Annotated in this window: 51 protein-coding genes, 1 tRNA gene and 2 pseudogenes (2 of these 54 cut by a window edge); 29 read left to right on the top strand and 25 right to left on the bottom strand. The window is 71.2% G+C overall.

The annotated features are described in order from the left end of the window. The 4 genes from ABZ208_RS14615 to ABZ208_RS14630 all read right to left on the bottom strand — a co-directional run. Positions 1-729, bottom strand: the 5' portion of a protein-coding gene (locus ABZ208_RS14615) for an ABC transporter permease subunit (RefSeq protein WP_356909842.1). 609 nt of this gene lie to the left of the window's left edge; only the first 729 of its 1338 coding nucleotides appear in the window; it begins with the start codon at positions 727-729; its stop codon lies beyond the left edge, outside the window. A gap of 11 nt (positions 730-740) precedes the next feature. Continuing rightward, positions 741-2072, bottom strand: coding sequence for an ABC transporter substrate-binding protein (locus ABZ208_RS14620; protein WP_356909843.1), 1332 nt, complete (start codon positions 2070-2072; stop codon positions 741-743). Between the two features lie 56 nt (positions 2073-2128). Further along, positions 2129-3802, bottom strand: coding sequence for a glycoside hydrolase family 13 protein (locus ABZ208_RS14625; RefSeq protein ID WP_356909844.1), 1674 nt, complete (start codon positions 3800-3802; stop codon positions 2129-2131). Between the two features lie 227 nt (positions 3803-4029). Then, positions 4030-5301: an ABC transporter substrate-binding protein gene (locus ABZ208_RS14630; protein ID WP_356909845.1), complete on the bottom strand. Its 1272-nt coding sequence runs from the start codon at positions 5299-5301 to the stop codon at positions 4030-4032. Positions 5302-5465: 164 nt separating this feature from the next. Between ABZ208_RS14630 and ABZ208_RS14635 the strand changes: the two genes are divergently transcribed. The 8 genes from ABZ208_RS14635 (at position 5466) to ABZ208_RS14670 (ending at position 16135) form a co-directional block, all read left to right on the top strand. Continuing rightward, entirely contained in the window at positions 5466-5972 is a 507-nt protein-coding gene (locus ABZ208_RS14635) for a PadR family transcriptional regulator (protein ID WP_356909846.1), read from the top strand. Beyond that, complete coding sequence (locus ABZ208_RS14640) at positions 5969-6778, top strand: ABC transporter ATP-binding protein (RefSeq protein WP_356909847.1); 810 nt, start codon at positions 5969-5971, stop codon at positions 6776-6778. Before ABZ208_RS14635 ends, ABZ208_RS14640 begins: the two co-directional genes overlap by 4 nt. A gap of 10 nt (positions 6779-6788) precedes the next feature. Then, entirely contained in the window at positions 6789-9125 is a 2337-nt protein-coding gene (locus ABZ208_RS14645) for an FtsX-like permease family protein (protein ID WP_356909848.1), read from the top strand. 1039 nt (positions 9126-10164) lie between these two features. Continuing rightward, the gene (locus ABZ208_RS14650; protein ID WP_356909849.1) at positions 10165-10596 is read left to right on the top strand and encodes a Rid family hydrolase; all 432 of its coding nucleotides are present in this window, start codon (positions 10165-10167) and stop codon (positions 10594-10596) included. Further along, positions 10593-11552, top strand: a complete 960-nt coding sequence (locus tag ABZ208_RS14655; RefSeq protein ID WP_356909850.1) for an aminoglycoside phosphotransferase family protein — start codon at positions 10593-10595, stop codon at positions 11550-11552. Before ABZ208_RS14650 ends, ABZ208_RS14655 begins: the two co-directional genes overlap by 4 nt. A gap of 212 nt (positions 11553-11764) precedes the next feature. Next, positions 11765-13393, top strand: a complete 1629-nt coding sequence (locus tag ABZ208_RS14660; protein ID WP_356909916.1) for a serine/threonine-protein kinase — start codon at positions 11765-11767, stop codon at positions 13391-13393. A gap of 8 nt (positions 13394-13401) precedes the next feature. Beyond that, positions 13402-14160: a hypothetical protein gene (locus ABZ208_RS14665; RefSeq protein ID WP_356909851.1), complete on the top strand. Its 759-nt coding sequence runs from the start codon at positions 13402-13404 to the stop codon at positions 14158-14160. Positions 14161-14626: 466 nt separating this feature from the next. After that, positions 14627-16135, top strand: a complete 1509-nt coding sequence (locus ABZ208_RS14670) for a DUF6056 family protein (protein WP_356909852.1) — start codon at positions 14627-14629, stop codon at positions 16133-16135. Here the strand turns inward: ABZ208_RS14670 and ABZ208_RS14675 are convergent. From ABZ208_RS14675 to ABZ208_RS14685, 3 genes are all read right to left on the bottom strand, one after another. Next, positions 16110-17096, bottom strand: a complete 987-nt coding sequence (locus ABZ208_RS14675) for a glycosyltransferase family 2 protein (protein ID WP_356909853.1) — start codon at positions 17094-17096, stop codon at positions 16110-16112. The two genes, ABZ208_RS14670 and ABZ208_RS14675, sit on opposite strands and share 26 nt — an antisense overlap. Before the next feature lie 169 nt (positions 17097-17265). Beyond that, positions 17266-18204 carry a lytic polysaccharide monooxygenase gene (locus ABZ208_RS14680; protein WP_356909854.1) on the bottom strand — a complete coding sequence of 313 codons (939 nt, stop codon included), beginning with the start codon at positions 18202-18204 and terminating at the stop codon, positions 17266-17268. 143 nt (positions 18205-18347) lie between these two features. Next, positions 18348-19397 carry an endonuclease/exonuclease/phosphatase family protein gene (locus ABZ208_RS14685; RefSeq protein ID WP_356909855.1) on the bottom strand — a complete coding sequence of 350 codons (1050 nt, stop codon included), beginning with the start codon at positions 19395-19397 and terminating at the stop codon, positions 18348-18350. A gap of 106 nt (positions 19398-19503) precedes the next feature. On the opposite strand from ABZ208_RS14685, the pseudogene ABZ208_RS14690 reads away from it, so the two are divergent. The 6 genes and pseudogenes from ABZ208_RS14690 to ABZ208_RS14715 form a co-directional block, all read left to right on the top strand. Further along, positions 19504-19954: pseudogene (locus tag ABZ208_RS14690) on the top strand (DNA polymerase III subunit beta); the annotation flags it as partial. 88 nt (positions 19955-20042) lie between these two features. Then, positions 20043-20774 (top strand): hypothetical protein, encoded by a 732-nt coding sequence (locus ABZ208_RS14695; protein WP_356909856.1) that lies wholly within the window; start codon positions 20043-20045, stop codon positions 20772-20774. Further along, positions 20771-21490, top strand: coding sequence for a two-component system response regulator CseB (gene cseB, locus ABZ208_RS14700; protein ID WP_356909857.1), 720 nt, complete (start codon positions 20771-20773; stop codon positions 21488-21490). The genes ABZ208_RS14695 and cseB overlap by 4 nt, the downstream gene beginning before the upstream one ends. A gap of 2 nt (positions 21491-21492) precedes the next feature. After that, positions 21493-22764 (top strand): HAMP domain-containing sensor histidine kinase, encoded by a 1272-nt coding sequence (locus ABZ208_RS14705; RefSeq protein ID WP_356909858.1) that lies wholly within the window; start codon positions 21493-21495, stop codon positions 22762-22764. 84 nt (positions 22765-22848) lie between these two features. Then, on the top strand, positions 22849-24753 hold the full coding sequence (locus ABZ208_RS14710) for a transglycosylase domain-containing protein (protein ID WP_356909859.1): 1905 nt from the start codon (positions 22849-22851) through the stop codon (positions 24751-24753). A 77-nt stretch (positions 24754-24830) separates the two neighbouring features. After that, positions 24831-24907: transfer RNA gene (locus ABZ208_RS14715), tRNA-Trp, on the top strand. Positions 24908-24954: 47 nt separating this feature from the next. Here ABZ208_RS14715 and ABZ208_RS14720 read toward each other — a convergent pair. Next, the gene (locus ABZ208_RS14720; RefSeq protein WP_356909860.1) at positions 24955-25833 is read right to left on the bottom strand and encodes an ATP-grasp domain-containing protein; all 879 of its coding nucleotides are present in this window, start codon (positions 25831-25833) and stop codon (positions 24955-24957) included. A 221-nt stretch (positions 25834-26054) separates the two neighbouring features. Between ABZ208_RS14720 and ABZ208_RS14725 the strand changes: the two genes are divergently transcribed. Then, positions 26055-26510 (top strand): VOC family protein, encoded by a 456-nt coding sequence (locus ABZ208_RS14725; protein WP_328392672.1) that lies wholly within the window; start codon positions 26055-26057, stop codon positions 26508-26510. Positions 26511-26529: 19 nt separating this feature from the next. Here ABZ208_RS14725 and ABZ208_RS14730 read toward each other — a convergent pair whose 3' ends face one another. Beyond that, the gene (locus tag ABZ208_RS14730; RefSeq protein ID WP_356909861.1) at positions 26530-27291 is read right to left on the bottom strand and encodes a class I SAM-dependent methyltransferase; all 762 of its coding nucleotides are present in this window, start codon (positions 27289-27291) and stop codon (positions 26530-26532) included. Positions 27292-27428: 137 nt separating this feature from the next. On the opposite strand from ABZ208_RS14730, the gene ABZ208_RS14735 reads away from it, so the two are divergent. From ABZ208_RS14735 to ABZ208_RS14745, 3 genes are all read left to right on the top strand, one after another. Further along, a complete protein-coding gene (locus tag ABZ208_RS14735; RefSeq protein WP_328392676.1) occupies positions 27429-28457 on the top strand; it encodes an SPFH domain-containing protein in 1029 nt (342 codons plus the stop codon). Continuing rightward, positions 28454-29353: a hypothetical protein gene (locus ABZ208_RS14740; RefSeq protein ID WP_356909862.1), complete on the top strand. Its 900-nt coding sequence runs from the start codon at positions 28454-28456 to the stop codon at positions 29351-29353. Before ABZ208_RS14735 ends, ABZ208_RS14740 begins: the two co-directional genes overlap by 4 nt. A gap of 270 nt (positions 29354-29623) precedes the next feature. Then, entirely contained in the window at positions 29624-30274 is a 651-nt protein-coding gene (locus tag ABZ208_RS14745) for a DUF4360 domain-containing protein (protein WP_356909863.1), read from the top strand. A gap of 63 nt (positions 30275-30337) precedes the next feature. Here ABZ208_RS14745 and ABZ208_RS14750 read toward each other — a convergent pair whose 3' ends face one another. From ABZ208_RS14750 to ABZ208_RS14760, 3 genes are read right to left on the bottom strand one after another with little or no spacing between them, the layout of a single operon-like run. Then, positions 30338-31183, bottom strand: coding sequence for an amino acid ABC transporter ATP-binding protein (locus tag ABZ208_RS14750; protein WP_356909864.1), 846 nt, complete (start codon positions 31181-31183; stop codon positions 30338-30340). Positions 31184-31190: 7 nt separating this feature from the next. Next, positions 31191-31991 (bottom strand): amino acid ABC transporter permease, encoded by an 801-nt coding sequence (locus ABZ208_RS14755; protein ID WP_356909865.1) that lies wholly within the window; start codon positions 31989-31991, stop codon positions 31191-31193. Beyond that, the gene (locus tag ABZ208_RS14760; RefSeq protein WP_356909917.1) at positions 31988-32755 is read right to left on the bottom strand and encodes an ABC transporter substrate-binding protein; all 768 of its coding nucleotides are present in this window, start codon (positions 32753-32755) and stop codon (positions 31988-31990) included. The genes ABZ208_RS14755 and ABZ208_RS14760 overlap by 4 nt, the downstream gene beginning before the upstream one ends. A gap of 304 nt (positions 32756-33059) precedes the next feature. On the opposite strand from ABZ208_RS14760, the gene ABZ208_RS14765 reads away from it, so the two are divergent. Then, positions 33060-33485 carry a hypothetical protein gene (locus ABZ208_RS14765; protein ID WP_356909866.1) on the top strand — a complete coding sequence of 142 codons (426 nt, stop codon included), beginning with the start codon at positions 33060-33062 and terminating at the stop codon, positions 33483-33485. Positions 33486-33616: 131 nt separating this feature from the next. Beyond that, complete coding sequence (gene secD, locus ABZ208_RS14770; RefSeq protein ID WP_356909867.1) at positions 33617-35920, top strand: protein translocase subunit SecD; 2304 nt, start codon at positions 33617-33619, stop codon at positions 35918-35920. Positions 35921-35986: 66 nt separating this feature from the next. Here secD and ABZ208_RS14775 read toward each other — a convergent pair whose 3' ends face one another. Beyond that, the gene (locus tag ABZ208_RS14775) at positions 35987-37234 is read right to left on the bottom strand and encodes an MFS transporter (protein ID WP_356909868.1); all 1248 of its coding nucleotides are present in this window, start codon (positions 37232-37234) and stop codon (positions 35987-35989) included. Positions 37235-37523: 289 nt separating this feature from the next. Here ABZ208_RS14775 and ABZ208_RS14780 point away from each other — a divergent pair, with 289 nt between their 5' ends. Further along, entirely contained in the window at positions 37524-38795 is a 1272-nt protein-coding gene (locus ABZ208_RS14780) for a family 16 glycosylhydrolase (protein ID WP_356909869.1), read from the top strand. A 165-nt stretch (positions 38796-38960) separates the two neighbouring features. Beyond that, the gene (locus tag ABZ208_RS14785; RefSeq protein ID WP_356909870.1) at positions 38961-39470 is read left to right on the top strand and encodes an SRPBCC family protein; all 510 of its coding nucleotides are present in this window, start codon (positions 38961-38963) and stop codon (positions 39468-39470) included. 10 nt (positions 39471-39480) lie between these two features. Here the strand turns inward: ABZ208_RS14785 and ABZ208_RS14790 are convergent, their stop codons facing one another. From ABZ208_RS14790 to ABZ208_RS14815, 6 genes are all read right to left on the bottom strand, one after another. Continuing rightward, entirely contained in the window at positions 39481-40395 is a 915-nt protein-coding gene (locus ABZ208_RS14790) for a LysR family transcriptional regulator (protein ID WP_356909871.1), read from the bottom strand. Next, positions 40392-41585: a glycine C-acetyltransferase gene (locus tag ABZ208_RS14795; protein ID WP_328392700.1), complete on the bottom strand. Its 1194-nt coding sequence runs from the start codon at positions 41583-41585 to the stop codon at positions 40392-40394. Before ABZ208_RS14795 ends, ABZ208_RS14790 begins: the two co-directional genes overlap by 4 nt. 39 nt (positions 41586-41624) lie before the next feature. Then, complete coding sequence (gene tdh, locus ABZ208_RS14800; RefSeq protein ID WP_356909872.1) at positions 41625-42653, bottom strand: L-threonine 3-dehydrogenase; 1029 nt, start codon at positions 42651-42653, stop codon at positions 41625-41627. 183 nt (positions 42654-42836) lie between these two features. Then, the gene (locus tag ABZ208_RS14805; RefSeq protein WP_356909873.1) at positions 42837-43835 is read right to left on the bottom strand and encodes a DUF6397 family protein; all 999 of its coding nucleotides are present in this window, start codon (positions 43833-43835) and stop codon (positions 42837-42839) included. A 138-nt stretch (positions 43836-43973) separates the two neighbouring features. Continuing rightward, positions 43974-44378, bottom strand: coding sequence for a roadblock/LC7 domain-containing protein (locus tag ABZ208_RS14810; RefSeq protein WP_328392706.1), 405 nt, complete (start codon positions 44376-44378; stop codon positions 43974-43976). Positions 44379-44500: 122 nt separating this feature from the next. Further along, positions 44501-45106: an ATP/GTP-binding protein gene (locus tag ABZ208_RS14815; protein WP_356909874.1), complete on the bottom strand. Its 606-nt coding sequence runs from the start codon at positions 45104-45106 to the stop codon at positions 44501-44503. 380 nt (positions 45107-45486) lie between these two features. On the opposite strand from ABZ208_RS14815, the pseudogene ABZ208_RS14820 reads away from it, so the two are divergent. The 3 genes and pseudogenes from ABZ208_RS14820 to ABZ208_RS14830 form a co-directional block, all read left to right on the top strand. Then, a pseudogene (locus ABZ208_RS14820) lies at positions 45487-45768 on the top strand (IS701 family transposase); the annotation flags it as partial. Positions 45769-45791: 23 nt separating this feature from the next. Continuing rightward, positions 45792-45980 carry a hypothetical protein gene (locus tag ABZ208_RS14825; RefSeq protein WP_356909875.1) on the top strand — a complete coding sequence of 63 codons (189 nt, stop codon included), beginning with the start codon at positions 45792-45794 and terminating at the stop codon, positions 45978-45980. Positions 45981-46225: 245 nt separating this feature from the next. Further along, entirely contained in the window at positions 46226-46798 is a 573-nt protein-coding gene (locus ABZ208_RS14830) for a GNAT family N-acetyltransferase (RefSeq protein ID WP_356909876.1), read from the top strand. 130 nt (positions 46799-46928) lie between these two features. Here the strand turns inward: ABZ208_RS14830 and ABZ208_RS14835 are convergent, their stop codons facing one another. From ABZ208_RS14835 to ABZ208_RS14850, 4 genes are read right to left on the bottom strand one after another with little or no spacing between them, the layout of a single operon-like run. Then, positions 46929-47330 carry a DUF742 domain-containing protein gene (locus ABZ208_RS14835; protein WP_356909877.1) on the bottom strand — a complete coding sequence of 134 codons (402 nt, stop codon included), beginning with the start codon at positions 47328-47330 and terminating at the stop codon, positions 46929-46931. Then, positions 47327-47746 carry a roadblock/LC7 domain-containing protein gene (locus ABZ208_RS14840; protein WP_356909878.1) on the bottom strand — a complete coding sequence of 140 codons (420 nt, stop codon included), beginning with the start codon at positions 47744-47746 and terminating at the stop codon, positions 47327-47329. Before ABZ208_RS14840 ends, ABZ208_RS14835 begins: the two co-directional genes overlap by 4 nt. Further along, positions 47743-50352 (bottom strand): ATP-binding protein, encoded by a 2610-nt coding sequence (locus ABZ208_RS14845; RefSeq protein ID WP_356909879.1) that lies wholly within the window; start codon positions 50350-50352, stop codon positions 47743-47745. The genes ABZ208_RS14840 and ABZ208_RS14845 overlap by 4 nt, the downstream gene beginning before the upstream one ends. A gap of 56 nt (positions 50353-50408) precedes the next feature. Beyond that, positions 50409-51233 carry an MHYT domain-containing protein gene (locus ABZ208_RS14850; protein WP_356909880.1) on the bottom strand — a complete coding sequence of 275 codons (825 nt, stop codon included), beginning with the start codon at positions 51231-51233 and terminating at the stop codon, positions 50409-50411. A 161-nt stretch (positions 51234-51394) separates the two neighbouring features. On the opposite strand from ABZ208_RS14850, the gene ABZ208_RS14855 reads away from it, so the two are divergent. The 3 genes from ABZ208_RS14855 to ABZ208_RS14865 all read left to right on the top strand — a co-directional run bounded on the left by ABZ208_RS14855 (position 51395) and on the right by ABZ208_RS14865 (position 53371). Further along, positions 51395-52036, top strand: a complete 642-nt coding sequence (locus ABZ208_RS14855; RefSeq protein ID WP_356909918.1) for a methyltransferase domain-containing protein — start codon at positions 51395-51397, stop codon at positions 52034-52036. Between the two features lie 188 nt (positions 52037-52224). Continuing rightward, entirely contained in the window at positions 52225-52494 is a 270-nt protein-coding gene (locus ABZ208_RS14860) for a hypothetical protein (RefSeq protein ID WP_356909919.1), read from the top strand. A 73-nt stretch (positions 52495-52567) separates the two neighbouring features. Then, the gene (locus tag ABZ208_RS14865) at positions 52568-53371 is read left to right on the top strand and encodes a hypothetical protein (RefSeq protein ID WP_356909881.1); all 804 of its coding nucleotides are present in this window, start codon (positions 52568-52570) and stop codon (positions 53369-53371) included. A gap of 297 nt (positions 53372-53668) precedes the next feature. Here ABZ208_RS14865 and ABZ208_RS14870 read toward each other — a convergent pair whose 3' ends face one another. Together ABZ208_RS14870 and ABZ208_RS14875 are read right to left on the bottom strand one after the other, a co-directional pair. Then, positions 53669-54211, bottom strand: coding sequence for an MOSC domain-containing protein (locus tag ABZ208_RS14870; protein ID WP_356909882.1), 543 nt, complete (start codon positions 54209-54211; stop codon positions 53669-53671). Positions 54212-54288: 77 nt separating this feature from the next. Further along, a complete protein-coding gene (locus ABZ208_RS14875) occupies positions 54289-54471 on the bottom strand; it encodes a hypothetical protein (protein WP_328392724.1) in 183 nt (60 codons plus the stop codon). A gap of 302 nt (positions 54472-54773) precedes the next feature. On the opposite strand from ABZ208_RS14875, the gene ABZ208_RS14880 reads away from it, so the two are divergent. After that, positions 54774-56576, top strand: the 5' portion of a protein-coding gene (locus ABZ208_RS14880) for a DEAD/DEAH box helicase (protein WP_356909883.1). It continues 1101 nt past the right edge of the window; the window shows 1803 of its 2904 coding nt (coding positions 1-1803); the start codon lies at positions 54774-54776; its stop codon lies off the right edge, out of view.

Genomic DNA, 56576 nt, shown 5'->3' on the forward strand with positions numbered 1-56576 from the left:
GACCGTGCCGGGCTTGCCGCCCCCGCCCGGGGTGAAGTCCAGGTACACCACTCCCCTGACCTCGTCGGCGGCGGCCTGGGTCCCGGTGGCGCCCTGCGCCGGCCTGGCCTCGGGGGGCACCGCGTCCGGGGCCACGCCGACGAATCCGAGCGAGACGCTCTCCCCCGGCGTGACCGTGCCGGTGGTGCCGTACGAGCCGCCGGGCTCCTTGGCCAGTCCCTGGTCCTCGCGGGCGCGGGCGGTGGGATAGGCGGAGTTGCCGGTGAAGCTGTCGTGGACGGAGACGACCATGGCGTTCAATACGCCGCGGTCCGGGTCCTGTTCGTACGCCAGCCGGAAGATGATGCCGGCGGCGAGGAACGAGACTGCCATGGGCAGGAACAGCAGCAGCTTGAACGCGGTGGCCCAGCGCACCTTTTCGGTGAGCACCGCGAGAACCAGGCCGAGTCCGGTCAGCAGGACGGGTGCGACGACCACCCAGATGGTGCTGTTGCGGATGGCCTTGAGGGTGGCCGGGTCGCGGAATATCTCCGCGTAGTTCTCGCCGCCGACGAACCGGTCACCGGTGGCGTCGAAGAGGCTGCGGCCGATGGAGAACAGCACCGGATAGACGACGAGGGCACCGAGCAGCAGCAGAGCGGGCAGCACGAAGGCGATCGCGATGGCGCGCCTGCTGCGCTGGGCCCGCCGCCGCGGATTCGCGGCGGCGGCGGGGGCGTTGACAGCCATGACGGGTGGCCTCAGTTCCCGTACGCCTTGGCTGCCGCGGCTTCCAGCTTCGCCGCGGTGGCCTTGGGGTTCGACGGGTTGCGCAGGAAGTCCTGCAGGAGCTTCCACTCGCCCGCACCCTTCGTGCCGCCGAACGCGGCCGGGGCCTGGTCGGACATGTCGAAGCGGACCGAGTCACCGGCCTTCACCAGCGATTCGGCGGTCGCGCGGGTGGTGTCGTCGCTGTACGCGGAGAGCTTCACGTTCTTGTTCGGCGAAAGGAAGCCACCGGCGCCGGCCCAGATCTCGGCGGCCTCGGGCGTGGCAAGGAACTCGAGCAGGGCCATGCCGGCCTTCCGGTTCTTGCCGTCCTTGAGGACGACGGCCGCGTCGCCGCCGCTGACGACCGGGGCAGTGCCGCTGCCGACCGGCGGGAACGGGTAGAACTTGGCGTCCTCGCCGAGCTTCTTGCCGAACTCGTCCTTGGCTATGCCGCCGACGAAGTCGCCCTCGTAGACCATGCCGGCCTTGGGCTCGGGGCCGAAGACCTGCTCGACGGAGGTCGGGAAGGCGGTGCGCAGCGCGCCGTTCGCGCCGCCCGCCACCAGCTGCTTGTCCTTGAACAGGTCACCGAGCGTGGTGAGCGCCTTGACGACGGTGGGATCGGTCCAGGGCAGCTTGTGGGCGGCGAGCTTGTCGTAGTTCTCCGGGCCGGCCTGGGAGAGGTAGATGTTCTCGAACCAGTCGGTGAGGGTCCAGCCGTCCTCGCCCGCGACGGAGAAGGCGGGCAGACCCGAGTCGGCGAGGGTGCGGCCGGTCTTGAGCATGTCCTCGTACGTCTTGGGTTCGCCCACCCCGGCCTGCTCGAAGGCGGCCGGGCTGTACCAGACGGTCGACTTGTGGGCGGCCTTGAAATAGAGGCCGTAGTACGTGCCGTCGACGGTGCCGTAGTTCTTCCACACGGGAGCGAGTCCGGCACCGGCGGTCGCGTCGGCCTTCTTGGACAGCGGGGAGAGCCAGCCCTCCTTCGCGAACTGCTGGAGCACACCGACCTGGGGCACCATGACGACCTCAGGGGCGTTGCCGCCCTCGATCTTGCTGCCGACGTAGGTGGAGACGTTGTCACCGGTGGGCACGAAGGTGGTCTTCGCTCCGGTCTTCTCGGAGAAGGCGTCGAGCACCTTCTGGAAGTTCTTCTGCTCGCTTCCGGTCCACACGCCGGCGACGGTCACCGTCTGGCCGCTGAGCTCCTTGGCGCTCGCGGGTCCGGTCGCCTCTCCGCCGCAGGCACTCGCGCCGAGTGCGAGGGCGAGTACCGCCGATCCTGCTGCCGCCGTACGCCGTGCCGTGATGTTTCGGGACATGATGCGTTCCTTCCGGGGATGGGTGAGGTGCTGCGGGTCACGCGGGGACGTTCGGTTCACAGGGGGCCGGATTCGCCGGTCCACCACGCCGCGGTGGCTCCGGGGAGCACTCCGTCGGGGCAGGGGCCGCTGGCGATCAGCGGAGTGCCGGGGGCCGGGGCCGGCACGGGCTCGGTACCGAAGTTGACGGCGCAGATCAGGCCGTCGCCGCGGGCGATGGCCAGCACCTGCGGCGGTGCGTCCAGCCAGTGCAGGGTGCCTTCGCCGAGCTGCGGGAGGCTGCGCCGCAGCTGGAGGCCTTCGCGGTAGAGGTGCCAGAAGGAGCGGGTGTCGGCGAGGGCGCGGTCCGTCGCGTGGTCGGCGAACCATTCGGGCTGCGGCAGCCAGGGCCTGGCCCCTTCGGCTCCCTGGCTGAAGCCGAACGGGGAGGCGTGGCCGGACCACGGCAGCGGGACCCGGCAGCCGTCGCGGATGCGGGCGCGGCTGCCGGTGCGCCGGAAGATGGGGTCGGTGAGCACCTCGTCCGGCAGGTCGAGCACTTCCGGCAGGCCGAGTTCCTCGCCCTGGTAGACGTAGGCGGCGCCGGGCAGGGCGAGCATGAGCAGGGCTGCGGCGCGGGCGCGGGCGGCGCCGAGTCCGCTGCCTTCGACGCCGACTTCCCCGGCGTAGCGGGTGACGGTGCGGACCTGGTCGTGGTTGTTGAGCACCCAGGTGACGGTGGAGCCGGTTCCGGCGATGTCACGTATCGCCTCGCTGATGGTGGCGCGGAAGGCGGCGGCGTCCCAGGGTGCACTGAGCAGGTCGAAGAAGAATGCCTGGTGCAGTTCGTCGGGCCGTACGTACTCGGCGTGTTCGCGAGCGGTCGGTACGGAGACCTCGCCGACCAGCAGGCGGTCGCGGCCGTCACGGTCGGCGTACTCGTCGCACACCGAGCGCCAGCGGCGCCATACGTCGTGCACCTCGGGCTGGTTCCAGGCGAGCGGGTTCACCGAGTCGCGGGTGCGCTCGTCGGCGCTCGGGTCGTCGGAGTCCGGCAGCTCAGGGTGCTTGAAGAGCCCTGCGGCGACATCGATGCGGAAGCCGTCGACGCCGCGGTCCAGCCAGAAGCGCAGGACGTGCTCGAAGAAGTCGCCGGTTGCGGGGTCGCGCCAGTTCAGGTCGGGCTGTTCGGGGGTGAACAGGTGCAGATACCACTGGCCGGGGGTGCCGTCCGGCTCGGTGGTCCGGCTCCAGGCGGGGCCGCCGAACATGGCGCGCCAGTTGTTGGGAGGTTCGTCGCCTCCGGGGCCGCGGCCGTCGGCGAAGTGGAACCGGGCGCGGGCCGGGCTGCCGGGCTCGGCGAGCAGGGCCTCCTGGAACCAGGGGTGCTCGCTGGAGCAGTGGTTGGGGACGATGTCGAGCAGCAGCTTGAGGCCCAGGCGCCGGGTGTCGGCGACCAGGCGGTCGAACTCGGCGAGGTCGCCGTACACCGGGTCGACGTCGCAGTAGTCGGCGACGTCGTAGCCGTGGTCGTGCTGCGGGGACGGATAGAACGGGCTGAGCCAGATGCCGTCGACGCCGAGCTTCTTGAGGTACGGCAGTCCGGCGCGTACGCCGGCGAGATCGCCGATGCCGTCGCCGGTGCTGTCGAGGAAGCTGCGGACATAGACCTGGTAGATGACCGCGTCGCGCCACCAGGCAGTGGGCGTGCGGACGAGGGGGCCGGTTCCGGCCGGGGGTGCTGTGAGCATCTCGCGTGTGACCTGTTCCTGCTGGATGCGAGAGCGACCCGGAGCAGAGACGTTGCTCGGGCTCGCCGTTATGCATGCATGTTAAATAGCTGTGTCGGGAGAGTGTCAACGAACTGACCTGAAGCTGTCCGGTAATGCCCCGATATTTGAGGGTGCAACACAGCAGCCGCGTACTTAACATGTAAGTACGCGGCTGACGGGTTCAGCAGAAGGAGGCGGTGATGGGCTCAGCCTCTGCGGGCGATCGACTCCAGCTCACGGGAGAGCCGGACGACCGCCTGCTCCGGCGACTGGCGCAGCGCCATCACGTCCTGCACCACGGCCTGCACGGCCAGGGTCACCTGGTCGTAACGGGGGCTCTTGGGGCGCGGCGCCGCAGTCTCCACGCTGCGGCGCAGGGTCGGGAGATACGGGTGGTCGCGGATCAGCGCCGGATCGTCGTACAGATCGGCCCGTACAGGAGGCAGAGCACCCTCGGTGAGGACCTGGCGCTGCACATGCTCACTGGTGAGGTAGGCGATCAGGTCGGCGGCCGACTGCGGATGCCGGGAGTGTGCGCTGACCGCGAGATTGGAGCCGCCGAGCACACTGGCGCCCGGCCCGTCGGGTCCGGGCAGAGGCACCGCTCCCACCTTGCCCGACACCTTGGAGTCCTGGGCATTGGCGAGCGCGTACACATACGGCCAGTTCCGCAGGAACAGCACCTTGCCGTCCTGGAACGCCTGCCGCGACTCCTCCTCCTTGTAGGCGAGGGTCTCCTTGGAGATCCACCCCTCGCGCACCCCGTCGGCCAGGAACCCGAGTCCGGCGCGGGCGGGCGCGGAGTTCACCGTGACACGGGTGCCGTCGTCGCGCAGGAAGGATCCGCCGGCCGAATGGACCGCCTCGGTGGCGTTGACCGAGAGGCCTTCGTACGGCAGGAACTGACCGGCGTAACCGTCGAGTCCGTACTTCGGAGCGATCTCGCGGGCCTGCCGGGCGAGTTCGGCCCAGGTCCGCGGCGGAGCAAGGCCCTCGCGCCGCAGGATGTCCGCGCGATAGTAGAGGAGTCCGGCATTGGTGATATAAGGGACGGCATAGAGCCGGCCGCCGAAGGTGGCGGTGTCCACCACGGGCGTCAGGAAGTCGTCCAGCGGGAAGCGGTCCCGCTCCAGCGGCGCGATCCAGCCCGCCGCGGCGAACTCGGAGGTCCAGGCGACGTCGATGTTCAGCAGGTCGAACCGGTCGCTGCCCGAACGCAGTTCGCTGATCATCTGCGCCCTGGTCTCGTCGGCGGAGTCGGGCAGTTCGACGAGCGTGACCGGCTCGTCGGGGTGGCCCGCGTTCCAGTCCTCGAGCAACGGGGCGAGATAGTCGGTCAGATCACCGGCGGTCACCAGTGTCATGGGGCCGCGGCCCTCGCCGTTCACGGTGCCGGGCTGCGCGGAGAATCCCGTCCAGCCGACCAGCAGCACGGCGATCACCAGGAGAGCTCTACCCGCGGCACGCGTCCACCGCATAGGTTCCTCCCAGTACACGTACCGGCTGCGCCGCCGGTAGCTGTGGCCTATATATACCCGTTAGGCATGAGCGATACTAGACATGCAGGCGGGCCGGACAAGGGCGTGGGTCACACCCTGCCACGTGAGCCTACGAGCAACTACCGAGCGGGAGGAGGGGGCGCGTGCGGCTGCCGCTTCTGGCGCTCCTCACCCGCGGCCCGGCGCACGGCTACGAGCTCAAGCAGGACCTTGAGAAGCTGCTGGGTGCCGCGTACCCTCAGCCGAACGTCGGCCAGATCTATGTCACCCTCGGGCGGCTGGAGAAGGCCGGTCTCATCGAGGGCGAGGACGTCGAGCAGTCGGGCAGGCCCAACAAGCGCACCTATCTGCTCACCGACGCCGGCCGGGAGGCCGTGCTCGCCTGGTTCGAGGAGACCGCCGACGAGCCCCGGGTGCGGGACGAGTTCTTCATGAAGCTCGCGCTCGCGTCCCAGTCCGGACTCGCGGACGCGGTCACCCTGATCAACAAACAGCGGCGGCAGTATCTGAACACCATGCGTGAACTGTCCAGGCTGGCCGCCACGGAGGACCGGGACAACCGCATGTCCCACCTGCTGATCGAGGGCGCGATGCTGCATCTGCAGGCCGATCTCGACTGGCTGGAACGCTGCCAGGAGGAGCTGGAATGACCGACGACACGGCTCCGTCCCGGCTGCCCGCCCACGGGAGCGGCGCCGATGGCCCCGGTGTGCGGCCGATCGTGCGTGCGCAGGCGCTGTGCAAGACGCACCACGGCGAGGGCGGGCCCGTGCACGCGGTGCGCTCGGTGGATCTGACCGTGCAGCCGGGCGAGTTCGTCGCCGTCACCGGACCGTCCGGAGCAGGAAAGTCCACACTCCTGCATCTGCTCGGCGGGCTCCAGCGGCCCGACAGCGGGCAGCTGTGGCTCGACGGGGAGCGGGTGGACGGCTATCGCGAGGCGCGCTGGGCAGGGCTGCGCCGGCGCAGCATCGGCATCGTCTTCCAGTTCTTCAATCTGGTCTCCAATCTCACCGTGGCCGACAACGTCGAACTGCCCGCGCTGCTGGCGGGGGCCTCACCCCGGGCGGCGCGCGAAAGCCGCGCCGAACTCCTGGCCGAGCTCGGGCTCGAAGGCAGGGAGCGCGCGATGCCCGGCGAGCTGTCCGGCGGCGAGCAGCAGCGCGTCGCGCTGGCCCGGGCACTGGTGAACCACCCTTCCCTGCTGCTCGCCGACGAACCGGCCGGCAGCCTGGACAGCAAGGGCACCCGGGAGGTGCTGCGGCTGCTCTCCCGCTTCCACCAGCGGGGCCAGACGATCGTGCTGGTCACCCATGACGCCCGGATGGCCAGCGCGGCCGACCGGGTCATCAGCTTCTTCGACGGGCGAATAGCCGACGACGCGGCCCTCGGCGAGGGTCGGGGCGGACGCGGCGGCCCCGGCGGAGTCCTCGGCGTACTCGAACTCAAGGACTGAAGGACCGACCGTGCGGGCCACACTGCGCTGGGCACACGCCGATCTGCGGGCGCACCGCGGCGAGGCGCTGTTCGTCGTGCTGGCGAGCGCCGGGATCATCGCTTCGCTGCTGCTGGCCGGAGCACTGCTGAACTATGCGGCCAACCCCTGGCAGCGGATCTTCACCCAGTCCCACGGCGCCCATGTGTGGATCCACACCCAGTCCGACGCCGACACCGCCGCACTGGCCGAGCTGTCCGGGGTGGAAGGTGTGGCCGGGCCTTACCGCACCGGGCAGGCGACGCTCGAGTCCCGTGGGGCGCGCGCACGGGTCGAACTACGGGCCACGGACGCACGCCCCGAAGAGATCGCGCGCCCGCTGCTCACCGCCGGCCGCTGGCTCGATCCGGCGACCGACGGCGCCGCGGACCGGGCCGCGCTCGGCGGGGTGGTTCTCGAAGCGTCCGTGGCACGCGTGCTGTGGGCGGAACCGGGCGACGAGATCACCGTCGCCGACGCGGCCGGCACCGCCCGGACGCTGCGTGTCGCCGGAATCGCGGAGAGCGCCGAGCTGCGCTATCGCCCGGGCGGACAGCCGGGGACCGGCTGGGTACTGCCCGGCACGCTCGACCGGTCCGTGCCGGCAACCAGCGGCGTGACGGCCGGACTACGGCTCGCGGACCCCGCCGACACGGACTTCACCGTCCAGCGCGCCGTCACGGTGCTCGGCGCCGACCATGTGACCCAGGTCGCCAAATGGCAGCAGGCGCGCGCCGAGGCAGGCGGCGACGACCGGCTGCTCGGGCAGCTCTTCGCCGTGTTCGGGCTCGGTGCGCTGCTGTGCGCCGCGCTCGCCGCGTCGGGTGCGATCGCCGCCCGGGTGCGCGGCCAGTTGCGTGACATCTCGATCCTCAAGGCGATCGGCTTCACGCCCGGCCAGGTGATACGGGGCTTCCTGATCCAGCACCTCGCGTTCGCACTGCTCGGGATCACGCTCGGTACGACGGCGATCGCGCTGCTCGGGGGCCGGCTGCCGGGGCGGATCGGCGAGGCGGCCGGGGTGTGGCAGGACATGCCCGGGTACACGGCGGTGCTCCTCGGGGTACCGGGCGCCGCGGTCCTGCTGATCGCGGCCGCGACCGGGCTCGCCGCCTGGCGGGCGGGGCGGGTGCCGCCGGTACCCGTGGCGCGCATGGCGCTGCCCTCGGCCGCGCCCATGACCGGGCTGGGCCGACGGGCGCTCGGGCTGCGTGTGCCGCCGGCCCTGGTGCTCGGCTGGCGAGCCGCGTTCCCGCGCCGGGCCCTGGCACTGGTCCCCGTGGCACGCCTGGCACTTCCACTGCTGATGATCACCGTGGCGCTGGTCGCCTGGACGACCGTGGACCGGTTCGGCAGCCGTCCTGCCGAGATGGGACTCCCGGCGGCACTGACGGTGCGCGCCGAACGGCCGGGCAGCATCCCGGACCGGGAGCTGGACCGCGCCCTGACCGCACAGCGGGACGTGGTGGCCGCGCACCCCGGCGCCGAGGTCGCGGCGCTCGCCCCCGGGCAGACCGGCACCATCGCGCTCCGCGGTCTCGGCACGGCGTCGGCCCCGTATCCGTACACGGTGGCCGAAGGCCGCGCGGCGGACGGGCCGGACGAGGCGGTCGCGGGGCAGGGGCTGCTCGACCTGCTCGATGTCGGTGTCGGGGACTGGGTGCGGCTGACGGTCGAGGGCCGGCCGCAGATCCTTCACATCGTCGGACGCAGCATCGAGCCGGAAGACGGCGGCCGGGTGATCTCCACCACGCTGGACACGCTGCGGGAGGACGATGCCACGCTGCGGCCGGATTTCCATCTCGTGGCGCTGCGCGACGGCGCGGACCCGCGGGAGGTCAGCAGTGCGCTCGCCACGTCCTTCGGCGGCACGCTGGAGATCCGCGAGGTCGCCAATCCGGCGGACCGGCTCGGTCCGGCCCGCGGGGTCATCGCGGCCCTGATCGCGGTGCTGGCCCTGATCGGGCTGATCGAGCTGCTGACGCTGATCAGTACGGGGGTGCGTGACCGCGGCCGGGATCTGCTGGCTCTCAAGGCGATCGGTCTGACACCTCGTCAGATCAGTTCGGTGATCGTGACGGCAGCCGGTCTCACGGCACTCGCGGCGGCGGTGGTCGGCACGGTGCTCGGCGTGGTCTCGGGGCGGTGGCTGGTCGACGCGCAGGGCCGTATCAGCGGCATCGGCGCCGGCATCGCACAGCCGCTGCCCGGCTACCTGCTGGCTCTGGTGGGGGTCGGGGCCGTGCTCGGTGCGGTCGCCGCCGCGGCGCTGCCCGCGGTCCGCACGGCTCGCCGCCGGCTCGCGGACTCACTCGGCGAAACACTCTGAGTCAGGAGCCGAGCTCGATGTCCGGCTGCTGGGCGCGGTGTTCGGGTGCACAGGGCGGCGCCGCCGGAGGGCCGGCCTGTGCCGCACTCTGTGCAGACGGCCCACTGCCGGGCAGGGAATGTGACCTGGGTGCCGCCGCAGGCGGTGCACAGTGCGCCATGGACCCGCGTGCCGTCGCACCCTCCGTGGTCCACTTCCCCGACGTGCGGATTCCGCAGGTCAAGTACGCGCTGCGGGAAGCGGTCCACCCGGTCCACTGAAGTCCCCGGCCGGGCCGCGCCGTTCCGCGACAGGTCCCGGTCGTCGACGTAACTTCTGTTCCTGCTCTCTCGGTTGCCGGACCGTAATGCACCGAGTGCGGTGAACCCTTGGGCGCCCCAGTGCGGTATGGCATTCTGCGGCGGTCAGGAGCATCCGGCGCGCCGACTGTATGCAGTGCTCTGGCGCGCCGGAGCCGGCCGACTCCCTGGAGACACCGCCATGTCCCATGCCTCGGCTCCGCGTGCCCGAAGACCTTCTGAGAGCCATGCCTCGCCTCTGCGCAAGCCCTCGCGGCTCGACGCCGATGCGACGGCGGTACTGCGCAGGGCGACCCAGGTGCTCGTCGACGACGTCACCGGACTGACCGGTCGGGTGGTAGTGACCCTGCGCGAGCAGGAACCGTCCTACCGTGCGGCGATGGAGACGGACCCCGACGTGATGTGGCAGGAGCTCCACCGCTGTCTGCGGCAGAACGGCGGCTCCCTGACGCGGCCGGGGGAAGGCCGTGACGCTGCCCTGCGCGCATCGTGGGAGATCGGTGGGCGCAGGGCCGAGCAGGGCCTGCCGCTGGAGGCGGTGCAACCTCGCGCAGAATCACCGGAGCTGGGTCACTGTGCCGAAACCGAGGCCGCGGTGCCACTCGTGGACGATCGCGTGGTCCGGCTCGTGCGACATCGGAACGGATGCAGGTGTGATGCGGTCCGAAGGTCTTGTCCACGGCCTCGGCGTTTGTCGAAATCCCCTGTGGGAGAGCGCGTCGACAGCAGATGATCTTTCCATGACCACATCCGACCCTTCGGCGTCGTCCTCGATCTGCCGTATCGATCCCCAGACTCTGCACCCGACACCCGGCTCTCACCACATGACCGTTGTCCGGTCCGGCCGTACCGCGTATCTCGCCGGGCAGTGCCCTTTGGATCCGTCCCGCAAGCTCGTCGGCGAGGGTGACCTCGACCAGCAGATCGACCAGGTCGCGGCCAACGCCATGACCGCGTCGGCCGCGGTCGACGCCGCGCCGGATCAGACGGTCCGCTCCATGATCCATGTCGTCAGCGACGAGACCGAGATGCTCGCGGCGGCCTGGAGGCGGCTGACGACATCGCCGCTCGGGCCGGCGTTCACGACGGCGAGCACGCCGCTCGGCGTGGCGCAGCTCGGTTTTCACGGTCGGCTCGTCGAGCTGGACCTGACCGTGGAGCTCCCCGCATGACGCCCGCGACCGAGGGCGACCACGACTGGTCCGGCACCCGTGCGTGGGTGGAGAGCCAGTTGCACGCGTCCGAGCGCATCGAAGCCGTCGGCACTCTGCGCGGCGGCTGGTCCTCGCACATGCGCCGTCTGCACATCACAGGCGCGCGGACACCGCGCGCGCTGGTGCTGCGGTCCTTCGTCAAACCGTTCTACCTGCGGGTCGCCGACGCCCTCCTCACGCGCGAGGCGGACATCCTGCGGCTGCTCGCACCGACCGGCATACCGGCGGCCGCACTGCACGCCGTCGATGCGAAGGGGAAGCACTGCGACCATCCCTCGCTGCTGATGTCGCTACTGCCCGGCGGGGTGCGGCTGGACGACGAGGAGGCCGCACAGCGCGCGGCGCTGCTGGCCCGGCAACTGGTCGCGATCCACCGGCTGGACGTACCGGAGCATGCCAGGCCCCGAACGTACGAGGCGTGGACCTCAGCGGAACGGGTGCGCGTGCCCGGGACCACCCGGCATCCGGAACTGTGGGCGCAGGCCGTCGACATCATCCGCAACGACCCCCCGCCGTACCGGCCCTGCTTTCTGCACCGGGACTTCCATCCGGGCAATGTCCTGTTCACCGGACACGGCAGCGATCTGAAGATCACCGGCGTCGTCGACTGGGTGGAGACCTCCTGGGGCCCGGCCGACCTGGACGTGGCGCACTGCTCCACCGCGCTTGCCCTGCTCCACGGCGCCCGCGCCGGCATGGACTTCGCCGACCGGTACGTCGCGGCCGGCGGGACCCTGACCGCAGATCCCGCGGCGCATCTGTACTGGCGCGTGCTGGACGCGCTGGCCTTCGCCCCGGACGCGGAGAAGGTCGCGGTGCCGTGGCGTGAGCTGGGACGTGCGGATCTGGCACCGTCGCTGCTCACGGCGAGGCTGGAGGAGTATCTGCACGGGCTGGTCGCCCGCTACGGCTGAGACCGGATCCTCGCGGTCGTCGCCGTAAGGCTCCGGCGCTCCTTCGGCAACGGACCTCGGCCCACGGTGCACAGGCCGTCGGCGGAACCGGGCGTGACGCAATTGTGTCTGTCATGGGGACAGCATGTGAGCTACCGTGCGGCGGTCGTACAGAAGCCACCGTGGGGTACGGCGTCATAGGGGACCGCTGGCGGCTCCCACTGGGGGAAATGATGAACGTGTGGTCGGTGCCTGGGTACACGGAGTCCCGGGAGCTGGGGTCCGGTGGCTGCGGCCGAGTCGTCCTGGCCGTCCATGACGCCACCGGCATGCCGGTGGCCGTCAAGTATCTGAACGAGCGGCTGCGTACGGACTCGGCCTTCGTGCGGGAGTTCCGCGCCGAGGCGCGGTTGCTCGGTGACCTCGACTCGCCGCATGTCGTGGGGCTCTACGAGTACGTCGAAGCGCCGAACGGCGCCGCCATCGTGATGGAGCTGGTCGACGGAATCGCCCTGCGCGCGCTGCTCCAGCGGGAGGGCGCAACCGGCCCCGAGGCCGCGCTCGTCGTACTGAAGGGCTCACTGCTGGGTCTTGCCGCCGCACATCGCGCCGGTGTGGTGCACCGCGACTACAAGCCCGAGAACGTCCTCGTCGCCGCCGACGGTTCGTCGAAGCTCGTCGACTTCGGTATCGCCGCGGGCCGCGACAGCACCCCGGGAGTGGCCGGGACCCCCGCGTACATGGCCCCCGAGCAGTGGAACGGCGAGCCCGCCTCGCCCGCGGCCGACGTCTACGCGGCGACCGCGACCTTCTACGAGTGCCTGACCGGCCGCAAGCCCTACACCGGCGAGAACTTCGCCGAGCTGGCACTGCAGCATCTCGACGCCCCGATCCCCGATGAGGAGGCACCCGAGCCGGTACGGCCGCTGATCCGGCGGGGCCTTGCGAAGTCGCCGGGTGAGCGGCCCGCGAACGCGATGGCGTTCGTGGCCGAGCTCGAGGAGATCGCGGGGGCGGCGTACGGCCCCGACTGGGAGGAGCGCGGACAACGGAAACTGGCGGCGCTCGCCGCGCTGTTGCCGTTGCTGTTCCCCTCCGCGGCGGGCCAGGCAGCCGGCACGACCGATCTCGCCACGACCGCGCTGGGCGGCGGGAGCAAGCTCGGCGGCTGGTCACCGCTGCTGCGCAAGGCGCTGACCGCGGCCGTCGCCCTGGCCGTCGCCGTGGTCGTCGCGATCGCTGCCGGGGCCCAGGGCGGCGGCCCGCAGGAGACGACCGCGCAGGCCGTCGCCACCACGAGCGCCGATCCCGGCACTCCACAGGCCCCGGACGTCCCACCGTCCGCCGGCGCTTCTGCCTCCGCCGAACCGTCCCCGTCCGCATCGGACTCTGCGAGCCCGTCCCCCACAGCCTCCGACAGCGCGACCGCCGGGCCTGGGTCACCCACGCCGGGGACCACGACGGACGCCGCGACCACGCTGCCGACGACCACCCCGACCACGGACCCGACGACCGCCACACCCACGGTGACGCCGTCGGCGCGGGTACGGAACGTGTCGGTGACGAGCTTCCGGCAGACGGACTTCACCGTTGGTGCCGCGACCGTCGGCGTCAGCACCGACGGCACAGGTCCCGTGACGATCGTCATCTCCTGGTCCATCAGTAACTCGAAGGGCGACCCGGGTACCCCTGACGGCACGCAGACCTTCGAGCGCAGTGGTGCGACGCAGTACACCCTCGACCTGACCCACTCCTTCTCGGGGCGAGCCTGCTACTGGGGGGTTCAGGCGACAACGAACCCGACCGCCGCGAACGGCAGTTCCATGCAGCAGATCCTGACTCAGCGGTGCACGATCACATGAGCGGTCCGATGAACGAACCCCGAATCCCGGACACCGTCCGCCTGCCCGAGCCCGTGCCCGTGCCCGCCCCCGAGCCCGAGCGCGAGCGCGAGCGCGAGCGCGAGCGCGACGACGAGTACAGCGCGACAGCTCTCGGCAGTCACTGGTTCGAGCGGCCGGAAGGCGACGCTCCGGCGGACACACCCACTCTCGTCCGGCGCGAGCCGTCCGAGCCCGTGGCCCCTGACCGGGTGGAAGGCGACGTACTGCGCTTCGGGCCCGGTGTGACCGCTGCCGTCCGGAGCCGCCGCAACGGCACCACCGCCGTCGACATCTGGCACGGCACCCTTGCGGGACAGCCCGCCGACGAGCCGGAGCGGGCGCGCGCTCCCCGGCGCCGGGTGCTCCGGCGCTACTCCCTCGCCGCCGCTGTGCTGGTGGCCGTGCTGGCCTTCCTGGCCTGGCAGCGCTACGGCCCCGGCCTGGCCGTCCGGGACGTGACCGTGCGGACCTCCGCCGAGGGGCCCGGGTGTGACGGCACGGCCGATGTCGTGGGCGTGGTGAGAACCAACGGCCGGCCCGGCACCCTCACCTACCGCTGGGTGCGCAGCGACGGCACCACGTCGGGCCAGTTGCAGGAGAAACTGACGCGAGGCCAGAAGCAGGCCCGCCTGCATCTGCTGTGGACCTTCCACGGCAAGGGCAGGTACCAGGCAGCGGCGGAGCTGCGCATCACCGCTCCGTCGGCTCACTCGGCGTCGGCGCGCTTCGTGTACACATGCGGCTGAGCCGCGCCCCCGTGCGGACGGGGGGCGGCTGCGGTTGTTGCCGCTGAGCGACACGACCAGCAGACCGTGGAACTCCACGCCAGGCGTCACCGGTGCCCGGCATCCGGCATCCGGCATCCGGCATCCTGACGGATCGTCGGGACGATGCTGTACTGACCTCCTCCGCCCACGTGAGCGTGGGCGATTTCCTCCCTGGCGTCTGTTGTCAGGTTCGGCTTGAGCCGGCGGCCTGCTTCCTGCTTCCTGCTTCCTGCCCGGTTTCCCCCACCTCGTGCCGCACCACTACCGCGCGATCAGCCTGTGGTCCGGCGCGTACTTCGCCGGGTCCGTGGACGGGGGCGGCCCCGCTGCCGGAGACCACCGGCGTTTCTCGACTCTCCGACCCGCCGCGCCGGACATGGAACGGCCCGCAGAGGATTCACCTCTACGGTGTCGAACCAGTAGTTTCCAGAAAGGCAGTGGTGATATGGCCGTCGACGCATCGGGCGTCAACGTCGCACGAGATCCGGATCCGGAGCCGGGACCTGAGCGATGGAACGGCCGGCAAGGCCCCTTCTGGTCCTGGCGCACCTCCTGGCCGCTTGCCCTGTCCCTGTTGCCGCTCGGTCTCCTCGCCATGGCCTCATTGCTCGGCCGCCATGTCCGGCCCAGTGCCGACGAGTGGTGCTTTCTGCCCAGCGTCCGCGACCACGGCATCACGGGTCTGATCGGCAAGTTCTACTTCACCGACAACGGACGGGTCGGCAACGGCCTGCTCGTCGGGCTCTACGCCAAGTTCCCTGTGGCCGGGCACCAGTGGTTCGGGCTGATCAGCGGCGTTCTCATGCTGGCGCTGCTGTGGGCACTGACCACGCAGTTGCTGCGCCGGGCCGGCCTGGTGGTGCCACGCGGTCTCCCCTTGCTCGTGGCGTCCGTGATTGCCGCGGTCTTCCTGTTCGCCACGCCCAATACGTACAAGACGTTCTACTGGCCCGCGGCCTCCGTCTCGCACACCGTCGCGCCGGTACTCGCCTGCGCGGCGGCGATCCCGCTGCTGCGGGCGCGCGGCCGGCGGGGCCGTGTCGCCGCGCTCGCCACGGTGCTCGCGGCGGGGATCTTCATGGGCACGCTCTCCGAAGAGACGTCGGTCGTCGCCCTCGTGGTCCTGTCGGGTGCGGTGCTCTTCGCCCACCGCGTCTTCGTCCCGCGCGTGACGAGGCTCGTGCGCCGCTGGTCGCTGGCGGGGATGGCCGGTGTCGCCATCGGCACGGTGGTGCTGATGACGTCCCCGGGTTCGATCGAACGCCGCGAGCGCTACGGCGCCGACCGCGCCTCCCTGTTCGCGCCCGAAACCCTGCTCGGCTCGCTTCGCGGATTCGGGCAGATCCTGGCGACCGTACTCACCACATGGCAGTACCTCGGCGCGGTCGCTGCCGGTGTGCTGCTGGGGCTGCTGGCGCGCGGCCGGGCCGGGCGGCCCGCCGCCCTGCTGCCCTGCCGTCCGCTGTTTCTTCTCTCCCTCGGCGCGGCCGCGTTCGTCGTCTCCGGCTATCTGTGCACCGTGATCACATACCCCGTGTTCGGGGCCCGGGTGGTGACCACCGAACGCACCTGGAACGACTATCTGCTCTTGTTCGTCCTGCTGCTGACCGGCGCCGGTGCCTTCGCCGGCCGGGCAGTTCGGCTGCGCGGGCGCCGCACGGGTACGGCGGCGGCCGCCGCCGCCGCGGTGTGCGCGGCGGCCATGCTGGGCCTGGTGGGGCCGCTCCACGGGCTCGGGGACGCGATGCAGGTGCGGGCAGGTCAGTGGGACCGCCAGGACCGCTTCCTGCGCGAGCAGGCGGCAAGCGGCGCGAAGGTGGCGCCGTACACGCCGGTACGGGTGGCCAGAATGCTGGAGCCGTTCGGCGACCAGGGCCGCAGGATCTGGCCGGCCCAGTGTGTGGCGGACTACTACGACCTCGAGAAGGTCACTTACTCGACACGGATTCCATGACCTCGGCGGTCAGGGCGTCGGCGGCCGCCGCGTGGGAGGTGTCCGTCTCCCGGATCACATAGTGCGGCCGCCGCTTGGCCTCGTGGTAGATCCGTCCCACGTACTCGCCGATGACTCCGAGCGTGGCGAGCTGGATGCCGCTGAGGGCGACGATGGCGGTGATGATGGTCGCGTAGCCGGGTGTTTCGACGCCGTCGAGCAGTACGTTGGCGATTATCCACAGCGCGTAGCCGAGGGCGGACAGGAACAGCCACAGCCCGGTGTGGATCGCCATGCGCAAAGGGCGGCTGTTGAAGGAGAGCAGCCCGTCGATGCCGTAGTTGAGCAGCCGCCTGCCGCCCCACTTCGACTGGCCGGCGGCACGCTCCACGTTCTGGTAGGTGAAGCTGACGGTGTCGAAGCCGATCCAGGAGAAGAGCCCCTTGGAGAAGCGGTTGCTCTCCGGGAGGGACAGGACGGCGTTGACGGCGCGGCGTGACAGCAGCCGGAAGTCGCCCGCCCCGTCGAGGACCTCGACGTCCATGAAGCGGCGCACCAGGCGGTAGTACGTCTGGCTGAGCGCCTTGCGCACCGCACCCTCCCCGGTGCGGTCCCGCTGCGCGATGACCTGGTCGTAGCCGTGGCGGTGCAACTCCAGCATGCGGGGCAGCAGTTCGGGAGGGTGCTGGAGATCGGCGTCCATCAGCACGACCACCTCCCCCTGGGACATCCGCAGACCGGCGAGCATCGCCGACTCCTTGCCGAAGTTCCGGCTGAAGGAGGTGTAGCGCACCCGCGGGTCCGTTGCCGCGAGATCACGGAGGCGGATCCGGGTCCGGTCGCTGCTGCCGTCGTCCACGTAGCAGATCTCGAAGGTCGTCGCAGTCGGCTCGAGGGCGGCGATGAGAGCAGCGTGGAAGGCGTCGATCACCTCGCTCTCGTTGAAGCACGGGACGACGACCGACGTGTGGACCGTTCTCATTTCACTCCATGCGCTGGTGCGGGCAGGCCGCATCTCTGCAGCCCATTGCGTATGGAGGGATGACCTCCCGGCCGCAGAGGTTGCCTCTCATGGTGAGACGATCACTCTCCGGACTCCGGGAAGGTGGTGTCACCGGGCGCGTCGCGCCGCGGCGACGGGTGACGCCGGGTCACGTTCGACGGCGCCGGAGCATCACCGATCCCGTCACGGCGAGGAGTGCGAGGACGGCGGCTCCCGAACCGGCGATCAGGGTGAGCGTCTTGTCGTCCCCGTCCGCCGATACTGCGGCGGACCGGTCCGCCGGCGGGCCGACGGGCGGGGTGACCGGTGGCGCGGCCTCTGCCGTCACGGGCGGTTCGGTCGGCTCCTCGGTCGGATCGTCCTCAGGGGGGCTCGGCGAGGGCGCGGTCGGCGGCGCGGTGTCCCTCGGTGGCGCTTCGTGTGCCTCCTCGCCCTTCGCGTTGCCGGTCAGTACCACGTCGGAGCACGAGTAGTAGGTGTCCGGCGTGTCCGTGTTCTGCCAGATGGTGTAGAGCACATGGCGGCCGGTCAGCCCGGCGGGCAGACGCCCGCGGATCCGGTAGGCGCCGTTGACCAGCGCGGGGTCGGTGGCGGTGGCGAACGGCCGTGCTGCCAGGTCGTCCCAGCGCAGCGGCCCGGCGGGATCGTAACCCTCCTTCGTGAGATAGAGCTTGAACGTCCCCCTGTGCGGGATCGTCGAGCGGTAGGTGAGCGTGAACCGCTCACCCGCCTCGAGCGGCGTCGCGGGCCAGTCGGTCCGGGCGACGTCCAGGCCCCGGTACGCGTCCAGGCCGGCGCTGCACAGCTGCCCGTCCGGAATGACCTGCCGGTCCCGGCCCCGCACGTCCGCCACCCGCAGGTTGTCCCATGCGCGGAAGTCCGCTCCCCCGTTGACGGCAACGGCCGCCCGGCAGGCGGCCGATGTGCGCTGCGCCCCGTCCAGGCCGCAGGCGGCGACTCTGCTGACCGGATCGGTCGGCGCACCGTGGGCGTGTGCCACGCCGGCGGCCGCGCTGGTGAGCAGGATCGGCACCGCCCCGAGAACGACGGCGGCGGCAGTGGCGGGTCCCGGGCGACGGTGTGTCATCGGCGGCAGACCTCCTTGCGTGCTGGGGGCTGGACGGTTGCCGTCGTCCAGTACGTCGGCGGCGGGCGCCGCGTTCACAGGACGGCCGGGGACACCCGGAGGCCCAGCTTGTACGCGATCCCCGACGGGGCCGGGTCCGGCGGTCAGAACCTGACGCGGGCGGCGACGGGCAGATGGTCGCTGCCGGTCGCAGGCAGCGAGAACACGCTCGTGACGGTGGCGGACCTGGTCATGACCTGGTCGATCCGGGCGACGGGAAACGCCGCGGGCCAGCTGAACGCGAACCCCGGCCCGGTCGGGTTCATCTGTGAACTGACCGGCCGCAGGCCGCGGTCGTCCACCGTGCTGTTGAGGTCACCCAGCAGGATCACCCTGTCCAGCGGCTCGGCGGCGATCGCCGCGCCGAGCAGGCGGGCGCTCTCGTCCCGCCACGCCGAGTCCAGGCCGTTCACTGCGAGGCGCACCGAGGGCAGATGGGCGACGTAGACGGCGATCTCGCCCTGCGGCGTACGCGCGGTGCAGCGCAGCGCCCGGTTCCAGCCGGGGCCGATCCCGGCCGGTTTGATGTCCAGTGGCCGTACGTCGGTGAGCGGAAACCTCGACCACAGTCCGACGGTACCCGCGACCGCATGGTGCGGATGGTGCGCGGCGAGGGCCTCGCGATAGCGGGGCCGGGCGGATTCGGTGACCTCCTCCAGTGCGATGAGGTCGGGGCTGATCCGGACCAGGGCCCGGGCGGTGGCCTCCGGGTCGGTGTTCGTGTCACTGACGTTGTGCTGCACCACGACCAGGTCGTGCGCGGCTCCCTGCGCGGGCAGCAGCAACGCGCCGAACCGGCCCAGCCACGCCACTACGGGCAGCAACAGCGCGAGCAGTGCGGTGCGGGACCTGCGCAGCACGGCCACGGCCAGCAGTACGGGCACGACGAGCCCGAGCCACGGCAGGAACGTCTCCAGGAGACTGCCGAGGCGGCCGAGGGTGTTCGGTACGGCGGACGGCAGCGCGAGCAGGCACGCCGCGACCACGGCGGCCGCGGCGGTGATGCGGCCGTTCCGCCACGAGAAGCGACGACGCTGCGCGGTCCCGCTGCGACCGCATCGGCCCCGGCACAGCGTGCCCCACAACGCGGGGCGCCGACGCATCACTCGGCGCCCCGGCGGGGCCGCAGCCATGTGCTCCTGCGTCCCGTCCATGACGCCCTCCCCGTTGCCCCCGTTACCCGCCCGAGGATAGATCGTGCCGGGCCGATGGCGTTCAGTGGCGGCGGCCGGCGTCGCAAGGACATCCGAAGAGGAGGTCGAGAACGCCGGGATGCGCATCACGACCCGTCTGCTCGACGGACAACTGCCCCATCACGAGAAGCTGTTCGGGCTGCCCGAGGGTGCGGAAGCGACCGTGGTCACGGGCCGCGCGCCGCTGCTCTACGCAGTGAGGCGTGTCGCAGTCGTCGCCGAGGGCGACGGGCCGATGCAGTTGTCCTCCACGGGCGCCTCCGTCCGGCTCCGGGCAGGGTACGCGGACGATGTCGCCTCCCAGGTGCTGCCGGCGGCTCTGGAAGGCGCCGACGAATGACGGTCGCCTTCGACCCGTCGTATCTCGTGGATGCCCTGTCGTCGTTCGACGCGCAGGCGTGCGCTTCCATCTGCTCGGCCCGGGACAGCGGGCGCTGCTCAGCGGCGCGGACGCGGTCCACGGCACGGCGCAGCCGGGTCACCGCCACCTGCTGATGTCGGTGAAGCACCTGGTCTGACCCGTACACGCCGATGGCGGCCGGTTAGGCTGAGGCGCCTATGCTCCGTTCGAACCACATCCGCTCGCGCCGTACCCGCTCGCGTCCCATGCCTGTTGTGCGGCGTACCCGCACAGGCGCCGCAGCGTTCCGGGCTGCGGCAGCCATGGCCGCGGGTGCCTGGATGCTGACCGGCTGCGCGGCGGAGACCGGGGCGCGGGACGGCGGCGTCGCGCCCAGTCTTTCGCCTCCGGTTCATGCCTCGCCCCTGTGGCCGCAGTACGAACCGCCACGGCCGCTCGGCAGCGGTGAGCCCCTCCCCGCGTACCGGCCCTACCCTGCCGTGCCCATCGAGGTCCCCGTGAGCGGCCTGCGGGGCATGCCCGTCAAGAAGTTGCTGGAAAGGGATCCGAATGTGCCCCCGCTGGTCCGGGCCGCGCTCTCGAACTGTCCCGGCGCTCGCTGCGGGCTGCGCTCCCCCGTCCTCCGGGATCTGACGGGCGACGGAAGCGACGAACTCGTGGTCGCCTTCGACGAACCCTCCGCGTCGCTGACGCTGCTCCAGGTCTACCGGGCCTCCGGCCGCACCGTACGCCCGGTGCTGATCACCTGGGGACAACTGGGTCTGACCGGCGAGACGTTCGGCCATGACCTGGTGATCACCGCGGCCGGTCACGACGGAAGCTTCACCACCCGATACCGCTGGAACGGCACCGTGATGACCCCGGGCTCACCGCAGGACGAGCCACGGCCGCCCGGCGGTCGGGGCGGTACGGCTCCTGTGCCTCCCAGCACGACCAACCCACCGGCGGCCGTGCCCCCGACGAGGACGTCCCGATGACCAACATCCCACCGGCTCGCTCCGAAGCCCATGTGCTGCTCGTCGAGGACGACGAGGTGATCCGCAAGACCGTGCGGATGCTGCTCGAGCGGTACGGCTTCACCGTGTCGACCGCGGGCGACGGGCTGACGGGGCTGGAGTTGTTCCGGGAGACGAGCCCGGATCTGCTGCTGCTGGATGTCATGCTGCCCGAGCTGGACGGTATCGGACTGTGCCGCAGGGTCCGCGAGTTGAGCCTCGTGCCGATCCTGATGATGTCGGCCCGCGGCGACACGCTGGACGTCGTCTCCGGCCTGGAGGCGGGCGCCGACGACTATGTGGTCAAACCCTGTGAGAGCGCGATTCTTGTCGCTCGCATCCGCTCGCTGCTGCGCCGCGCCTCGTTCCCGACCGCCGTCCCCGCCGGCGACGGGTCCCCGGGCGACGAGGATTCCACGGCCACGTTCGGCGATCTGACCATCGACACCCGCGGCATGGAGGTGCGGCGCGCCGGACACACGCTCGCGCTGACGCCGACCGAGCTGCGGATGCTCCTGGAGTTCGCCGCGTCACCCGGCGTCGTACTGGAGCGGCGTACGCTGCTGAGCCGGGTGTGGGACCACGCGTGGCACGGCGACACCCGGGTCGTCGACCTCCATGTGCAGCGGCTGCGGGCCAAGATAGGCGCCGAGCGGATCGAGACCGTCCGCGGCTTCGGCTACAAGCTGCGGCGCTGACCATGGACCTGCGCTGGCGGATCGCCGTCCTGGTGGGCGTGGCCATCTGCGCCGTTGCCACCGCCGTGGGTGTGCTGGTGCACCACGCCTCGCGCGACCGGGAGTTGTCGCAGGCACGCGAAGCCGCACGCACCACGCTCGACCGGGCTGCCGTCATCTACGCCCGCACCGGCACGGTCCAGGGATCGGGTGCCGCACTCGGCGCGACCGGGCTGCCGCACGGCCTTGCCACGCTGGTCGACAAGGGGCGCCAGGGCACCGAGTTCACCGACGGACCGGCGGGGCCCGCCATGTGGGCCGCCCGGCCCGCAGGCGACCAGGTGCTCTCCGTACGCATCGACCTGAGCGTCACCATGCGCGACCTCGGCGCGCTCGACACCAACATCGTCGTCGCCTGTGTGCTCACGACGGTGGTGGTGCTGCCGCTCGGGGTGCTCAGCGCGGGCCGGATGAGCCGCAGGCTGCGTACGGCCGCCGGGACCGCGCGTCGCATCGCCGACGGGGACCTCGACGCCCGTATCTCGGCAGGGCCCCGCCCACAGGACGAGATCGCCGAGATCTCCGCGGCGGTCGACAGCATGGCCGCGGCGCTTCAGCGGCGACTGCGGGTCGAGCAGCGTTTCACCGCCGATGTGGCGCATGAACTGCGTACGCCCCTGATGGGGCTGGTCACTGCGGCCGAACTGCTGCCGGAGGACGAGGCGGCCGGATATGTGCGCGACCGGGTGCGGGTGCTCAGCACGCTCGTGGAGGAGCTGCTGGAGATCTCCCGCCTGGACTCGGGCGGGGAGGAGGCGGATGTGTCGCCGTGCCCGATCGGCCCGTTGGTGACGGAGATAGTCGGCCGCACCGGGCTGTCCACGCAGGTACTGGTCGAGGGGCCGACCGAGCCCGACGAAGATGACATGAGGGTGTGGACCGACCCGCGGCGCCTGGAGCGCATCGTCGCCAATCTGGTCGTCAACGCACACCGGCACGGCCGTGCTCCGGTCACGGTGTCCGTGACCGGCGACGACTGTGTGACCGTGACCGTACGCGACCGGGGCCCGGGCTACCCCGAGTCGCTGCTGCAGGACGGGCCGCAACGATTTCGCACGGGCACGCGGGAGCGGGGCACGGGCCATGGTCTGGGCCTGACCATCGCGCGTGGCCAGGCCGAGGTCATCGGAGCCACGCTGGTCTTCGCCAACGACCCGGACAGCGGAGCGGTCGCCACTCTGCGGCTGCCGGCACCGGTGGGCGAGGCCGGCGGACAGGACGAGCGGGACGGCTGACCGATACACGACCGATACATCACCGAGAGCCGGCCGATGCCGTCCTTCCGGTTGACGAAGATCTTCGGCGCCGAGGATGGTGCCATGCGTATCAGGCGGAACCCGGACAGGCCGACCGGGCGGCTCACTGCGAGCGAGTTCGGCCGGGCGGACACGCCAGAACAGGACGGCGCAGGCAGGACGGGCCCGCGCAGGAGAGGCCGCACGTCGCGACCGCTCCCCGGCATGCGCGGCCGGGCCCGCACACGCACCGGGATACGCCGGTTCCTCAGCTGGCGCAGGCTCCTCCTCGGCCTGGCCACCCTGTGCCTCCTGCTCGTCGGCGGCTTCACGGTCCTGTACTTCGCGATCGACATCCCCCGGGCCAACGACCTGGCCAAGGCACAGAGCAACGTCTTCCTCTACAGCGACGGAACGCGCCTGGCCCGCACCGGAGACATCAACCGGGAGAGCGTGCCGCTGGACCGAGTGCCCGAGAATGTGCGGCGCGCCTTCGTCGCGGCGGAGAACAAGGACTTCTACAGCGACGCCGGAGTCTCCCTGAGCGGCACCGCACGGGGGATCCTCAGCACGCTGACGGGCAAAGGCAAACAGGGCGGCTCGACCATCACCCAGCAGTACGTCAAGAACTACTACCTCAGCCAGGAACAGACCGTCAGCCGCAAGGTGCAGGAGCTGGTGATCGCCCTCAAGGTCGACCGGCAGACCTCCAAGGACGACATTCTCGCCGGCTATCTCAACACCAGTTTCTACGGGCGCCAGTCGTACGGCATACAGGCGGCGGCCCGCGCCTACTACGGCAAGGAGGTCGGACAGCTCACCGTCGAGGAGGGTGCGTACCTCGCGGCGTTGCTGCAGGCTCCCAGCCAGTACGACTGGGCGGTGGCCGGCCCCTCGGGCAGGCAGCGGGTCGTGGAGCGCTGGGGCTATGTGCTCGACAACATGGTCGAGGAGGGCTGGCTGGACGCGTCCGCGCGGCAGGGCATGCGCTTCGCGGCGCCGCTCGCGCCCAAGCCGACCGCGGGCCTCGGCGGACGCACCGGGTATCTCGTCGAGGCCGCGCGGCGGGAGCTGCTGGCATCAGGCATCAGCGAGCAGGAACTCGCCGGCGGTGGCTGGCGTATCACCCTCACCGTCGATCCGGCCCAGCAGCGGGCGCTTGAGCAGGCCGTCGCGACCAGTGACGGCACAGTCGGGGCCGGCGGTACGGACTCGGACATCAACCGGCAGACCGGGGCGGTGTCGGTGGACCCGAGGTCCGGCCGCATCCTGGCGCTGTACGGCGGCAGGGACTACCTCAAGCACTTCATCAGCAACGCGACCCGCTCCGACTACCAGGCCGGACCGACCTTCGGTCCGGTGGCCCTGGCCGCGAAGGTCGACGCGCCGCCCGAGGAGCGGGGCGCCCGCGCCGCCGCGGACTATTTCACCCAAGTCCGTCAGACCGCCGTGGAGTTGGGCATGAACCCGCAGGCGAGCGGGTTCACCTCGCCGCGGTCGACGTCGCTCGGGCTCATGGGTGTCAGCCCGATGGAGATGGCGGGCGTCTACGCCACCCTCTCCAACGGCGGCAAGAAGGTGACCCCTTCGATCGTGAAGTCGGCGCAGCGCGGCGACGAGCGCACGAATCTGCCGCCCGCGATCGGAGGCCAGGCCGTGAGCCCCGAGACGGCCGCCGTGGTGACCGGGTCCCTCGGCACCGACTTCGTCGCCGGCGGTCCCGTCCCGGTCCAGGACGCAGCGGCGCGCCGACCGCCGGACTGGTTCGTCCCGCGGGTCACGGGCGCCTCGGACGACAGGAAGGCGGAGTGGTACATCGGCTGCTCGCCGGAGCTTGTGACGTCGTTGGCGCTGTTCGGCGAGGATGCGAAGTCCAGGAAGCAGGTGGCTCTCGAGGGGGTGGGCAACGGCAGCGCGGCCAGGATCGGGACGATGTACACCTCGATGTCGCGCTCCGGGGTTGCGCCCGAGCCGACGCCCTCCGAGTGACGATCCGGTCCGTTCGGCGGCGCCGCGTAAATCCGGTGGAACGGCGGAGACCGGGTGTGCGAGGCTGAGGGTGCCGAAGGGGTGTAGCTCAGATGGCCAGAGCGTCGGTCTCCAAAACCGAATGCCGCAGGTTCGACTCCTGTCACCCCTGCCACCCACGTCCCGCCGTCCGCTCGCGCGGAGCTGACGGCGGGACCTGCGTCATTCTCCGGCGAGCAGTGCGGTCAGAGCGATCGGGTCCCCGGCCGGGTGCAGATCGCTGACCTGCCCGTCGCCCACCTCGATGACACGCCAGGCCCCGTCCTCGCGCAGGGCGACGTCGGTGGTGACGAACCGGCAGCCAAGGCTGCGCACGGCGGGCGCCACGTGCGCCAGCTCCGGTGCGGTCGTTGCCGTGATACGGCTGTCCGGATGCGGCGTGATCAGCCGCGGCTCTCCATCCAGCCACCACACGCGCAGCTCAGGGGCGATGGACTCGTCCCTGACGAACCTCTCGAAGGTCCGCAGCACGATTCCTCCCGCCAGGAATTGCTCCTGGAGCTCGACGAACCGCCCGACGATCCGGTGCAGTTGCCGGCCATCGGCCGGATCGGGGATGTAACAGGCCTCGTCCCAGGCGTCCTTACGGGACTTGACGAAGTCCTTGACGACGGCGGGACCGGCCGGCAGTTGCGCGGCCAGCGCGGACAGCTCTGCCGCGGTCGGGGTCTGTCCCGGATCGGTCCGGCGCCAGACGCTCGCGGGAGTGACCTCACGGAACGTCTCGTACCAGCCGGGTAGTTCGTGGGCAGCCCGGTAGCGGTCCGGTGCGGTCAGGAGACCGCTGCGGCGCGACAGGAGCGCGGTGCTCAGATCGGCGTAGCGGTCAGCGGGGATCATCCAGCCCCGGTACCACGCCGCGCCCATGCCCTGTGGCACCCGGGCGACGGCGCGCCCGGCGTCGCCCTGGAGGAGGGCGTCATGGTCGATCAGCGCGATGTCACCACCGGCCGCCCGGACTTCGTGTGCCTCGGCGGCGAAGTGTGCGTCGACACGCCGGGGGTTGAGCGGATCACTGCAGTACAGGACAGGTGTGGGCATACGATCACGGTACGCCCGCGCCGGGTCGGCACCGCGAGCGCCATCGGATCCCCCCGCCGGGATCGTCACCGGCGCTCGCAGTCGTCGGCGCTCGCTACGAGCTGATGTCGCAGCCCCTCCACGCCGTCGCCCGACCGACGCCGGATCCGTATCCAAACGACCCGGGGCCCGCACGGGTGCGGATCGGCCGCGTTGTCAGTCTCCTCTGGCAACCTGCGTACATGGAAACGACACTGCAGATCACCATCGACTGTACCGACCCGCAGAAACTCGTGGCCTTCTGGACCCAGGCGCTGCACTACGTGCCGGAGCCGCCGCCGGGTGGCCACGCCACCTGGCGGGAGTACTGGGCGGACATGGGGGTGCCCCAGGCGGAGCTGACCGAGGGGGTCGGTGAGGCCCCTGAGTCGATCGTGGACCCCAAGGGTGCCGGGCCGCGGGTCTGGTTCCAGCACGTGCCGGAGCCGAAGACCGTCAAGAACCGGGTGCACCTCGATCTGAAGGTGAGCGGCGGCCGGAGCGTTCCTCTGGCGCTGCGCACCGAGCGGGTGACGGCCGAGGTCGAGCGCCTGACCGCTGCGGGGGCGCGCATCCTGCGCACCATGGACGAGCCCGGCATGGACTACTTCGCCGTGGTGCTCCAGGATCCGGAGGGCAACGAGTTCTGCATCGCGTAGGGCGCGGCGGACGCCCGCCTCAGCGTGAGTGGTCCGGCCCGGCTCCCGCGCCCGCCTTCCGGGCTACCACCAGCACACCGCGCGGGCGGGAGTCGGGCAGCCGCCCCAGCCCCTCGAGCGGCAGCAACTCCATCGAGAATCCCGCCTGCCTCAGGTCGGCGAGCACCTTCGAGAGCGGGAAGGTGCGGTAGTACATGACGAACCGCGGCCGCCACAGAGCGTTGCGCACCCGCATGGCCAGGTCGAAGCCGAGCAGCGCCCAGTAGAGCCAGGACGCCGGGCGCGGCGGAGCCATGACCGGGAACACGAACCGGCCGCCGGGGCGGAGCACCGAGTGGGCCTGGGCGAAGAGCAGAGGGCGCTCAGCGGGAAGGAAGTGACCGAAGGCGCCGAAGCTCACGGCCAGGTCGAAAACCGGCGCGAACGGCAGGGCGCGGGCGTCGGCCCGTACCCAGGACACGGGCGGCCCGCTGTCGTCGGCCGACAGCCCGGCCAAGGCGGCGGCCGCGAGCATTCCGGCACTGAAGTCGACACCGGCGACCCGTTCCCGGCACACCTGCCGCAGCATGCCGATGCCCGCGCCGGTGCCGCAGCAGATGTCGAGTCCGGCAGTGAAGGGCCCGAGCGGCCGTACGGCTTCGGCGACGGCATCGAGTACCGGGCCGGGTGTGCGGAAGGGCGTCAGGTCGAACTTGGGGGCGAGCAGGTCGTAGCCGTGCTCGGTCGAGGAGAGCGCCTGGACGGCCAGTTCGCGGAGGGTCGGTCCCTGAGGGGTGAACATCGCCGATCAGCGTAGCGGCAGGGACGGGGGGTCGGCTCCGGCATCAGGCGGTCGGCACCCGAACCTCCTTTCGTCTTATTGACGATAATCGACTCGCACTTATATCGTCAGAGGGACGAAAAGAGGGGGTTCCTGTCATGGCCGACATCACCGCACGCTTCGGCTGGCGCCATCTGCGCGCCGCACCCACGGCCCATGTCCGTCACCACAGGCGCGGGCGCCTTGTCCACGACGGGCCGGGCCTGAGCTTCTGGTTCCGCGCGCTCACCGCCGCCTTGTCCGAAGTGCCCGTCGACGACCGCGAGTTGGCGATGTCCTTCCATGCCCGCACCTCCGACTTCCAGGACATCAGCGTGCAGGCGACCGTGACCTACCGGATCAGCGAACCGGCCACCGCCGCCGCCCGGCTGGACTTCTCCGTCGACCCGGACACCGGGGTCTGGCGCGGCGCGCCGCTGGAACAGATCGCCACGCTGCTGACCGAGACCGCCCAGCAGCACGCCCTCGACGTGCTGGCCCGCACCCCCCTGTCGGCCGCGCTGGCGGACGGCGTCGCCCAGGTACGGGGGCGCATCACGGACGGGCTCACGGCGGAGCCCCGGCTGCCGGCCACCGGCATCGAGGTGGTGGCGGTGCGCGTCGTCGCGCTGCGCCCCGAGCCCGAGGTCGAGCGGGCACTGCGCACACCGGCGCGTGAGCAGATCCAGCAGGAGGCGGACCGGGCGACGTACGAGAGGCGCGCCGTGGCCGTCGAGCGCGAGCGGGCGATCGCCGAGAACGAACTGGCGAGCAAGATCGAACTGGCCCGGCGCGAGGAGCAGTTGGTCGAACAGAACGGCACCAACGCGCGCCGCCAGGCCGAGGAGAGCGCGGCGGCAGATGCCGTGCGGGCCGAAGCCGAGGCGAGCCGTACGGTGCGGCTCGCCCGGGCCGAGGCCGAGGCGGCACGGGAGGTCGGAGAGGCGCGGGCCGGAGCCCAGGCAGCCTGGCTGCGAGTGCACGCAGACGTGGACGCCACGACCTTGCACGCCCTGGCCGTCACCCGGCTGGCGGAGAACCTGCCCCGGATCGACAGCGTCACCCTCTCCCCCGATGTCCTCACCGGCCTGCTCGCCAGGCTCGGCGGCTCGGGCGGGCCGACCGGCGGCACGGCGGCGCGGCCATGAGCCTCGCCCCGCGTGCGGTGCTCGTGCACCGCACCACCGAGTACGAGGAACTGCTCGCCCGCCATGGCACCCACGGCCAGGCCGAGTTCTTCCTCGCGTCGCGCGGGCGCAGTATCGATGAGGTGGCACAGCGGCACCGGCGCACACGCCGGGCACTGGCGGATGTGGCCGGTGCGGTTCCGCTGACCTGGCGTCAGACCCGGGTGGAGCGCGCGGATCTCGACCGCTTCCTCTTCGGACCCGAGGATGTGGTCGCCGTGGTGGGCCAGGACGGGCTCGTCGCCAATACGGCGAAGTATCTGACGGGGCAGCCGGTGATCGGCATCGACACCGATCCCGGCCGCAATCCGGGAGTGCTGGTGCGCCATCGTGCCGAGGACGCGGGCCGGCTGCTGCGTGCGGCGGTCCTCCCCGGCGCCGGCACGGACGAGCTCACCATGGTCGAGGCCGTCTCGGACGACACACAGCGGCTGCTGGCGCTGAACGAGATCTATCTCGGCCGGTCCGGGCACCAGAGCGCGCGCTACCGGCTCGGCCCGGACAGCGAGGGTGCACAGGCCGAACCGCAGGCCTCGTCCGGGGTTCTGGTCGGCACGGGCACGGGCGCCACAGGCTGGTTGAGGTCGTTGTGGCAGGAGCGGGGCAGCACCCTCGCCCTGCCCGGGCCGGCAGACCCGCTGCTGGTCTGGTTCGTCCGCGAGGCCTGGCCCTCCCCCGCGACCGGGACCAGTCAGGTGGCGGGGACTCTTGCACGCGGGCAGCGGTTGCGGATCACTGTCGAGTCCGACCGGCTGGTCGTGTTCGGCGACGGAATGGAAGCGGACGCCCTTGAGCTGACCTGGGGACAGTCGGTGCGCTTCGGCGTCTGCGACACGGCGCTGCGGCTGCTGGTCTGAAACCGGTCAGCGCACCCCGCCACACGGCGCCGTGAATGGCCGGACATCGCTCTAGTCCACTCCGTCAAGGGTTTCTACGATTCCGACACCGGGTCTTCACAGATCGGGTGCCACATGCTCGATGGTGTCATGTGCATGACGATTCAACGTTCCGTCCAGCGCACACGTCCGTGACGGCCTGCCGCATCCGCGGCCGACCGCACCCCCCACCGCGCGGCACGTCGGAACATCCGCCGTGCCGCCCGGCACTGAAGCATGGATTGGAGAACCATGACCGGTGGACTGCTGGTGACCGGCGCGATAGCCGCGCTGCTCACCACGGCTCTCCCCGCACAGCACAGCCCGTCCTCGATCGTCGACCCGCCGCCGGACAGGATCGTGATCGACATCGCGACGGTCAACGGATCCGGGTGTCCGAAGGACACGGCCGCCGTCGCCGTCTCCCAGGACAACACCGCCTTCACCGTGACCTACAGCCAGTACCTGGCACAGGTCGGAGGCGGCGCCCCGCCCACCGCGGCACGGAAGAACTGCCAGCTCAACCTGATCGTGCATGTCCCGCAGGGCTTCACCTACGCGATCGCCAGCGCCGACTACCGCGGGTACGCGTCGCTCGCGCCCGGCGCGAGCAGCACCGAGAAGGCCTCGTACTACTTCCAGGGCTCACCGCAGACCGCCTCCCGCACCCACAACTTCGGCGGCCCGTACGACGACAACTGGCAGGCGACGGACGAGACCGACTGGGCGCAGCTGGTCTGGGCACCCTGCGGCGTGCAGCGGAACTTCAACATCAACACCGAACTGCGCGTCAACAAGGGCACCTCGGCCCCCGGCGCGACCAGCTACATGACCATGGACTCCACCGACGGCGCCATCAGCACCGTCTACCACCTGGCCTGGAAGGAGTGCCCGGAGAGCTGACCCTCGCCCGCCCGGCCGGGCCACGCCCCCGCCCGGCCGGGCACCGGCACCGGCGGGAAGCGTTCAGACGCCCTTGCTCCCACCCTGGGACGGCGGTCCGTCGCCCGGACCGGGCTGCTCCGCCGCGGCCGGATCCAGCAGACGCATCAGGAAGTTGCGGGTCCGCTCGTGCTGCGGATCGCCCACGACCTGCTCGGCCGGCCCCTGCTCGACGATCACACCACCGTCCATGAACACCACGCGGTCGGCGACCTCCCGGGCGAAGCTCATCTCGTGCGTCACGACCATCATGGTCATGCCCTCCGCGGCCAGCAGCCGCATCACGGCCAGGACATCGCCCACCAGTTCGGGGTCGAGAGCGGAGGTCGGCTCGTCGAAGAGCATCACCTCCGGGTCCATGACCAGCGCCCGGGCGATGGCGACCCGCTGCTGCTGCCCGCCGGACAGCTGGGCAGGGTAGGCGTCCGCCTTGTCGGCGAGGCCGACGCGCTCGAGGTTCTGCCGGGCCACCTCGGCCGCCTTCGCCTTGCCGCGGCGCAGCACGCGGCGTTGGGGCAGGGTGAGGTTCTCGGTCACGCTCACATGCGGAAACAGATTGAACTGCTGGAAGACCATGCCGATCCGGCGACGCACGGCATCGATGTCGACATCCAGGTCGGTGACCTCGGTGCCGCCCACGAAGACCTGACCGGCGGTCGGCTCCTCCAGCAGGTTCACACAGCGCAGCAGCGTCGACTTGCCCGACCCCGACGGGCCGATGACGCACACCACCTCGCCCCTGGCGATGTCCAGGTCGATGCCGCGCAGAACCTCGTTGTCCCCGAAGGACTTGTGCAGACCCCGGATCTCGATCTCGGCGCGGCCCGCAGCACTCACGGGCTCGGGCACCGGTGCTTGCTTCTGTGGCATCTCGTCCTCACTTGGCCTTTTCGGCGCTTGCCTCGAGGCGGCGCACCACAAAGCTCAGCGGCACGGTCACCAGCAGGTAGCACAGGCCGGCGACCAGGATCGGGGTGGAGTTGGCGGTCTGGCTCGCGAGGTCCCGGCCGAACTTGGTCAGCTCCCGCTCGTTCAGGGTGACACCGAGGAACAGCACCAGTGAGGAGTCCTTGAACAGCAGGACCAGTTCATTGGTCAGTGGCGGGATGACGATCCGGAACGCCTGGGGGATGATCACCGAGACCATGGCCCTGGCGTGCGAGAAGCCCAGTGAACGGGCTGCCTCCATCTGTCCCTTGGGCACCGCCTGGATGCCCGCCCGGATGGTCTCGGCCATATAGGCGGCGGCGACCAGACCGAGGCCGAGCGCCACCTGCCCGTAGACGCCTCCGGGGATCTGCGTACCCGGGAAGGCCAGCGGCACCGCGACGCCGACGAAGATGAAGATCAGCAGGGCCGGAAGGCCCCGGAAGATCTCGATGTACACGCTCGCGACCCACCGGTAGGGGGCCACGGACGACAGCCGCATCAGCGCGATGATCAGCCCGAGCAGCAGACCGAACAGGAACCCGGACAGGGTGTAGACGACAGTGTTGCGCAGCGCGATGGTGATGATGTCCGGGAAGAGCTCTTCGGCGATGTCCTTCTGCGCGAACTGGTTCTGCAGGCGGCCCCAGTCGGCCTGGAAGCCGATCAGGACCAGGGCCGCCACGAAGACCGCGTACTGGATGCCCTGGGAGACCCGGCGCCGCTGGCGCCGGGTGAGGCGTGAGGTCACGACCGGCCCTGGGGCAGCGGGCCGATCCACTGCTCGTACAGCTTGTTGTACGTACCGTCGGCCTTCGCGTCCTCGATCGCCTTGTCGATCGCGGCGCGCAGCTTGTCGTTGCCCTTCTTCACCGAGAAGCCGTACTGCTCGCCGGTCTCGATGTTCTCGCCGAGGACGAACTCGGCCGCGTTGGCCTTGTCCTTGAGCCAGCCCTGGACCACCGGGTAGTCGATGATGACGGCATCGACCTGGCCGGTGCGCAGGCCGTTCAGTACGGCGTCGGAGCTCTCGAACGCCACCGGGTCGAAGCCCTGCGACGTGGCATAGCTCTCGCCCGTGGTCCCGGCCTGGGCGCCGAGCTTCTTGTTCATGGACTTGACGTCCGCCAGAGACTTCACACCGCTCTTCTTGGTGGCGAGCAGCGCCTGGGTGGCGTCGAAGTAAGGAACGGAGAAGTCGACGTTCTTCTTGCGTTCGTCGGTGATGGTCATGCCCGCCGCGGCCAGATCGCACTTGCCGGAGTTGAGGAACGCACCTGTCTTGAAGTTCTCGAAGGGGGTGTCGAGGACCTTCTGCTCGACGCCGAGGTCCTTCGCCACCAGGTCGATCAGGGCGACGTCGAAACCGACGACCTTGCCGCCCTGCTCGAACTGGAAGGGCGGATAGGGCAGATGCGTGCAGACGGTCAGCTTGCCCTTTTCGACCACGGGAACACCGCCCGCCGCTTCGCCCGGTCCTTCTTCGCCGGAGGAACAGCCGACTGCGAGGAACATACCGGCCGCCAGAGCACCGGCGGTGGCGCGGAATCGGACGCTGAGGCGCGGGGAGCGGTGACCGCTGGCCGTCCGGAACACGGTGACCTCCATGGTCGTGGGGGGAGGGCGGGCGGCCCGGATCGCGACCACCCGCCGAGATCGTAAGCCACCGAAGGCGTGGGTCGACGTACCCGTCCATCAGGTGTTCCATACCTTGGACAGGGCAGTTGTCATGGCCGCCCGCCCCATTTCCGGACACCTCGCCTACGCTGGGCACGGCCAGGCACCCGGCGGCGATCAACAAGCGGTGGAGGGGGGCGGGATGAGCGGACGAGCACGGCGTTACGTCACGGCCGTCCTACCGTCCGTCCTCTTCGGGGTCTGGACCGTCCTCCTGACGCTGACCGGTACGGCCGATGGGGCCGTCGCCCTGTCCGCCCCGGCCGCCTCCGTGGTCACGCACGCCGGCGCCGCACAGGCCGTCGCCGTACGGCCCGAGCACACGAGGCCCGTCACGCAGCCGCGGTCGGAGGCTCCGCATGCGGCTGCCCTCCGGCAGCTCGTGGCCGCCGACGCCACGGTCCGCCCGCCCGGCCCGCCCCCGGTACTGCCCGGCCCGGTGGCCGCCGGCCCGTTGCGCGGCCTGCACAGCGACGGCACGGTGCAGCCGCGGCAGGAGCGGGCGCCACCACATGATCCGTACGACCCGCGGGACACCCGCGCTCCACCCTCCACCCGGCACAGCTGACGTCGTGTGACGCCCGCCGTCCCGTGTCGCGGCATGCCCGCACCCGCACGGTGACCAGGCCCTGGCGTTGCTCTCCCTCATGTCCATCGTCCGCAGACGCCGGGCGTCTGTGTGCTGCCCGTGGAGCCTTGATGTCCCGTTCCGCCACGGTCTGGCGTGCGCTGATCGCGCTCGCCGTCGTTGCCGTGTCCCTGTATGTCGCCCTGACCACTCCCGCCCGCCTCGGACTCGATCTCCGCGGCGGCACCCGGATCGTCCTCGAGACCCGGGACTCCCCCACCGTCCGCGCCGACGCCGACGCCACCGACCGCGCCCTCGAGGTGCTGCGCCGGCGCATCGACGGGCTCGGGGTCACCGAACCGTCCCTCGCCCGCTCCGGCGAGCGCCGCATCGTCGTCGAACTCCCGGGTGTTCAGGACCCGCGCAAGGCCACCGCGGTGATCGGCCGTACCGCTCAGCTGACCTTCCACCCCGTGCTCGGCGCGTCGCAGGGGCCGGCCGCCCCTCCCGCGGCCGACGGATCCCGGGTGCTGCCCGATCCGGATACGTCCGGGGGCTTCCTGCGGCTCGGTCCGCCCGCGCTGACCGGCGACGGGGTCAAGGACGCGGCGGCGGTGCTGGACACCCGGTCGGGAGGCGGCTGGGGCGTCGACCTCGCCTTCCGTGGTGACGCGGGCAAGGCATGGGCCCGTATCACGGGCGCGGCCGCCTGTGCCGCGCCCGGCGACCCCGGGCGCCGGGTGGCGATCGTGCTGGACGACCGGACGCTGTCGGCGCCCGGAATGCAGAGCAGCGTGCCCTGCGAGACGGGCATCACGGGCGGTTCGGCGCAGATCACCGGTGGATTCGACGCGGCGGCCGCACGCGATCTCGCCGCGCTGGTCAAGGGCGGGGCGCTGCCGGTGCCGGTGACCGCTGTCGAGCAGAGCACGGTGGGGCCGACGCTCGGCGCCGAGGCCATCCGGGCGAGTGCGCTGGCCGCGGTGATCGGCCTGGTCTGCACCGGCGTCTTCGTCATCGCCGTCTACCGGCTGATGGGGCTGCTCGCCACCGTGGCGCTCGCGCTGTACGGGCTGATCTCGTACGCCGGCGTCCTCGCTCTCGGTGCGACGCTCACCCTCCCGGGGCTGGCCGGGTTCGTCCTCGCCATCGGTATCGCCGTCGACGCGAATGTGCTGGTGTTCGAGCGGGCGCGGGAGGAGTACGCGCGCTCCGCGCGGCGTTCGGCGGATCTGCGCCGGCCGCTGCGGGCCGGCTTCACCAAGGCCTGGAGTGCGGTCGCCGACTCGAATGTGACGACGCTGCTGGCGGCGGGCCTGCTGTTCGTCTTCGCCACCGGGCCGGTCAAGGGCTTCGGGGTGACGCTCGCCATCGGTGTGCTGGCGTCGATGGTCTCCGCCATGGTGATCACCAGGCTGCTCGCCGAGTGGGCGGTGCGCCGTCCCGCCGTGCGACGGCACCCCGCGCTGACGGGGCTCGCGACGACCGGCCGGCTGCGGGCCCGGCTCACCCGGCGCCCACCGCGGTTGATGCGGCACCGGCGCCGGTGGCTCGGGATCTGCGCGGGCCTGGTGGTACTCGCCGTCGCCGGCATCGGGGTCCGGGGAGTGGAGTTCGGCGTCGAGTTCACGGGCGGGCGGGTGGTGCAGTACGCGGTCCAGGAGCCGGCGGACGCGGACACGGCGCGCGAGGCCGTCGCCGAGGCCGGCTTCCCGCACGCTGTCGTCCAGACCACCGGCGCAGGAGCGATCACCGTACGCACCGGGGAGCTGAGCAACGACGAGCAGATGCGCATCCAGGGCGCGCTCGAGAAGTCGGTCGGGAAGGTGACCGTCGAGCAGGACGAGCTCGTCGGGCCGAGCCTGGGCAGCGAACTGCGCACGCATGCGCTGATCGCGCTGGGTGTGGCCGTAGCGGCGCAACTGCTGTATCTCACGGTGCGGTTCCGCTGGACGTTCGCATCCGCCGCGGTCGTGGCGATGGTTCAGGACGTCGCTCTGGTGGTGGGCCTGTTCGCCTGGCTGGGGAAGCCGGTGGACAGTGTGTTCCTGGCCGCGCTGCTCACCGTCGTCGGCTACTCCGTCAACGACACCGTGGTGGTACTGGACCGGCTGCGCGAACTGAGGCGCGTACGGGGGCCGGTCGCTCTGGCCGGCCTCGCCGACCGGGCGATCGCGCAGACCCTGCCGCGTACGGTCAACACCGGCATGGGGGCGCTGTTCGTGCTGGTTGCGCTCGCGGTGCTCGGCGGGGACTCGCTCACCGACTTCTCGGTCGCGCTGCTGGCGGGTGTCGTGGTGGGAACGGCATCCACGGTGTTCACCGCGATGCCACTGACCGTGATCCTTCAGTCGCGCTACCCGGAGGACCCGGCTGCCGCCCGCGTGGCACAGACACGGGCCCGGGCCGCAGACCGTTCGGGCGCGGTGGTCTGAGACGCCGCCGCACAGGTGACCGGGCGGCGGCTTGTGCCGCCCGGTCACCTGGCGGGTGCGGTCCCCTCACGCGCGTCCGTGGCCGGTGGGGATGGGGCGGTCAGCGGGCGGCCGGTACCCGGCCCGGCGCGGGGCGGCCGGAGTGGCGGCGAGGACGGCGGTCGTGCGGTGGTCGCGGCGCTCGACGGCGGCGGAGAGGACGGCAAGGACGAGGGCGCCGGCGGCGAGGACGGCACCGACCCAGTTGGGGGCGGTCAGGCCGAGGCCTGCGGCGATCACGATCCCTCCCAGCCAGGCGCTGAGAGCGTTGCCGAGGTTGAAGGCTCCGATGTTGACCGCGGAGGCGAGGGTGGGAGCACCGTGGGCGTGGTCGAGGACGCGCTTCTGCAGCGGTGGCACGGTCGCGAACCCGAGCGCGCCGATGAGGGCGATCGAGACGGCGGCAAGGAACTTGTGGTGCGCGGTGACGGTGAACAGGCCCAGCACCACGGACAGCGCCGACAGGGTCACGTACAGCAGGGGCATGAGGTGCTTGTCGGCGAACCTGCCGCCGACCAGGTTGCCGCCGACCATGCCGAGGCCGAACAGCACCAGGAGCCAGGTCACGGAGGAATCCGCGAAGCCCGCGACCTCGGTCATCATCGGGGTGATGTAGGTGATCGCGGCGAACACGCCCCCGAAGCCGAGTACGGTCATCGCCATCGCGAGCAGCACCTGGGTGTTGCGGAACGCGGCCAGCTCATGACGCAGCCGCACGCCCTCGGGCTTCGGCATGTCCGGGACCAGCTTGGCCACACCGGCCAGGCCGAGTACGCCGAGCGCGGCGACGATGAAGAAGGTGGCGCGCCAGCCGGCACTCTGGCCGATGAACGTACCCAGCGGGACGCCCACGACATTGGCGACGGTCAGACCGGTGAACATCATGGCGATCGCGCCGGCCTTCTTGCCGGGGGCGACGAGGTCTGCGGCGACGACCGAGCCGATACCGAAGAACGCGCCGTGGGCGAGGGAGGCCACCACCCGTCCGGTGAGCATCAGGCCGAAGGTGGGGGCGATCGCGGACAGCAGGTTCCCGATCACGAACAGACCCATCAGGACCATCAGCATCCGCTTGCGCGTGACCCGGGTTCCCAGCGCGGTCATCAGCGGGGCCCCGAGCACGACACCGAGGGCGTAGCCGGTGACCAGGAGTCCGGCCGTGGGGATCGAGACCCCGAAGTCTCCCGCGACCTGGGGAAGCAATCCCATGATCACGAACTCCGTGGTGCCGATACCGAAGGCCCCGACAGCCAGGGCCAGAAGCGCGAGAGGCATGGGAGACAGCCTTCCTTGTCCATTGCTAGTGCGCCTTACAAGCGTCGACAATACTTGCAGACGCGCATTATTTGCAAGCGACATTACTTGCAGGCGCCGACTGCCGAAGGGGCCCTGCCCCGCTCCGGCCCCGGTGGGCAGGCGATGCCGGAGGTGAATCCCGTCAGGAACTGACGGCAGCTGCGGTCCATACCAAGGCCTTGACACGCACATAGTTCACTTCTTAAATCACGTACTGAACTAAGTGCTCCTGCGCCCTTCCTCCCCCACTGCTCCGGAAGGGAGAGTCATGGACTCCCCACGCTTCTTACGACGCCTTCTCGTATCCGTCGCCTCGGTGCTCGTTCTTGCCGCGATCGGCTCCGCTCCGACGCACCCACAGCCCGCTGCACAGACCGCCGGCGCCGTCGAGCCTGCTGCGGCAGCAGCCGCCGTGACGTTCTCCGACGACTTCGACGGCCCCGCGGGCGCGGCCGTCGACGCCGCCAAGTGGCAGATCGAGACGGGCGACAACGTCAACAACCATGAACGGCAGTACTACACGGCCGGCAACCGCAATGCCGCCCTCGACGGCCAGGGCCATCTGGTCCTCACGGCCCGTCGCGAGAACCCCGACAACTATCAGTGCTGGTACGGCCGTTGTGAGTACACCTCCGCCCGGCTCAACACCGCGGGCCGGTTCACGACGGCATACGGACACGTCGAAGCGCGGATGAAGGTGCCGCGCGGACAGGGCATGTGGCCCGCGTTCTGGATGCTGGGCAACGACATCGGCCAGGTCGGCTGGCCCGCCTCGGGCGAGATCGACGTCATGGAGAACGTCGGCTTCGAGCCCTCCACCGTGCACGGCACGCTCCACGGCCCCGGATACTCCGGATCCGGCGGCATCGGCGCCGCGTACACGCTGCCGGGCGGGCAGGCCTTCGCCGACGCGTTCCACACCTTCGCCGTCGACTGGTCCCCGAACTCGGTGACCTGGTCCGTGGACGGCACGGTCTACCAGCGCCGCACACCGGCCGACCTCGGTGGCCGCACCTGGGTGTTCAACAAGCCGTTCTTCCTGATCCTCAACCTCGCCGTCGGCGGATACTGGCCCGGCGATCCGGACGGCAGCACGGTCTTCCCGCAGCAACTGGTCGTCGACCACGTCCGGGTCAGCACCGGCGACAGCCCGTCCGGCGGCGGGCAGATCACGGGCATCGGCGGCAAGTGCGTGGACGTGGCCGGGGCGGGCACCGCCAACGGCACCCCCGTACAGCTCTACGACTGCAACGGCACCGGGGCACAGCAGTGGACCGTCGGCAGCGACGGCACGATCAAGGCGCTCGGGAAGTGCCTCGACGTCGCCTCCGGCGGAACCGCCGACGGGACCGTCGTCCAGCTCTGGGACTGCAACGGCAGCGCGGCCCAGCGCTGGGTCGCCAACACCGCCCGCGACATCGTCAACCCCCAGGCCGACAAGTGCGTCGACGCCACCGGCAACAGCCCTGCCAACGGAACCCGTCTGCAGATCTGGACCTGCACCGGGGCCGCCAACCAGAAGTGGTCGGTGCCCGGCTGAACAACCGCCCCTTGGACCGAGCGTCTTCGAGATCTTCCAGGAGCCGGCCGACGGGCCGTCGCGCCGCGGCCCGTCGGCCAGGGCACACCCCGCACCACCCCCGGCCCTGCGGCCGAACGGCGGCGCGATAGCGTCGGGCGGCCCCCAGGATCGGAGTCGTACCCCATGGCACGGATATTCAGCGTCTCGGACAGCGTCGTGATCGACGCGGCCGCCTCGGTGATCTATGAGCAGGTGAGCGATCCCGCGCTGATGGGCCGGTGGAGCCCCGAGAACCGTGGCGCGACCGTGCGGGGCCGGAGTGAGCGGGCGTACGTCGGGATGGTCTTCGACGGCCGCAACACGCGTGGCCCGTTGAGCTGGACCACACGGTGCACCGTGACGGCCGCCGATCCGGACCAGAGGTTCGCCTTCCGGGTACGGGCGATCGGCATGCGGCGCCCGGTGCTGCCCAGCCGTATCGCGACCTGGGAGTACCGCTTCGAGGCGGCGCCCGGCGGCGGGACGCTGGTGACGGAGACCTGGACCGACGACCGCCGTGCCTGGCCCGACTTCCTGGCCCGTGCCTTCGACCGGATCGCGACGCGCGGGCACACGTTCGCCGAATTCCAGCGGCGCAACATCCGCACCACACTCGACAACCTGAAGCGGGCGATGGAGAGCGGGACCGCGTAGGGCGGTCGGATCAGTCCGTGGACAGCCCGGCGGCGGTGAGCGCGAGAGCGTCGAGCACGGGCCGGATCAGCGGGTGCGACTCCGCGCCGCGGCGTACGGCGGCGAACACCCTGCGGGTGGCGGCCGGTCCTGACACGGGGCGGACCACGGTGTCCCGCAGCTCCATCCCCCGCAGCGCCGACCGCGGCACCAGGGCAACTCCCGCGCCCGCCCCGGCAAGGGCGACCACGGCCCGGAAGTCGTCGGAGGAGTGCACGAGCCGCGGCTGGAAACCCGCCAGCTCACAGGCGAGGAGCACCATGTCGTGGCACGGGTTGCCCGGATAGGGGCCGATCCATTCGCTGTCATGCAGCTCGGCCAGCTCCACGCGCTCGCTGCCGGCGAGCGGGTGGTCGGCGCGCAGTACCGCGTCGAACGGCTCGGCGTACAGCGACACCCGGGCCAGACGGCGGTCGTCCGCACCCGGTGCGCCCCGGTACTCCACGGCGACCGCGAGGTCCGCCTCGCCGTCGAGCACCAGCGGCAGGCTCTCGTCGCCCTCCGCGTCCCGCACCCGCACGCGAATGCCCGGCCGGTCGGCGGCGAGCCTGACCACGGCCGGCGCGACGACCTCGGCGATACCGGTCGCGAAAGCCGCGACCGTCACCTCGCCTGCCGCACCGCCCGCGTATGCGGCGAGTTCCGCCTCGGCCCGCTCCAGCTGAGCCAGGACCGTATGGGTGTGGGTCAGCAGGATCTCGCCCGCCGCCGTCAGCCGCACCCCTTTGCCGCTGCGGATCAGCAGGGCGTGCCCGGTCTCCTGCTCGAGTGCGGTGAGCTGCTGGGAGACGGCGGACGGGGTGAGATAGAGCGCGGAGGCCGCGGCGGTCACCGTACGGTGGTCCGCCACGGCCCGCAGGATACGCAGCCGGCGGGGGTCGATCACCCGGCCATTGTCGCGCGTGCGTCGATGAAAGCGGCCACCGCCCGCTCCACGTCCGCCGTGGAGTGCGCGGCGGAGAGCTGGACACGGATGCGGGCCTGGCCCATCGGGACCACCGGGTACGAGAAGCCGATCACGTAGACGCCGCGCTCGAGGAGCAGCTCGGCCATGCGGCCCGCCTCGGCGGCGTCACCGATCATGACGGGTGCGATGGCGTGGTCGCCGGGCAGGACAGCGAAACCGGCCTCGGTCATCCTGGTGCGGAACAGCGCCGTGTTGGCGGCGAGCTTGTCCCGCAGATCACCGGCCGACTCCAGCAGGTCCAGGACCTTGAGGGAGGCGGCGGCGATGACGGGGGCAAGCGAGTTGGAGAAGAGGTACGGGCGCGAACGCTGGCGCAGCAGCTCCACGATCTCGGCGCGGGCCGCGACATATCCGCCGGACGCGCCGCCGAGCGCCTTGCCCAGGGTGCCGGTGATGATGTCGACCCGGTCCATCACGCCGTGCAGCTCGGGGGTGCCACGGCCGCCGGGGCCGACGAAGCCGACGGCGTGCGAGTCGTCGACCATGACCATGGCGTCGTAGCGGTCGGCGAGGTCGCAGATCTCGCGCAGCGGGGCGATGTACCCGTCCATGGAGAACACACCGTCGGTGACGATCAGGCGGCGGCGGGCGTCCTGGGTCTCCTTGAGCTGCTGCTCGAGGTCTGCGAGGTCGCGGTTGGCGTAGCGGTGGCGGCGGGCCTTGGACAGACGGATGCCGTCGATGATGCTGGCGTGGTTGAGCGCGTCGGAGATGACGGCGTCCTCGGGGCCGAGGATGGTCTCGAAGACTCCGCCGTTGGCGTCGAAGCAGGAGGAGTAGAGGATCGTGTCCTCCTGGCCGAGGAACGCCGACAGCCGCCGCTCGAGCTCCTTGTGGACGTCCTGGGTGCCGCAGATGAAGCGGACGGAGGCCATGCCGTAGCCCCAGCGGTCCAGCGCGTCCTTGGCCGCGGCGACGACCTCGGGGTGGTCGGCGAGGCCGAGATAGTTGTTGGCGCAGAAGTTGAGCACATCGCCGGGAGCTCCGCCCGCGGTGACGGCGACGGAGGCGCTCTGCGGGGTACCGATGACACGCTCCGGCTTGTAGAGGCCGGCGTCACGGATCTCGTCGAGTGTGGCACGGAGTTCGTCGCGGACGGACGCGTACATGAGGGTTCTCCTAGGTGCTGGGACTCAGGGACAGGGGGCTCAGACGGTCCAGTCGAGGATGATCTTGCCGCTGCGGGCCGTGGCGGCCTCGTCGAAGGCAGCGTCGAAGTCCTGGTAGCCGTAGCTGCCGGTGATCACAGGGCTGAGGTCGAGGCCGCCCTCGAGCAGCACCGTCATCGCGTACCACGTCTCGAACATCTCGCGGCCGTAGATGCCCTTGATGGTGATCATGGACGTCACGATCTTCGACCAGTCGACCGCGAACTCCTCGGCGGGCAGTCCCAGCATGGCGATGCGGCCGCCGTGCGTCATGTTGTCCACCATGTCGCGCACGGCCTCGGGGCGGCCGGACATCTCGAGGCCGATGTCGAAGCCCTCCTTGAGACCGAGCTTGCGCTGGGCCTCGGCGATGCTGGTCTCGGCGACGTTCACCGCGAGGGTCGCGCCCACCTTGCGGGCGAGCTCCAGGCGCGACTCGCTGACGTCCGTGATCACTACATTGCGTGCACCGGCGTGCCTGGCGACGGCGGCGGCCATTATCCCGATCGGGCCGGCGCCGGTGATCAGCACGTCCTCGCCGACGAGCGGGAAGGACAGGGCGGTGTGAACCGCGTTGCCGAACGGGTCGAAGATCGCGGCGACGTCGAGGTTCACCTCGGTGCGGTGCACCCACACGTTGGACGCGGGCAGTGCGACGTACTCGGCGAACGCGCCGTCCCGGCCGACGCCGAGTCCGATGGTGCTGCGGCACAGGTGGCGACGCCCGGCGAGGCAGTTGCGGCACTTGCCGCACACCAGGTGTCCCTCGCCGCTGACCACATCACCGACCGCGATGTCGCGGACGTCCGCGCCGATGGCGGCAACCTCGCCGACGAACTCGTGGCCGAGCACCCGCGGAGTGCTGACGGCATGCTGCGCCCAGCCGTCCCAGGACCTGATGTGCAGGTCGGTGCCGCAGATGCCGGTACGCAGCACCTTGATGAGCACGTCGCCGGGGCCGGTCTCGGGCTCGGGCACATCCATGAGCCACAGGCCGGGCTCGGCATGCTGCTTGACAAGTGCCTTCATCGGTGCGGCTCCAGAGGAGGTTGCGGGACTGACCGGATACCGAAAATACGGCTCCGGTCAGTGGACGCGCACCAATCTGCCCAGCTCGGAGCGTCGCGTCCATCGAGGTTTTCTTAAGCGGGCCCACAGCGCAGCTTCATGCCCGGGGATCACCGGGTCGCACAAGCCGCTCGGATCGCCGGGTCAGGTGCGGGCGGCGGGGCTCTTTCGACGGCGCAGTCTCGCCAGCAGCGCCAGCGGTGTACGGCGCGTCGGCCTGGCAGGGCGGGCAGGCGCGGGCTCCGTGAGGGCGGGCCTGGAACGGACTGTCCATGGGCGGGCAGACCGGCGATGTGCCGGGTCCGGAAGGCTCTGCGAAGTCTTGGCCGGCTCGGGCCTCGGGGCCGGTCCCTGCCGGCGTGCCTCGCGCAGAGCGTCCGCCAGACTCGCCCGGTGCCACAGAATCTCGTCCGGATGGTCGGCCAGCAGCAGCCCGGCCACGACCTCCTGCGCCGCCGGGGACTGGGCCAGGGGCGGGGCGAGCGAGGGGCGCAGGACCCGCAGATGCGAGCGCTCGTACGGATCGGGAACCACCTCGGCCATCGTCACCGGGTCGAGCACGGCCGCGATCGCGGCCGCGCGTTCCCACGGGTCCGCGGTCGAGCGCAGCAGCAGCCCCAGCCGACGGCCCCGCCAGGTGCGCGCCCGTCTGTCCTCGCCGGCCGCAAGCGCGGCCAGTACCGTGGGCGGGGTGCGGCCGGTCAGCAGCTCTGCGTGGTCCCGGGCGAACTCGCGCAGCTCGTCGGCGAGATAGAGCCAGACGACCGCCCGGTAGCGGTTGAGATAGAACCGGACCGGGGTGAAGTGCCCGGTCCGGGCGAGTCGGGTGAAGCGGGCCGGGCTGATGGTCACCAGTGCCGCGCCCTCGACGGTGCCAACGGCCCGCCCCCGGTCCCGCAGCGCGTCCGGGAACCCCTTCGCACCGCGCAGCCGGTCGATCTCCGCCTGGCCGACCCGTGGCGGGCTGCCGTCCGGGTCCCGCGTGGTGCGGATGTGCCCCAATTGGACGGCGAGATCGAACTCGCTGCGCTTGAGCTCCAGTTCGCGAGCTGCCCGAGCGGGCGCGATGCCCCGCACCGCCGCTGCTTCGTGGTCCCGGACCGTTGCTTCGTGGTACGCAACCGCTGCTTCGTGCACCGTCATGACGGTCTCCCCCGTGAGGTGTGAATACTCTCGGTGACGACCGTAGCTCCGCGGCGGCACCCCCTGCCCGCGCTGTGGAAAACTCCTCGAATCAGGCCGACCGCGCCAAGAATCAGCAGGTCAGGGCCAATCCGATCATCAGAACGCGCTGTCGCCGGACTGCCTGGCCGAGACACCGAGGTGCTCGCCGACGCGATTGACCATCAGAGTCATCTCGTAGGCCACCTGGCCGACGTCAGCCTCGGCGGAGCTGAGCACGCACAGACAACTGCCGTCGCCCGCGGCGGTGACGAAGAGCAGCGCCTCGTCGAACTCGACCATGGTCTGGCGGGCCCGGCCCGCACGGAAGTGGCGCCCGGATCCCCGGGCAAGCGAGTGCAGACCCGAGGAGACCGCGGCCAGGTGCTCCGCGTCCTCACGCGCGAGCCCCGTGCTCGCCCCGGTCACCAGACCGTCGTTCGACAGCACCAAGGCATGTCTTATGTGCTCGATCCGCTTGGTCAGGTCGTCCAGCAGCCAGTCGAGTGCCTTGTCCATCGCCATGGTCGGTCCTCCCCGCTCGTGCGATCCCCGTGTCCCCGTGGTGGCCGTGGGCCGCGTACCGGCCGCAGGCCGTTCGTTCGCCCGTAAGCCTTTCGTACGAGGGGGCGCAGGGCAAGGTGTGACTAGCCCACCGAATCGAGCATGCGGGCGGTGTGCATGCGCCCCGCGTACTCGACGAGGCGGACGAGCACCTCTTTCCCGGAGTCGCGGTCGCGGGCGTCGCACAGGACGACAGGGGTGCCACGGTCCAGATCGAGGGCGCGGGAGACCTCGTGCGCGCCGAAGGTACGGGCGCCGGCGAAGCAGTTCACGGCGACGACGAAAGGGATGCGGCGGTGCTCGAAGTAGTCGACGGCGGGAAAGCAGTCGCTGAGCCTGCGGGTGTCGGCGAGGACGACGGCGCCGAGTGCGCCCTGGGAGAGTTCGTCCCACAGGAACCAGAAGCGGTCCTGCCCCGGGGTGCCGAAGAGATAGAGGGACAGACCCGAGCGGATGGTGATACGGCCGAAGTCCATCGCCACGGTCGTGGTCGTCTTGCGGTCGACCCCTTCGGTGTCGTCGACCGTGCTGCCCGCCGCGCTGAGCTGTTCCTCGGTGCGCAGCGGGCGTATCTCGCTGACGGCGCCGACCAGCGTGGTCTTGCCGACGCCGAAGCCACCGGCGACCAGTATCTTCAGCGCGAGAGCGGTGGAATCCCCACCGCTGCTGTCAAAACTCTCGGAGGACATCGGCCACTTCTCTCAGGGTCGACAGATGTTCGACGGAGGTTCGTGCACGGTTCCGGACAGCATGGCAAGCACGGCCCGGCCGCGTGGGAAGCGATCGCTATTAGAGCGTTGTGACTGTTCCGGCTCGCTCGCTTTTCGATTCGGAGCGCATTCCATCGTCGGCGATCGCCCGTGTTCGGCAGGCATGAGCTGCGGTTCCGATATTCGGTGACCGCGGGGAATTGAGTTGGCTGCGTGATTCGCGCGGCCAATACTCCCGCTGCAGATCGTGATCTTGCTGGTAAGGGCCGGTGCAGACATGGGTCCGGCCACCGTTGATCAACGGTGCGGGAAGACACACGATCATGTGGTGGCCGCAGGTAACGGCGCAGACCCTGCCCGCCGGCGATGAGGTCTGCGGCGGCAACCCGAGACTGCGCACCGCCCTGGGGGAACGCGGCAGCGGCTACGTCCTCGCAGTGGCCCGCACCCAGGAAGTGACCACCCGTGCAGGGATGTTGCGCGCAGACTTCTGGTCAAAAAAGCTCCCCACGTTCGCCTGGCAGAAGCTGTCCGCCGGGACCGGCGCAAAAGGGCAACGCTTCTACGACTGGGCCCACATCGCACTGCACGACCCCAGGGCCGGCCACCGCTACCTGCTGGTCCGCCGCAGCCGCATCACCTGGTCGGAGAGGCCGAGTTCCCGGTGACCACCCCCGTCATGTTCAACCCCGGCGAGATGACCTGCGGCGCCAACCCCGGCCGGCCGGTCACTCCCGACTACCGGTCGCCCTTCCGGTTCACCGGCACACTCCACACCGTGACCATCGATCTGTCGGGCGAACTCATCACTGATGCGGACAGCGAAATGCGCATGCACATGGCCCGGCAATAGACCGACGGGAAGAGAGGCCGACCGCGTCACTGCGGCGGGTCTCGGCCGCAGATGATGACATGCCGACCATTACGACCGACCCTGCCTGGCCCACTGCGGAGTGGGTTTCTGGCCCAACAGACTGGAGCCGGGGCCGGTGAGCTTGGCGGTTGCCTGACAAAGCCGGCGCAGGCAGGGCATCCCGCAGGTTCTGACAGCGGTGGATACCGACATACGGCGTTCGGGCGGCGTGACAGGATCGGGGCATGTCCGTATTCCTGCAGACCGACCGTCTGACGCTGCGCGCCGCCGATGACGCCGATGTGGATCGCGTTCTCGAGCTCCACAACGATCCCGAGGTGATGCGCTACATCAACGGCGGGCAGCCGATTTCGCGCGAGACGTTCGTACGGGAGACGCTCCCGCGCTTTCTGCGCACCTTTCCCTGCACCGGCGACCGCGCGTTCTTCATCGCGCAGGAGCGGGACACGGAGATGTTCCTGGGCTGGTTCGAATTCCGGCCGACGGCCGACGACAGCTGCGCGACGGTGGAGCTGGGCTACCGGCTGAGCCGGAAGGCATGGGGGCGGGGCCTGGCGTCGGAAGGGGCGCGGGCACTGATCCGCAAGGGTTTCACCGAACTCGGCGTGGAGCGGGTGATCGCCGACACGATGACGGTCAACGCCCGTTCCAGGCGGGTGATGGAGAAGGCAGGCCTGCGTCATGTCCGGACGTTCTTCGAGGAGTGGCCGGACGCGATCGACGGCTCCGAGGAGGGGGACGTCGCCTACGAGCTGACGCGGAGCGAGTGGGAGCGGCAGAACGGGCCGACGGCCTGAGCGGACACGCTTCACCGGACCGGGACTCCGTCGGACTCCACCGGGCTTCCTCCGACAGGGCAGGCGGGCGGGGACGGTGACGGCTGGTGTCACCGGGGCGGCGACCGCCGTCTCGAGGGGCGGCAGATCGTCATAGCGCCCTGAGGCCCTCGATCACCTCGCGCAGAATCCTTTCGCTCGGCAGCTGGGCAGGCGGCACCGGACGGTTCACCTTGACATGGCCCGCTTCGAGCAGATCGCCGAGCAGCACCCGCACGACGCCGACAGGCAGGTCGGCCTCGGCTGCGAGCTCGGCGACCGACTGGGTTTCACTGCGACACAGGGCGAGCAGCGCGCGGTGCTCGGGGCCGAGGAGCGACTCCTCGGCCGTCGCCGGCGCGTCCGCGTCGACGACCACGAGGGCGATGAGGTCGAACCGTACGTTGCTGGGACCGGGCTTGGTCCGCCCGCCGGTCATCGCGTACGGGCGGACCAGCGGCCCCGCGTCCGAGTCGTACCACTCGCTGCCGACCGGGTCGGCCGGGCCCGTCATGGCGCGCTGACGCGCGGCGGCGTGCGCAGGTGCTCGCCGACGCGTTTGACGAGGCGGGCCATCTCGTAGGCGATCAGCCCGATGTCGGCGCTGACGGCGGTGAGCACGGCGAGACAGGAACCGTCGCCCGCGGCCGCCACGAAGAGGAACCCGTCGTCCATCTCGACCATCGTCTGGCGTACGGCGCCGGCGTGGAAGTGACGGCCGACGCCCTTGGCCAGGCTGTGGAAGCCCGAGGCGACCGCCGCCAGATGCTCGGCGTCCTCACGCGTCAGCGCGTTCGACGCGCCCACCGGCAGACCGTCGTTGGACAGGACGACGACGTGCCGGACCTGGCCGACGCGCATGACGAGGTCGTCCAGGAGCCAGTCGAGGTCCCCCCGGTGGTGCGGCGCTGGGTGCATCTGCTCGGTCATCCCTGGTCTCCTTCACTGCCTGGGGCGGGCGAGCCGGGCGCGGCGCCGCCGCCCCGGGTCCAGCCGTTGCGGAACGCGGTCATCCGGTCGCGTGCCTGTTCGGGGGTGCGGTGCACGGGCTCATCGCCCGCGTGGGGCTCGTCGTCCGGCTGTGCGGGCTTCGTGGCCTCCCGCAGCTGCGGTACGAGATTGGCCTGGCGGACCCGTCGCGGAAGCTCGCCGTCGGCGGACTGCGGTACCGGGTCGCGCCGGCGCAGGGTGGTGACCCCGGCGGGTCTGCGGGGTTGCGGTTGCGGTTGCGGTTGCGCGGATGGTCCCGGCTGCGTGCGGGGTCCCGGCTGCGTGCGGGGTTCCGGCTGCGCTTCGTCGTGCCGGTCGCTGCGGTGGTCGGTCTCCCGGCCGGTCCGGGCCTCGAGCACCCGGCGGGGCGCCACTGCCGCGACGGGTGTGCTCTCGTGGTCCTCGGGGGCGGGAGCGGACCGGGGTCTTTCCTCCTCGGGCGGGGCGGGTCGTTGACGGGAGCCGTCCGCCGCGGGCAGTGCGCTCTGCAGCAGCGTGGTCGGCAGCAGGACCACCGCCGTGCTGCCGCCGTAGGGGGACGGGCGCAACTGGACCTTGATGCCGTGGCGCAGGGAGAGCCTGCTGACGACGAACAGGCCGAGACGGTCGCTGTCGAAGAGGTCGAGGGCCTCGGACTCCTCCAGCCGTCGGTTGGCCTCGGCCAGGGCGTCCTTGCCCATGCCGAGCCCGCGGTCCTCGATCTCCAGGACGTAGCCGTTGCCGACCGGTTCGCCGCTGACCCGCACCTTGGTGTGGGGCGGGGAGAACTGAGCGGCGTTCTCGACCAGTTCGGCCAGCAGATGCGTGACGTCGGCGACGGCCGCGCCCACGATGGCCGTCTCGGGCAGCTGGCGCACCTCCACCCGCGCGTAGTCCTCGATCTCCGAGACGGCGGCCCGTACGACGCTGGTGAGGGGGACGGGCATGCGCCAGCCGCGCCCGGGGGCCGCGCCGGACAGGATGATCAGGCTCTCCGCGTGCCGGCGCATACGCGTGGTGAGGTGGTCGAGCCGGAAGAGGTCGCCGAGCTCGTTCGGGTCGTCGGCCCGGCGTTCCATGGCGTCGAGCAGGGTGAGCTGGCGGTGGACGAGGATCTGGCTGCGGCGGGCCAGGTTGACGAAGACGCCCGAGATTCCGTCCGCCAGTTCGGCTCGTTCGACGGCGGCGCTCAGCGCGGCGCGGTGCACCGTGCCGAGCGCCTCGCCGACCTGGCCGATCTCGTCCTCGGCCGCGGCGCCCTCGGGGGCTTCTGCGTGGATGTCGATCTGCTCCCCGGTGCGCAGCCGGCGCATGGCGTTCGGCAGTTTGCGCCGGGCGATCTCCAGCGCGCTGTTGCGCAGGCTGATGAGTTCGATGACGAGGACACGGCCGATGCGTACCGAGATGACCAGGGAGATCGCGACGCCGGCCAGTCCGAGGGCGACCGCGGCGCCGGCCCCGGTCAGCATGCCACCGGTCACCGGGTCGACCCGGTCGGCGGCGCGCGCCCGGGCGTCGGTCTCGATCACGCGCATGCCGTCGCGTACCCCAGTGTGGGCCTTGTCCCACCTGGCGGCCGGGACGGCGGAGGCCGCTTTGCCGCCCGGGGGTGCCGCTGCGACCCTCTGTTCCGCCGTGCCCAGCTGCTGGTAGCCGTCGCGTTCGGTGAGTTCGCGCCAGGCGGCGCGCTCGGGCCCCCGCAGATCGGTCGCTGCGGCCTCGGCGAGCGCGGTGCGGGTGGCGGCGGCGCCGGTGAACAGCCGCTGCCGCTCCGCGTCGAGCGAGCCCGCGAGGTGTGCCGAGCCGAGCAGGGCGTCCTCGCGGGCGAGCATCTCTCCGGCCCTCACGAACTCGAGCAGGACGCGCGCGTCGGAGCCGGGTCCCGCGTCCTGCATGCCGCTGAGGGATCCGTGGACGTCGAACGCCGCGGCGACTACGGCGTTGTAACCCTCGTACGCCGTCCGCCAGGTGCTCTTGCGGTCGAGCACGGCCGTGCGCAGCGCTCCCAGTTCCTCCGCCCGGGAGACGAACTCCCCCAGGCGCTCGGCCACCTCACCGGGCACCTCGCCGCCCGCCGCCACGGTGTGGCTGTCGTCGAGCCGCAGCCGGCGTACGGCGTCCTCGGTGCGGCGCGCCTCCGACTCGAGTGCGGCGGCGCGTTCGCCGGAGGGTGCGGCGATCTGCCGCATGGCCGCACGTCGTTCGGCCTGCAGTGCCGATACGGCAGCCCCGACCGGTTCGCGCACCTGCTCCTCGATGCGCTGCAGCTGCCGCAGCCGGGCCACGTCCTGGGCGGTGGTGACCGTGGCGAAGCCCCACAGCGCCAGCAGGGACAGGACGGGCACCATCAGCAGCGAGATGATCTTCGCGCGTACGGTCCGGGGGCGGGGCAGGAACCGCCCCCGGGTGCGTGTCGGCACCTGCACGCTCTCGGCCTGCGGTGCCTGTCCGGTGTGCTCGACCGCGGGCGGTCCGGCGTGCGCGCGTCGTCCGCGGGCCGTCGTCCCCTGGAGCGGTGGGGACGCGGGCGGGGTCTTGGCACCCTGGTTCCTGCGGGGTGTGCGCATGGCCTCCTCGTTCCGGTACAGGTCTGTGACGGCGGCGTCGCCGACTGCGGCACGCCCTAGGCGGGCGTGGTGGTGGGGGACGTGGTGGCGGGGCCGTGGGCCTCGGCAGCGGCGGCCTCGGGGGCGGCCGGCAGGCCCGCCGAGGTGTAGGCGGCGCGTTCGCTCACGGTCGGCGAGAGCGCGACGAACGCCGAGGTCACGAAGAGGTAGGACCCGAGACCAACGGCGAGGGGGAAGATGAACTGCATCGCCGAGGCCCCGGGCAACGGGCCGCCGGCCGGCGTGACCTCGACGCCGACCGCGAGCATTCCCGTGTAGTGCATGCTGCTGACCGCCGCTCCCATGACGAGCGACGCAACGGCGACGGCCACGGGTGCCTTGATGTTGAGCGCCGCCCACAGGGCCGCGGTCGCCGCCACCACCGCGATGACGACGGACAGGGTGACGAGCAGCGGGTCGTAGTGCACGGAGCCGTGCAGTCTCAGAGCTGCCATGCCCATGTAATGCATGCTGGCGACGCCGAGTCCGGTGGCGAGTCCGCCGATCAGCAGGGCCCTGCCCCGGTCACGGCCGAACCCGACCCAGAAGACGCCCGCGCCGACGACGAGCATGGCGACCAGCAGGCTGAGGATGGTCAGCGGCACGTTGTAGCGGATGTCCGTGCCGCGGACGGCGAAGCCGAGCATGGCGACGAAGTGCATCGTCCAGATACCGGTCCCGATGGCGGAGGCCGCGGTGATCAGCCAGTTGCGACGGGAGCGGCCGGTGGTGCCGAGGGCGCGCACGGTGCAGCGCAGCCCGAGGGCAGCGCCGATGACGGCCATCACGTATGACAGCGCGGGTGTCAGCAAGCCGAAAGCGGCGTGGTCCAGGTGTCCCATGGCTCAGGGACGCTAGACCCGAGGGGGACGCACGCCGGGGGCGCGGTTCGAAAGCTGACGGAATATGACAGAGAGATGTGTATGAACGATCGCGCCAAGTTCGAACGTGCGCACCGAACGGTCACGTGACGTACCGACGAGTCATGGCGGATCATGTGCACATGGCCGACGACCACACACACGTCCAGGAGTTCTTCGGCGCCCGGGCCGCCGACTGGGACACGCGCTTCCCCGACGACGGTCCGGCTTACGCGGCAGGCGTCGCGGAGCTCGGACTCGGCCCCGGGGACGCCGTGCTCGACGCGGGCTGCGGCACGGGGCGCGCCTTGCCGTTCCTGAGGTCGGCGGTCGGGCCGGACGGCACGGTCCTCGGCATCGATCTCACGCCCGGGATGCTGGATGCGGCCCGGCGTGCCGGACGGGACACGAGCGGCAGCCTCCTGCTCGCCGATGTGGCCGCGCTGCCCCTGCGGGGCCGTTGTCTGGACGCGGTGTTCGCGGCAGGACTCATCGCCCACCTGCCTCAGCCGCAGGAGAATCTGCGGGAGTTGGCGCGCGTGGTGCGGCCCGGCGGACGGCTGGCGCTGTTCCATCCCATCGGCCGGGCGGCGCTCGCCGCCCGGCAGGGGCGGCAGATCACCGCGGACGACCTGCGCGCCGAGCCCAATCTCCGTGCGCTGCTCGCCGGTTCGGGCTGGCGGATGACGTCCTACACGGACGAGGACGCCCGCTTCCTGGCACTGGCGGTCCGGCAGGGCGAGGAGACGGAGCCCGGCGCGGCCGCCGTGGCGCCAGGGCACTGATGCCGGACAGATGCCGCCACCGGTTCTCGCCGCTGCCGGCGATCTGCACTCGCGCGGCCGACCCGACTCCGCGTGAGGATGGAAGACTTCAACCGAAGCGGCGTCCGCCGCTCCCTGGGAAGGTGGTCCGTGTGTTCGGCCGAATCCGCTCGTTCTTCGCTGCCCGCGCTGCCCTCCGGGCCGCCCGGCTGGCGCCGCCCGCGGTCCCGCGCCCCCGCCCGCCGCAGCACAACATCTTCGAGGCAGCCGCGGTCTATGTGACGGCGTGCACCGAGGACGACCAGGACCGGATCGACGAAGCGACGCGCTGGGTGTCCCCCGAGGCGCTCATGTTCGGAGTGAACGAGCTGGCCTGCCGGGCCGTGATCGCCCTCGCCCGCGAGCGGGACGAGCCGGTGCACAGGGTGGCTCACAGCCTCCTCGGGCTGCCGAGCCAGGATGCGGGCTCATCACATTAGCTTCACCGCCCCTCGACGTGCGGCTCGGCCAGTGGTTATGGTGCGCCGACGAACGATCGGACGGGGAGGTGCCGTGGCCGGGGCGGAGGAAGCCGTCGACGACGACGCGCTGTTTGTGCTGACCGCGGTGCTGCTGACACCCGCGCAGTTCCCGAGTGTGCTCGGCGACGACTATCCAGCCGCGTGCGAGGCGCTGGACCTCGAGCCGTACGCCGAGGGATACGGACTGGTCCTCGGCCAGGACTCCGCGGGCGCCCGCTGGACGGTGGTGATCGACGACGTGTCGCTCGTCGCGGTCGCCATCGCCTCCTGGGACTGCGGCATGGAGTACGACCTGTCGCCCGACGAGCGCTCGGTCGTGTGCGCGCTGCCGGGCTGGCCGCTCGCGGTCGCGGTCGCGGCTCCTGGTGTGCCCGACCCGCACGACCCGGAGCCCGAGGCGGGTGACCGGACGCCGCTCGCCCCGCCGGACACGGACGCCTGGGGGCCGGCCCAGCGCCGGCTCGGGGCGGACGAAGTCGCTCTCCAGTGGGCCACGTGGCGGGACCAGATCGATGACGCCCAGGTGCTGCCCTCACCGGACACGCCGGAGGCGGAACTCAAGCAGCCCAACGCCGGCGTGCTCCGCGCGCTGGAGCAGGCGCGCGCGTACGTGGAGGCGGCCCCGCCGCCCGGTCGTGTCCGCTCCTCCTTCGCCCCGGGCGGGGCACGGACGCTGCGCGCCGACGGGCCAGGCTGGTCGATGGTGGCCAGGACCGACGACATCGCGTTCGTGCTCCTCGACGAGGAGCCCTGCGAGGTACTGCCGGTCGGGCGAGGGCCCGAGCTGCCGGGGCTGCTGGAGGCGCTGGACAAGATGGCCGTGCGCCCGTCCTGAGCCCGCGGCTCTGCCGTGAAGCGGGCGGCGATGCGCACAGGCGCATGCTGCTCCGGCGTCGGCCTGCCGACGCGGACCCGGTCGCGGCTACGGCCTCCCCGACAAGCCCGCCCCGCCGTGTGAACCGCGCGGAGAGATCGTGCGGACCGTCGGGACCACCGGCGCACCGCTCGCAACCCATGCGCACCGCGCGACGGCCTTGGCGCACCGCCCGCGGACCGTATGCGGTCGCCAGGTCCGCGGGCGGGGTCCTGGTCACTGTCTCGCGCGGCACCGGAAGTCCGCTGCACATCCGCTTCAGACACGCTCGAGCGCGCGGTGCGGCCTTTCGGGCAGCTCGACCGTGATCGGGTCACCAGGCCTGACCACGCCTCCCGCCCTGACGACGCCCATGATTCCGGCCTTGTACACGACGGCGCCGTTCTCGTCGCGTCCGACGACCCGCTTGAGCAGGCCTTTGCGGAAGGCATCGATCTGCGCACACGGATTTCGCAGGCCGGTGACCTCGACGACAGCTTCGGATCCCAGCCGCAGCAGGGTCCCGGTGGGCAGGGCGAGCAGGTCGATCCCGACGGTGGTGACGTTCTCCCCCAGGCTGCCGGGCGAGACCTCGTGCCCGGCCGCGCCCAGCTCGTCGAACAGCTCCTGGTGGATGAGATGGACCTGCCGGAGATTGGGCTGCGTGGGGTCCTGTGCGACACGCGAGCGGTGTCTGACCGTCACCCCGGCGTGGACGTCGCCCTCCACGCCGAGTCCCGCGAGCAATGTGATGCTCTCGCGCGTCGGCTTGGTGAACGCGTACTCCCTGTTGCTGCTGACCGCGGTGACCGCTGCACCCATCGCCCCGGGCTCCCCTCCGTGCCGGTGATCACGGGCGACCTTGCCCCCGCTGCCCCGGCACGGTTCGAAAGGTTGGATCAGCGCCCTATCTCCTTGCGGGAGACCCGGCGCAGCCTGCGGCGCTGGCTCGGGTCCAGCATGAAGTAAGCGGCTGTCGGCACGCCGAGAACCACCAGCAGCGACCACCAGAAACCGATCAGCGGCCACAGGAGCAGACCGACGGCCACTCCCCCGATCACGATCTTTGTACGTGTCGACATTTCCGACGCCTCCTTCGCGGCCGTGGCCGCTCCTGCTGTGAGAACGCGCACGCCCGCCCGACGGTTCCAGTAGCGGCATACGGCCGCTCGGAGCGGATCAAGCGTACGTACCGGCGGCACTCGGCGGCCATGGCGCCACCACCCGGAACGGACCGGGGGCAGGCCGGTGACCGGGGGCGGCGTCACCACAGTCCACGGGCAACCGCTCCCGCGTGATCCACATCACCGGAGCCGTTCCCGGCGCGAAGGGCGTTCGGTGGGGTACCCTCGGCGACTCGGACCGCAGTAGTCAAATTTGAGGAATGCGCATCGCTGTGCACCGGCTCTCCACGGCAACACCCTGCCCGCTCACCGGGTCCCCCCTCGCCGAACTGATCCACTGCTCCGCCGTCTTCGTGCCCGGCGACCCCGCCCGCACCGGCCGCGTCGCCTTCTGGCACCCCGACGGCGGCGAACTCCCGTCCGGCCCCGGCTCCGTCGAGCCGCTCACCGTGGTCACGAGCGACCTGCGGACCGCAGCCGTACCGGCGATCCACCTGTCCGTACGTCACGCGCTGCCCGTCCTGACCAGGGCACGCACGGCACACGCCGCCTCGACGTCCGCGGCCTTCTGGGGCGCGGCCGCCCTGCTCGCCCTCCACCTCACCGCGCGCGGACTTCTGTTGCCGGGGCTGAGCACCTCGGACACGGACGTCTGGCGCGCCGGCCCGCTCACGCCCGAGGACCTGGAGCGGGTGCGTACGCTCGCGGCGTCGATGCCGCCCGCCGCGCACTGCACCCCGCTGGACGCGACGGCCGACCCGCTCCTGCTGCCCGAACCCGAGCGTTTGCTGCGGCAGTTCCTCGACGCGGTCGCGGACACCCTGCCGCGCACTCCGGCGGCCCCGCAGGCCGCGGGCGGCCCGGCCTTCGCGGCGCACGAGCCGCAACGGCTCCCCGGCCGGCGCGCCTGGGCGGCGGACGTCGCCGCCGGACATGACGCGGGCGTACGGCTGTCGCTGCGCATCGAGGTGCCGGGCCTCGAGCAGACAGCGGACGCGACCAGCGCCGGGCCCACATTCCGTGCGGTGCTGCAGATGCACAGCGTCGCCGATGCGGCGCTCGTCGCCGACGCCGCGGACGTCTGGGCGGCGAGCGGTCCCTCGGCCGCGGCGTTCGGGCCGCGCGCCCGCCTGGACGCGCTGCTCGCACTGCGCCGCGCGGCGCGCGCCTGGCAGCCGCTCGCGCCACTGCTGCACGCCGCGGTACCCGATGCGATCGGACTCGCCGACGAGGAGATCACCGAGCTTCTGGGCGACGCGACCCGCGCGCTCGCGGCCGCCGGCGTCCAGGTGCACTGGCCCAGGCAACTGGCCCGCAAGCTCACCGCGCGTGCCGTCATCGGTCCGCCGGAGGAGGGAGCACAGCCGCCGGACGACGGCTCGTCCGGGCTGCCGTCGTTCCTGTCGGCGGACGCGCTGCTCGCCTTCAACTGGCGTTTCGCGCTGGGCGGCACGGAGCTGACCCGGGCGGAACTGGACCGGCTCGCCGAGGCCGGCCGGCCTCTGGTGCGCCTGCGCGACGAATGGGTGCTCATCTCCCCGGACGAGGCACGGCGCGCCCGCGACAGCCAGGACCGCAAGGTCTCCCCCATCGACGCGCTCGGTGCAGTGCTGACCGGCTCCACGGAAGTCGAGGGGCGCCGCGTGGAGGTGGCGGCTTCGGGTCCGCTGGAGGGGCTGCGAACACGGCTCGCCGACCGGGAGGGCGGCGCCCCGGAGATCGGTCAGCCCGCGGCGCTCGCCGCAACGCTGCGGGACTATCAGCTGCGCGGCCTGGGCTGGCTGAACCGCATGACCTCGCTCGGTCTCGGTGCCTGCCTCGCCGACGACATGGGCCTCGGGAAGACGATCACCCTGATCGCGCTGCATCTGCACCGGCAGACGGTCGAGTCCGCCGCGGGCCCCACCCTGGTCGTGTGCCCGACGTCGCTGATGGGCAACTGGCAGCGCGAGATCGAGCGGTTCGCGCCCGGCGCCTCCGTACGCCGCTTCCACGGCGGCGCACGCAGTCTCGATGCGCTCGGCCAAGGCGAGTTCGTGCTCACCACCTACGGAACGATGAGA

It is taken from the genome of Streptomyces sp. NPDC006208 (genome assembly GCF_040613775.1).
Lineage (GTDB): Bacteria > Actinomycetota > Actinomycetes > Streptomycetales > Streptomycetaceae > Streptomyces.

Bases quoted from the DNA above. Each gene is read 5' to 3' on its own strand.
- ABZ208_RS14765 (WP_356909866.1), top strand. From the start codon at position 33,060: ATGAGCGGACGAGCACGGCGTTACGTCACGGCCGTCCTACCGTCCGTC.
- ABZ208_RS14815 (WP_356909874.1), bottom strand. From the start codon at position 45,106: ATGTCCTCCGAGAGTTTTGACAGCAGCGGTGGGGATTCCACCGCTCTC.
- ABZ208_RS14870 (WP_356909882.1), bottom strand. From the start codon at position 54,211: ATGGGTGCAGCGGTCACCGCGGTCAGCAGCAACAGGGAGTACGCGTTC.
- ABZ208_RS14710 (WP_356909859.1), top strand. From the start codon at position 22,849: ATGCGTATCAGGCGGAACCCGGACAGGCCGACCGGGCGGCTCACTGCG.
- ABZ208_RS14805 (WP_356909873.1), bottom strand. From the start codon at position 43,835: ATGACGGTGCACGAAGCAGCGGTTGCGTACCACGAAGCAACGGTCCGG.
- ABZ208_RS14795 (WP_328392700.1), bottom strand. From the start codon at position 41,585: ATGTACGCGTCCGTCCGCGACGAACTCCGTGCCACACTCGACGAGATC.
- ABZ208_RS14810 (WP_328392706.1), bottom strand. From the start codon at position 44,378: ATGGCGATGGACAAGGCACTCGACTGGCTGCTGGACGACCTGACCAAG.
- ABZ208_RS14675 (WP_356909853.1), bottom strand. From the start codon at position 17,096: ATGAGAACGGTCCACACGTCGGTCGTCGTCCCGTGCTTCAACGAGAGC.
- ABZ208_RS14630 (WP_356909845.1), bottom strand. From the start codon at position 5,301: ATGCGGTGGACGCGTGCCGCGGGTAGAGCTCTCCTGGTGATCGCCGTG.
- ABZ208_RS14775 (WP_356909868.1), bottom strand. From the start codon at position 37,234: ATGCCTCTCGCGCTTCTGGCCCTGGCTGTCGGGGCCTTCGGTATCGGC.
- ABZ208_RS14720 (WP_356909860.1), bottom strand. From the start codon at position 25,833: ATGCCCACACCTGTCCTGTACTGCAGTGATCCGCTCAACCCCCGGCGT.
- ABZ208_RS14680 (WP_356909854.1), bottom strand. From the start codon at position 18,204: ATGACACACCGTCGCCCGGGACCCGCCACTGCCGCCGCCGTCGTTCTC.
- ABZ208_RS14875 (WP_328392724.1), bottom strand. From the start codon at position 54,471: ATGTCGACACGTACAAAGATCGTGATCGGGGGAGTGGCCGTCGGTCTG.
- ABZ208_RS14855 (WP_356909918.1), top strand. From the start codon at position 51,395: ATGGCCGACGACCACACACACGTCCAGGAGTTCTTCGGCGCCCGGGCC.
- ABZ208_RS14665 (WP_356909851.1), top strand. From the start codon at position 13,402: ATGAACGAACCCCGAATCCCGGACACCGTCCGCCTGCCCGAGCCCGTG.
- ABZ208_RS14625 (WP_356909844.1), bottom strand. From the start codon at position 3,802: ATGCTCACAGCACCCCCGGCCGGAACCGGCCCCCTCGTCCGCACGCCC.
- ABZ208_RS14780 (WP_356909869.1), top strand. From the start codon at position 37,524: ATGGACTCCCCACGCTTCTTACGACGCCTTCTCGTATCCGTCGCCTCG.
- ABZ208_RS14760 (WP_356909917.1), bottom strand. From the start codon at position 32,755: ATGTTCCTCGCAGTCGGCTGTTCCTCCGGCGAAGAAGGACCGGGCGAA.
- cseB (WP_356909857.1), top strand. From the start codon at position 20,771: ATGACCAACATCCCACCGGCTCGCTCCGAAGCCCATGTGCTGCTCGTC.
- secD (WP_356909867.1), top strand. From the start codon at position 33,617: ATGTCCCGTTCCGCCACGGTCTGGCGTGCGCTGATCGCGCTCGCCGTC.
- ABZ208_RS14620 (WP_356909843.1), bottom strand. From the start codon at position 2,072: ATGTCCCGAAACATCACGGCACGGCGTACGGCGGCAGCAGGATCGGCG.
- ABZ208_RS14740 (WP_356909862.1), top strand. From the start codon at position 28,454: ATGAGCCTCGCCCCGCGTGCGGTGCTCGTGCACCGCACCACCGAGTAC.
- ABZ208_RS14670 (WP_356909852.1), top strand. From the start codon at position 14,627: ATGGCCGTCGACGCATCGGGCGTCAACGTCGCACGAGATCCGGATCCG.
- ABZ208_RS14750 (WP_356909864.1), bottom strand. From the start codon at position 31,183: ATGCCACAGAAGCAAGCACCGGTGCCCGAGCCCGTGAGTGCTGCGGGC.
- ABZ208_RS14695 (WP_356909856.1), top strand. From the start codon at position 20,043: ATGCCTGTTGTGCGGCGTACCCGCACAGGCGCCGCAGCGTTCCGGGCT.
- ABZ208_RS14745 (WP_356909863.1), top strand. From the start codon at position 29,624: ATGACCGGTGGACTGCTGGTGACCGGCGCGATAGCCGCGCTGCTCACC.
- ABZ208_RS14730 (WP_356909861.1), bottom strand. From the start codon at position 27,291: ATGTTCACCCCTCAGGGACCGACCCTCCGCGAACTGGCCGTCCAGGCG.
- ABZ208_RS14725 (WP_328392672.1), top strand. From the start codon at position 26,055: ATGGAAACGACACTGCAGATCACCATCGACTGTACCGACCCGCAGAAA.
- ABZ208_RS14655 (WP_356909850.1), top strand. From the start codon at position 10,593: ATGACGCCCGCGACCGAGGGCGACCACGACTGGTCCGGCACCCGTGCG.
- ABZ208_RS14735 (WP_328392676.1), top strand. From the start codon at position 27,429: ATGGCCGACATCACCGCACGCTTCGGCTGGCGCCATCTGCGCGCCGCA.
- ABZ208_RS14660 (WP_356909916.1), top strand. From the start codon at position 11,765: ATGAACGTGTGGTCGGTGCCTGGGTACACGGAGTCCCGGGAGCTGGGG.
- ABZ208_RS14785 (WP_356909870.1), top strand. From the start codon at position 38,961: ATGGCACGGATATTCAGCGTCTCGGACAGCGTCGTGATCGACGCGGCC.
- ABZ208_RS14830 (WP_356909876.1), top strand. From the start codon at position 46,226: ATGTCCGTATTCCTGCAGACCGACCGTCTGACGCTGCGCGCCGCCGAT.
- ABZ208_RS14705 (WP_356909858.1), top strand. From the start codon at position 21,493: ATGGACCTGCGCTGGCGGATCGCCGTCCTGGTGGGCGTGGCCATCTGC.
- tdh (WP_356909872.1), bottom strand. From the start codon at position 42,653: ATGAAGGCACTTGTCAAGCAGCATGCCGAGCCCGGCCTGTGGCTCATG.
- ABZ208_RS14685 (WP_356909855.1), bottom strand. From the start codon at position 19,397: ATGGACGGGACGCAGGAGCACATGGCTGCGGCCCCGCCGGGGCGCCGA.
- ABZ208_RS14650 (WP_356909849.1), top strand. From the start codon at position 10,165: ATGACCACATCCGACCCTTCGGCGTCGTCCTCGATCTGCCGTATCGAT.
- ABZ208_RS14845 (WP_356909879.1), bottom strand. From the start codon at position 50,352: ATGCGCACACCCCGCAGGAACCAGGGTGCCAAGACCCCGCCCGCGTCC.
- ABZ208_RS14850 (WP_356909880.1), bottom strand. From the start codon at position 51,233: ATGGGACACCTGGACCACGCCGCTTTCGGCTTGCTGACACCCGCGCTG.
- ABZ208_RS14835 (WP_356909877.1), bottom strand. From the start codon at position 47,330: ATGACGGGCCCGGCCGACCCGGTCGGCAGCGAGTGGTACGACTCGGAC.
- ABZ208_RS14840 (WP_356909878.1), bottom strand. From the start codon at position 47,746: ATGACCGAGCAGATGCACCCAGCGCCGCACCACCGGGGGGACCTCGAC.
- ABZ208_RS14640 (WP_356909847.1), top strand. From the start codon at position 5,969: ATGACCGACGACACGGCTCCGTCCCGGCTGCCCGCCCACGGGAGCGGC.